Source organism: Kribbella sp. NPDC058245 (assembly GCF_042882005.1).
In the GTDB taxonomy this organism is placed as follows: domain Bacteria; phylum Actinomycetota; class Actinomycetes; order Propionibacteriales; family Kribbellaceae; genus Kribbella.
Genome location: NZ_JBHVWY010000020.1, coordinates 1 through 55,869 on the forward strand (window position 1 = coordinate 1; position 55,869 = coordinate 55,869).

A 55,869-nucleotide genomic window follows, 5' to 3' on the forward strand; every position below is an offset into this window, starting at 1 on the left:
CCGGAGGCGGTCGAGTCCCCTGCAAGCCAGGTAGGCGACTCGGCCGGCTATGTCTCGCTGTGGCTGAGCATGTCTGCGGCCGATCAAAAGACGGGGTGGCTGGGCCAGGCGGTGGCTGAGGGGGATGGCGAGGCCGCGACCGGGGCTCACCCTTGCCTGTGGCTGACGGGCTACGGTTGCGGTCCGGGAAGGCGCCGCGACCGGGTTCACCCTTGCGTGTGGCTGACGGGCTGTGGTTGCGGTTCGGGAGAGGCGCCGCGATCGGGGTGACGTTGGCTGTGGTTGGCGGAGTGTGGTTGCGGTTCGGGAAAGGGGGCTCTGGGCAACTGTCTGCGCCGGAGCAACCGGCCGCGTTCTCACGCTAGGAAGGTCGGCGGGTGTCGCGCGGGGGTGCTGGAGAGAGGCTAGCGAGATGATGCGGCGACCCAAGGAGGCGTTGGCTGGGGGTGCTTGGGTCAGGGCTGGGTGGTGGGTGCTTTGCGGCGGCCGTAGGTGCGGAGGGCTCGGAGGAGGTCGACTTCGCGGAAGGCCGGCCAGTAGAGGTCGCAGAACTCGATGTCGGAGCGGGTGGCCTGCCAGAGCAGGAAGTCCGACATTCGGAGCTCGCCGCTGGTGCGGATGACCAGGTCGGGGTCGGGGAGGCCGGGCACGTGCAGGTGCCGGCTGATGTCGTCTTCGGTGAGGTCGGCGGCAACGTCGGTCAGGTCGCGGCCGGCTTCGGCTGCCTCGTCGAGTACGCCGCGGATCGCGTCGAGCACCTCGAGGCGGCCGCTGTAGCCGATGGCAATCGTCAGATCACCGGCGCCGACCCGGTCGCGGGTGGCCTCGACCGCCTCCTTCAGGGCCCGGGCGGTCGAGTCGGGGAGCAGGTCCAGTTGCCCGGCGACATGCAGTCGCCAGCGGTGATCCCGCCGTACATGGTCAGCGAGGACGGTCTCTGTGAGCTGCATGAGGTAGTCGACCTCGGCCGAGTCGCGGCGCCGGATGTTGTCGGCGGAGGCGACCCACGCGGTCACGCAGTTCACGCCCGCGGCGGCGCACCAGGTCAGGAACTGCTCAAGGTGCTGCGCGCCAAAACGATGACCGAGCCGTACGTCGTCCAGTCCGGCCCGGCGTGCCCAGCGGCGGTTGCCGTCCATCACGATGGCGATGTGCCGCGGCTGCGGGAGACCGGTCAGCTGACGGCGGAGTCGGCGGGTGTAGAGACCGTAGAGAGGGTTCATCAGCTGGTCGCACTCGTCAGTACGTCGGCCAGGTCGAACTTCACCGGCTCTTCCAGCTGTTCGTAGGTACAAGACTCCGGCGTACGGTCCGGGCGCCAGCGAACGAACTGAGCGGTGTGACGAAAGCGCACACCCTCCATGTGGTCGTACCGCACCTCGACGACGCGCTCCGGGCGCAGGGGAGTGAATGAGAGATCCTTCCCGGCCTGCCAGCGACTACCTTCGGCGTTGCGCGGCGTCCGGGTGCCTTCCTCCTGCTTCGCCCACGCCCAGGGGTGGTCGTCGAACGTGGTGACCAGCTCCTGCATCTCCTCGAACAGTTCCTTACGCCGCTCGAGAGGGAAGGCGCCGATCACGCCGACGCTGGCGAGCGTGCCGTCGGCGTTGTGGAGACCGAGCAGCAGCGAGCCGATCCGGTCGGGACCGCTCTTGTGCAGGCGGTACCCGGCTACCACGCAGTCCGCCGTACGCTCCGGCTTCACCTTGAACATGGTCCGCTTGTCCGGGATGTAGAGCCCGTCGAGAGGCTTCGCGATCAGCCCGTCCAGCCCGGCGCCCTCGAACTGCTCGAACCACTGCCCGGCCGTGTCGTGGTCGCTGGTGGCCGGCGTGATGTGGATCGGTGCCTTCGCGTCCGCGAGCGCCCCCAGCAACGCCGTACGGCGCTCTGCGAACGGGCGCTCGGTGAAGTCCTCGTCACCAAGCGCCAGCAGGTCGAAGGCGACGAACCGCGCCGGCGTCTTCTCCGACAGCATGTTCACCCGGCTCGCCGCGGGATGAATACGTTGCTGCAACGCCTCGAAGTCGAGCCGGTCACCGGACTCGCCGATCACGATGATCTCCCCGTCGATCGCGCAGCGCTCCGGCAGATTCGCCTTGATCGCCTCGACCAGCTCCGGGAAGTACCGCGTCATCGGCTTCTCGTTCCGGCTCCCGATCTCCACCTCGTCCCCGTCCCGGAACACGATCGACCGGAACCCGTCCCACTTCGGCTCGTAACTGAGATCCCCGCGCGGAATCCCCTTCACAGGCTTCGCGAGCATCGGCTTCACCGGCGGCATCACAGGCAGGTCCATGTGGCCATTCTCACCCACCCTCAACTCCCGGGCGATTCACCGCGTCCTACCGGGTGAACAGATGTTGACCAACTCGGGAGGTTGATCATGCACATCAACGGTCAGAAGAAACTCCTTGGTACGGCGGCCGCACTCGTGGTGACCATGCCGTTCGTGCTCGGTAGTGCTGCGCCGGCGACGGCTGCGGTTTCGTGTGGGAAGTCCGTGGCGAACGTCGATGCGGTGACGTACGCGGACCGGCTCGTTCGGGCGTGGGGCAGCGGTGAGCAGGCTGCTACGTCCTGTTACGCCAGTACGGCGGCCGCTCACGCGCTGACCGCGCAGGCGACACCGGGCGGGATCCACTGGCGTCGTACCGGCACTGAAGGCGCGGCCGGGACGATCTACGTGACCTACCACGACGACGCTCGCGGCGGGAACCTCACGGTCGGCGTTCAGAACGTCGGGCTGCGGGGTGTCGGCGGCTGGCATGCCGCGACGAGCGCCAAGTTTGTCGGCGAGCCGAAGGCGTACGGCGCCTTGGACTGGTCGGACAACCTGATCCGCGCCTGGGGCCGCGGTGACACGAAGTGGATGGCGTACTACGCCACCCCGGACGTCACGAAGGCACTCACGAAGATCTCGAAGACCGGTGGCTCGCACTGGCGCCGGATCGCGGCCGACGCGGGCGCAGGCTCGACGTACGTGACCTACAAGAACGACGTCACTGGTCACCAGTTGGTGGTCGGCGTGTCGAACGTGGGGCTGGTCCAAGGTGACGCCCACGCGGCCGACCGCGTGCAGTACAAGTAGGGCACGACCCGCGAGGTCTGTGGACAGTGAGCCGGTCCGCACGGACAATTTCGTTCATGAGTCCGCTCCCGCTCACGAACGCGCGTCCGTCCGACGCCGAGCGTGATCACGCGCTCGCCGTGCTGCGCGACGGCGCCGGTTCGGGCCGGCTGTCGCACGACACGTTCATCCGCCGGATGAACTTCGTGCTGCACGCGCAGAGCCGGGGCGAGCTCGACTCGGTCCTGACCGACCTGCCCAAGCCCGAACCGCGATTCGCCGGCTGGATGCGCTCCGTGCGCACCCGGCTGGCGCGGGCCGACGTCTGGCGTCGCCTCGAGGATCTGGTCGGGATCCCGCTGGCCCGGCGGGAGCTCCTCGTCGTACCGGTCGCTCAGCTCGCACTACCTCCGGCCGGTTCGCCGACCGTCCGGATCGGCCGCGGCGACGGCGCCACCCTCCGCCTCGCGGACGTCTCGGTCTCCCGGCACCACGCCGAGCTCCGCCACGTCGGAGACGGCTGGATGGTCCGCGACCTCGGTTCCATGAACGGCACCGAACACAACGGCCGTCGCATCACCACACCGGTCCGCGTCCGCCCAGGCGATCAGTTGAGCTTCGGCGCCGTCACCTTCGTCCTCACGTGGAGCGACGACTCCCACTAACGTGGGGCGGCGGTTTGCCTCGTCGGGGTGATCGTGATCATGTCCGCGCGCCGACCCGACCGATACCCGATCTTTCTACTTGATGGGCATTGTCCCGCAGACGTTGCCGCCCTTCTGGGTGAAGCTGCCGTCCTTGTTCTTCGCCCAGAACTGCAAGCAGATCAGGTCGCCGACGGCGAAGTCCTTGTTGACCTCGAAGCGGTGCTCGACTTCGCCCTTCACCGTGTCACCGGTCCGCTTGTATCCGTGCGGACCGAAGATCTGAAAGAACCCTATGCCGGTGTCGGACAAACCGTCGTAACGCACTCCGAGCACGTCGTCGACGTGCAGGTTCTTGCCGTACATGGTGTTGCACAGCGACTGATTGTGGTTGCAGGCCCCGGCGCGGTTGGCAGACGCCGGCGCGGCCATCGCCACGGCAATCGCTGCGGTGACGCCGACCATTGCCACACCGCGATAGACCACCTGTCGGACAAGGTTCATGTATTCCTCCGCTCGGCGGCTCCCGGTCGGTCCGGGGCCCTGTCGGAGCCTACGTCGATTGTTGCCGGATGCATCGTTCAGAGCCTTGCAACAAAGTGCAAATTGCGGGACTCAACCTTCTCTGCGTCGCACCACATCTAAGGGATGCTGCCCGGTTTCGGGCGGCGTCTGGGGACGCGTGGAGGAAGAGATGAAGCAGCGCTGGTTGGCGGTCGCCGTGGCGGTGGCTGTTGCGGGGCAACGGTCGGGGTGGTGGCGGCCGGGAGTGGTGCGGATGCCGCTCAGGACGCCGGTACGGCGAAGTTGCCGGTGGGGGCGAAGGACAGGGTGGTGACGTTGATCACCGGGGACAAGGTGATTCTGCGCGACGGCGATCCGGCGAAGGTCCGGATCGAGCGCGGCCCGGGCCGGGACCACGTGGTGTTCTCGACTCAGCGCTCAGGTGGGAAGCTCGTCGTGATGCCGTCCGATGTGACCTCGGACGTTGCCGCGGGCAAGCTTGACCGACGGCTGTTCGAGGTCTCGACACTGCTGAAGTTCGGGTACGACGACGCGAAGACGCAGTCCACCCCGTTGATCATCTCGTACGGCGGTGCCCGGGCGACGTCGTTGCGCTCGGCAACCGTTCGTCAGGAGCTGCCCGCGATCGACGGAGCGGCGGTGTCGGCACCGAAGACCGGCGACTTCCTGCACCAGTTCGGAGCGCGGTCGGCGAATCCGGTCGCGACGATCTGGCTCGACGGCAAGCGCCACATCACCCTCGACCAGAGTGTTCCGCAGATCGGTGCACCGGCGGCCTGGAAGGCGGGCTTCACCGGCGAAGGCATGACGGTTGCGGTCCTGGACACGGGGATCGATGCGACCCACCCGGACCTCAAGGGCAAGATCGTTGCCGAGAAGAACTTCACCACCGAAAATGCGAACGACAACATCGGCCACGGCACGCACGTCGCCTCGACGATCGCCGGTACCGGCTCCGCGTCGAAGGGGAAGTACAAGGGCGTCGCGCCGGACGCGAAGCTGCTCGACGGCAAGGTCTGCTCGGGCGACGACTGCCCGGAGTCCGAGATGCTGGCCGGGATGCAGTGGGCCGCGGTCGATCAGAAGGCCAAGATCATCAACATGAGCATCGGTGGCCCGGACACCCCGGACATCGACCCGCTCGAAGAGGCCGTCAACCGGCTCTCCGCCCAGACCGGCGCCCTGTTCGTCATCTGCGCGGGCAACGAGGGCGAGGATGGCGGCAAGGTCGACTCACCTGGTAGCGCCGACGCGGCGCTCACGGTCGGTGCCGTCGACAAGAAGGATCAGTACGCGCCGTTCTCCAACCCTGGCCCGCGTGTCGGCGACGGCGGGCTCAAGCCGGACATCACGGCACCGGGCGTCGACATCGTGGCCGCGAAGTCCAAGGACTCGACCATCGGGGATCCGGTCGGCAAGTACTACCTCAAGATGAGCGGTACGTCGATGGCGACGCCGCACGTGGCCGCTTCAGCCGCGCTCCTGCTGCAGCAGCACCCGACCTGGACCGGGCCTGAGCTCAAGTCGGCACTGATGGGTTCGGCGAAGGCGCTGCCGAAGCAGACCGTGTTCCAGCAGGGTGCTGGGCGCGTCGACGTTGCAAAGGTGATCACGCAAACCGTGGTCGCGACAACGGGCAGCCTGTCGTTCGGGACCCAGTTTTGGCCGCACACCAACGACGAGCCCCTGGTGAAGGACCTCGAGTACCGCAACTTCGGAACCAAGCCAGTCACGCTGACGCTGACCAGCAGCGCCACCAAGACCTTCACGTTCAGCCCGACGACGCTGACGATCCCGGCCGGTGGCACCGGCACGGTCAAGGTCACCGCGGATACGCGCAAGGCCGCGATCGGCATGTACACCGGTCGTCTCGTGGCGACCGGCGGCGGTCAGACGGTCGGGACGCCGTACGCGATCGAGAAGGAGCAGGAGAAATACGATGTCACGATCAAGCACCTGCTCCCGAATGGTCAGCCGTCGGACAACTACGTGACCGGGATCGTCAACGTTGCCAACGGCAAGATCACCGAGGTCTTCCACGGCGCGGACGGTGTCGCGAAGGTGCGGCTGCCGAAGGGCCGGTACGTCGTCGACGCCACCATCAACGGGGACGCGGACCAGCAGTACCGCCTGGTCTGGCCGATGCTGAACCTCGACCACACGGCCGATCTGGTCGCGGACGCGCGGCTTGCGAAGCCGTTTGGGATCAAGCTGCCGAAGCCGGACGCCAAACTGACCGAGCTGCAGGTCGGCTACTCGCTGACCTATCCGGGCGGCGTGTTCGAGGGTGCGAACAGCACCTCCGACCTGAGCAAGCTGTACGCCGCCTCGCTCGGCACCCCCGCTTCGACGAAGGACTTCGTCGCCTACTCGTACTCCCGCTGGGGCAAGCAGGACAAGGACGGCCAGTTCATCGACTCGCCGTACAGCTACAACTTGATGCAAGGCGTCCGCGGTCGCTACCTCACCGGGTACAACCGGGTCGTCGACCAGAAGGCGCTGGCCACAGTGACCTCGCAGCACACCGCGGGGCAGCCGGGTGGCGTCGCGACGGATCTACGCATGGGCGGTCTGCCCGGCATGCAGCAGCCGACCGATCCTGAGCCCTTCTTCTACCACCTGCCAGCGAAGACTGTGCAGTACTTCGACGCCGGCGCCCGCTGGTCGGCCAACATCGACCAGGACCGGATCGAGAAGGGCGAGCTGGATCCCCTCGTGACCTGGCTGTCGGAGACCACCTACCGGCGCGGCAAGGCTTATCAGGAGCGGTGGGGTGCGTCTGTCGCGGCTCCGTCACTCAACGGCCGCACCAGCCGGACCGGGAACGAGATGTTCCTCGATGTGAACCCCAATACCGATCAGGACGGGCACCCCGGTGCGTCGGCCAACGAGAGCGGCACCTACAGCACGCGGTTGTTCCGCAACGGCAAGCTCGTCTCGACGGATGACACGCAGATCGACGTACCGGCGGCCAAGTCGTCGTACCGGCTGGAGAACACGCAGAAGGTTCCGGCGATGCAGCTCTCCACGCAGCTGAGCAACGTCTGGACGTTCACCTCGGCGACCACCGGCAAGAAGATGCTTCCGCTGCCCTTGTGGGGCGCGCAGTTCAAGCCCGCCGTCGACCTGAACAACTCGGTCAAGCGGACGGCGACCACCAACCTGCCGTTCGTGGTCAAGTACCAGCCGAAGGCACCGGTCGGCGCGCTGAAGAGCGTGCAGGTCTGGATCTCCGGTGACGGCGGGAGGACCTGGACGAAGGCGTCCGTTGTGTCCAGGCGCAAGGGCAACTATGTGGCGTCCTTCAAGACGCCCGCGAAGACGATCGCGCTCAAGTCGGTCGTCACCGACAAGGCCGGCAACACCGCCACGCAGACGGTCACCAACGCCTACCGGCTGCGCTGATCAGCCCGGATCGATGACGGTGGGGTGGGCCTCGGGACGCCCGCTCCACCAGGAACGGGCGGTCGCGTGTTCGGCGATGGTCTCGCGGTAGGTGTCGACGAAGGTCTGGTGGATGGCGTTGACCGTTTCCTGACTCACGTTGTCGACGCGCCAGCGCAAGGTACGGCGCCAGGACAGGGGCTGGCCGGCCAGCGGTTTCACGACGGTGCGGGGGAGCTCCCGCACCGTCGGGGCGCACAGGCAGATGCCGCGGCCGGCGCCGATCAGCTGCTCGATCTCGTTCGTGTCGAGGTTTCCGTAGCGGAACTGGGGCGTGAAGCCGGCGTCCTCGCAGACCTCGCGCAGGTACGCGAGCTCGCCGTCCTCCTTGCCGGCCGGCGGGCAGATCCAGACATCGTCGGCCAGCTCGACGAGCTTCACCTCGTCGGCACCGGCGAGATGGTGATCGGCGGGGAGCGCGATCCCGAACGGTTCGGGGAAGACCATCGTCTGCTCCCGGATCCCTTGCGGGCACGGTGGCGCGTAGGCGTCCTCGGCGCGGCCGATCATCGCGATGTCGAGGACGTCGGCGGCCAGGAGCTCGGTCAGTACGGCGCTCGACGAGTCCACCTGAGTCGCGATCTCACGGCCGGAGAGCGCTCTCTCGAGGCGCGACAGCCAGGCGCCGAACATGACTGTGCGCGACGAGCCGAGCCGGAGCGTGCCGGTGCCGGAGGTATAACGCCGGCTCGAACCGACCAGCTCGTCCATGTCCGCGAGCATCGCCCGCGATCTGCTCAGCACGTGCTTACCCAGCGGAGTCGGTACGACGCCGGTCGTGGCGCGCTCGAACAGGGACCCGCCGACCGCCTCCTCGATGCGGTGCAGCTGGGCGGTCAGTGACGGCTGGGAGACGCCGAGCGCCGCCGCGGCCTTGGAAACGCTGCCCGTGTCCGCGAGCCGGCACACCACGCGGAGATGGCGAAGTTCGAGCTCCATAGCGGGGAGGTTATGCCCTGCTGGGATATCACAGCCATCACGTAGAGGTGTCAATGTCGACGGACAGAGGATGCCGGACGTTCACCTGCCTGCCCTGCAAGGAGCCGGCGTCCTCTTTCTTCCGCCACCGGCCGGACCGGACTGCAGCCCCAGCGGCCGGTGGCGGAATCACCGCCCCCATCCAGTGAGGACGTGTCCCAGTGAAACGCACTGCCCTGCGTGCAGCGACAGTCGGAGGCGTGCTGAGTCTCGCGCTTCTGACCACCGCTGTGGTCACCACCAAGCTCCCGGCGGCCACCGCCGGTGAGAGCGCAGCACCGAAGCCCGATCCGCGGGCTGCCGCGATCCGTACCGCCGACCGCCTGGTCGAGGGACGGGCCGCCGAGTTGAAGGCCGGATCTGGGGACCGGTTCATCCGTCAGCAGGACATCAGTACGCCGTGGGGTCTGAACTACGTCGCTTACCAGCGCACGTACAACGACCTCGCCGTGATCGGCGGCGACTTCGTCGTCACCACTGACAACGCTGGTCACGCGAAGAGCATCACCGTCGCGCAGCAGCGACCGATCTCCGTCGACCGCACACCCGCGGTCACGAAGGCGGCCGCCCAGAAGGCGGCGCAGAAGACGATCGAGCAGGCCGACTCCGTCCCGGGTCAGCCGACGCTGGTCGTGTACGCCGGTGGCGCCAAGCCCGTGCTCGCGTGGGAGGCCCGTGTCCAGGGTCGCGACCACGGTGAGCTCCGCCGGCAGAAGGTGTACGTCGACGCCCACACCGGCAAGGTCGTGCACAAGATCGAGGAGAGCGCAGCCGGTACCGGAACCGGTATCTGGAACGGCTCCAACCTCACCATCGGTACGACGCAGTCCGGGTCGACGTACACGATGACCGACCCGGCGCGTCCGTCGCTGCGCTGTGGCGACTCGGCGAACGGCCAGACGTACTCCGGCTCCGACGACACGTGGGGGAGCACGTCGAAGACCGACAAGGAAGCCGGCTGCACCGACGTCATGTACGTCGCCGCCGGTGAGTGGGATCTGCTGAAGAACTGGTACGGGCGCAACGGCCTGGACAACCAGGGCAAGTGGGCCGATGCCCTGGTCGGGCTCGGCGATGTGAACGCCTACTGGGGTTCGCAGTACAACTCCGACGGCGTGATCTTCGGCTACAACAACGCCCGCCAGTGGATCACCGCGACCGACGTGGTCGCGCACGAGTACGGCCACGGGCTGGACGCGTACACGCCGGGCGGTATCTCCGGCTACCCGTCGCAGGAGGCGGTCGCGGACATCTGGGGAGCGCTCACCGAGGCGTACCTGAACAACCCGAACGACGCGCCGGACTACGAGGTCGGCGAGAAGATCGACCTGACCGGCAACGGCCCGATCCGGGTGATGTACAAGCCGTCGAACGTCTCCGGGCACCCGGACTGCAACTCGAGCAGCCTGCCGAACGAGATCCACGCCTCGGCCGGCCCGATGAACCACTGGTTCTACTTGCTTGCCGAGGGCACCAACCCCGGCAACGGCAAGCCGACCAGCCCGACGTGTAACAACACGACGCTGACCGGGATCGGCATCAAGGACGCCGGCAAGCTGTTCTACAACGCGATGCTGGGCAAGACGTCGAACATGTCCTACGGCAAGTGGCGTTCGACCACTCTGACCGCCGCCAAGAACCTGGACAGCAGCTGCGCGCTGTTCGGCAAGGTCAAGGCTGCCTGGGACGCCGTGACGGTCCCGGCCCAGTCCGGCGAGGCGACCTGCGCTCCGACCGGCAACGACTTCACGATGTCGGTCTCGCCCGCGAGCGGCTCTGTGAAACCCGGAGAGAGCGCTTCCGCGACCGTGAACACGGTCATCGGGAGTGGTTCCGCGCAGGCCGTCCAGCTGACCGCGAGCGGTCTGCCGTCCGGCGCGACCGCGTCGTTCGACCCGGCCTCGATCCAGTCCGGCAACTCGTCGACGCTGAAGATCAGCACCACCTCGACGACGCCGGAAGGCGCGTACGACATCCGGATCACCGGCGACGGCGCCGACGTGGACCGGACTGCGACGTACCGGCTGACCGTCGGCGGATCCACCCCGCCCGCCGACGTACCGAACATCGATGTGGAGAAGGTGAAGGCGCACCTCGCGGCGCTGCAGACGGCGGCCGACAACAACGGCGGTAACCGGCGGGCCGGCAGTGCGGGCCACACCGCGTCGATCAGCTACATCGAGCAGAAGCTGCGCGATGCCGGGTACACGGTGGCCAAGCAGCGCTGCACCAACTGCCAGTACCCGTCGGACAACCTGATCGCCGACTTCCCCGGTGGTGACGCGAACCAGGTGATCATGCTCGGCGCGCACCTGGACAGCGTGAGCGCCGGTCCGGGCAGCAACGACAACGGTTCCGGATCGGCCAACATCCTCGAGGTCGCGCTCGCCCTGGCCCAGGCCAAGCCGACGCTGGCCAAGCACGTGCGGTTCGCCTGGTGGACCGACGAGGAGCAGGGCCTGAACGGCTCGAAGTTCTACGTCAGCCAGCTGCCGACGGCCGACCGCTCGAAGATCAAGGCCTACCTGAACTTCGACATGGTCGCGTCCACCAACGCGGGCTACTTCGTCAACAACATCACCACGGACACCGGCAAGGTGCTGAAGGCGTTCTACGACGGGCTGAACCTGGCTCCGGAGGAGAACACCGAAGGTGCGGGACGTTCGGACGACGCGTCCTTCAAGAATGCCGGGATCCCGACCAGCGGTGTCGCCGCCGGGGCGAGTGCCCGCAAGACCAGCGCGCAGGCACAGAAATGGGGCGGCACCGCTGGCTCGGCGTACGACGCCTGCTACCACTCGGCGTGTGACAAGTACCCGTCGAACATCGCGACGACGGTGCTCGACCGCAGTGCCGACGCGACGGCGTACGCGCTCTGGAAGCTGGCTGTCGGCGACCAGCCGCCGGCGGGCAACGACTTCAGCCTGAGCCTCGACCCGGCCAGTGGATCAGTTGCCCCCGGCAACTCGGTGCAGACGACGGTCAAGACGGCGACCACAAGTGGTGACCCGCAGTCGGTGCAACTGGCCGCCACCGGCCTGCCGACCGGCGCGACCGCGACGTTCTCGCCGACCAGCGTGACGTCGGGTTCGTCAGCCACGCTGACGATCGCCGCCTCGGCGTCCACGGCGGCCGGTACGTACGACATCGTGGTGAAGGGGACCGGTGCGGTCAGCCACGAGTCGACGTACCGGCTGACGGTGACCGGATCACAATCCGGCACCGTGACCGTGCAGAACCCGGGCAGCCAGTTCGGGTTCGTCGGGTGGCAGAGCTTCCCGCTCCAGGTCCGGGCGACCTCGAGCGCGGGCCTGCCGGTCACCTTCAGCGCGACCGGTCTGCCGCCCGGGCTCGTGATCAGCTCTTCGGGGTCGATCACCGGGATGCCGACCACGCGTGGCACCTTCTCGACGACCGTCACCGGTACCGATTCCGGTGGTGCCTCCGGCAAGGCGACCTTCAGCTACACCATCTATTAACAGCGGGGCCGCGGAGGAACCCACCAGGTCCTCCGCCGCCCGTCCCCGCACCGCGGCCTTCTCCTGTTGAGGTGGGAGAAGGCCGCAGTGTGCCCGGCTACAACGTCCGAAGGACCGGAGACGGGCTCTCCGGGTTTTCGGACGCTAGGCGTCCGCCCCCCGTAACGTCCGCAGGATCGGAGACGGGCTCTCCGGTTTTTCGGACGTTAGGGGAGGAGGACGACCTTGCCCACGGTTCGGCGTTCTTCGAGGGCCCGGTGAGCGGAGGGTGCCTCGGAGAGCGGGAACGTGGTCGAGAGCGCTCTCCAGCGGCCCTCGACAGTGTCGTCGAGGGCCGCGCTCTCGAATTCGCGGAGCCGGCTGCGGATGTCACCGAGGGCGGCGGTGACCGTGACGCCGCGGGAGGACAGCTCAGGGGAGTCCTCCGGCAGTGGATCGCCGCCCGACCATCCGAACGTCAGCACCCGTCCGCCGTCACCCACGAGGTCGAGTGCGAGAAGCCCGCTCGGCCCGGCGACGCCGTCCAGCATCACGGTGACCGGCCGCTCGGCCACCACCTCGTCCGTCGCGAGATCGGCTCGGAGAGCGCTCACCCAGTTCGGATCGCGGTAGTCCGCGACGTACTGGGCACCGAGGTCGCGGACCAACTGCACCTTCGCCGGTCCACCCGCGAGCCCGATGACGGTCGCGCCCACATTGCGAGCGGCTTGGATCAGGTAGGCGCCGATGCCGCCCGCGGCCGACGTCACCAGTACGACGTCCTCGGCGGAGAGCGCTGCCTGCGCCAGGATCCCCGCGGCCGTCCGTCCCGTGCCGATCGCCGCAACAGCCTGTACGCCGTCCACATGGTCAGGTAGTTCGTACAGCGACTCCACCTTCGCGACCGCCAGTTCGGCGTACCCACCCGGGACCATCCCGAGATGCACAACCACCCGCTTGCCGATCCACGCGCCGTCCACCTCCGGCCCCACCTCACGTACGACGCCGGCCACCTCACGACCGGGAATGGTCGGCAGTTCGGGAGCGGAGAAAGCGCTCTCTCCGAGATCTCCCGCGCGGAGGAATGTGTCGAGCAGATGGACTCCCGCGGCTTCGACCTGGATCAGCACCATTCCAGGACCCGGCACCGGATCCGGGGCGTCCTCGTAGCGCAGGTTCTCCGGCGGCCCGAACGCATGCAACTGAATCGTCTTCATAACGCTGAAAGCTATGACCTCAACATCACTTGAGGTCAAGCGTCGCTTAGGGTTGCGGCATGGTGATTCGGCTGAGCGAGCGGTGGCCGGAGGTCAGCTCGGATCGGCTGCTCTCCGAGTGTGTGCCGCCACCCCGCTTCGCGGAGGCCCGGTTCGCGACGTACCGGCCGAACCCGGACGAGCCGTCCCAGGCCGAGGCGCTCGCCGTACTGACAGAGCGCGCCAGGCACTTGGCCCAGCCCCGGCAGGCGCCGTCGCTGTGGTCACGCCTGCGTGGCGCCAAGGCGGAAGTCGGCAAGCCTGGCGTTTACCTGGACGGTGGGTTCGGGGTCGGCAAGACCCACCTGCTCGCCTCGCTCTGGCACGAGTCCGCCGGTCCGAAGATGTACTGCACGTTCGTGGAGCTCACCAACCTGGTCGGCGCCCTCGGACTCCGCGCGGCCGTCGAGGCGCTCTCGTCGTACCGGCTGATCTGTATCGACGAGTTCGAGCTCGACGACCCCGGCGACACGATGCTGATCAGCCGGCTGCTCGGTCAATTGGTTGCCGCAGGCGTCCAACTTGCCGCGACCTCGAACACGCTGCCCGACAAACTGGGGGAGGGCCGCTTCCAGGCCATCGACTTCCTCCGCGAGATCCAGGCGCTGGCCGCCAACTTCGACGTACGGCGGATCGACGGCCCGGACTACCGGCATCGCGGTCTGCCGGTCGCGCCCGAGCCGCTGACCGACGAGCAGGTCGAGCAGACAGCGGCCGAGCGGCCCGCGACCTCGTGTGACCACTTCGTCGACCTCCATCACCATCTGGCACAACTGCATCCGAGTAAGTACGGCGCTCTGCTCGACGGCGTACAGACGGTCGCGATCACCGACCTCCGCCCGCTCGACGACGAGAACGTGGCGCTACGGATGGTGGTTCTCGCCGACCGCATGTACGACCGCGACCTGCCGTTGCTGGCCAGCGGCGTACCGCTGGACCACTTGTTCTCCGCCGCGATGCTCAAGGGCGGCTACCGCAAGAAGTACCTCCGGGCCCTGTCACGACTGATTGCGCTCTCCCGATGAAGATCCTGCTGCGGTTCATCGGCTACGTCGGCGGCACAGCGGTTCTGGCGTACGTCGCGTTCCTCGTCGGTACGGCGTACTACGACCGGAACATGTGTGCAGGCGATGACACCACCGACTGCCTTGCCGCCCTCGGCGGATTCTTCTGGAGCATCGGCACGATCGCCGTCTGCCTGATCGCGGTCGTCGTGACCGAGGTCATCCGGTGGCGTCGACGGCGATCAGGTCCGTGATGGCGCTCCCGCTACCGGGTGAGCTGACCTACTAGAACAGGCTCTTCGGTCTGCGGGATGGGTTCAGCGAAGGCATCCGTCCCGTGCAGGTCGATCGTGGGCAGCAGCCGGTCCAGCCAGCCGGGCAGCCACCAGTTGGCGTCGCCGAGCAGCTTCATGGTGGCTGGGACCAGCACCAGCCGCACGATCGTCGCGTCCACGAGGACCGCGACGGCCAGGCCGAGGCCGAACATCTTCGCGGTCGGGTTGTCGCCCAGGACGAAGCCGGAGAAGACGGCGATCATGATCAGCGCGGCGGAGCTGATCACCCGGCCGGTGACGGCGATGCCACGCACCACCGAGGCCTGGTTGTCGCCGGATGCGAGGTACTCCTCCCGCACCCGGGAGAGCAGGAACACCTCGTAGTCCATCGACAGCCCGAACAGGATCGCGAACATGAACAGTGGGATGAACGGCAGGATCGGCAGCGGAGCCTCGACACCGATCAGCTCGGCTGCCCAGCCCCACTGGAACACCATCACCATCACGCCGAAGGACGCGCCGATCCCGAGCAGGTTCATCAGCGCCGCCTTGAGCGGCACCAGGATCGACCGGAACACGACTGTCAGCAGCAGGAACGACAGCAGCACGACCGCACCGATGAACAGCGGCAGCCGGTCGGCGACCCGCTCGCCGACGTCGGCAGCCCCGGCCGTCGCGCCACCGATGTGAGCCTTACTCTGCCCCAGCACGGCGGGGAACACGTCCGCCCGAAGTCGCCGGATGGTCTTGACGGTCGCATCGTCCTGAGGCCCGGTGGTCGGATAGGCGATCAGCGTGGCCACACCGGCGGTCCGGGTGGGCTCGGCGACGGCCGCGATCCCCGGGTCCGCGGCGATGGCGTCGCGGAGCGGCTGGACGACGTTCGGGTCAGCTGAGGTGTCGACGGCGATGACCAGCGGTCCGTTGGCACCGGGACCGAAGCCTTGGGACACCAGGTCGTAGGCCTGCCGCTCGGTACGTTGCTGGGGCAGGGTGCCCTCGTCCGGCGTACCGACGCGGAGATCGAGGGCCGGTGCGGCCAGGGCGATCAGTACTACGGCCGTGCCGGCGGCGTAGGCCTTGGCGTGCCGGGAGACGTGCTCGCCCCAGCGCTGCCAGCCCGAGGTCGCTGCTGAGCGGCGGTGCCCGAAGCCGATCCGGTTGATCCAGTGCCCGGCCAGGCCGAGGAAGGCGGGGAGCAAGGTCAGCGAGGCGATCACCATGATCAGCACGATGATCGAGACCGAGATCCCACCGGCGGTCAGGAACGGCACGTTGGCCACGGCGAGACCGAGGATGGCGACGACGACCGTGCCGCCGGCGATCACGACCGATTGACCGGCGGTGGCGACGGCGCGGCCCACCGACTCCTCGACCGGCAGCCCTTGCGCGAGGTACTCGCGGTGCCGGGTGACGAGCAGCAGCGCGTAGTCGATACCGACACCGAGACCGACCATGCTGCCCACCACCGGCGCCCAGGTGGGCACGTCGATCAGGTAGGTGACGAGTGCCAGCGAGCTGGTGCCGAGGCCGATGCCGAACAGCGCCAGCCCGATCGGGAGCCCCATCGCGATCACCGATCCGAACGCGATCAGCAGGACCAGGGCGGCCACGACCAGGCCGATCATTTCGCCGATGCCGGTCTGGGCTTCCTCGAAGGCGACGGCGAGGTCGCCGCCCATCTCGATCCGCAGTGGTGAGCCCGCGGCCGCCTGGTCGACGAAGGTCTGGAGGTTGTCCCGATCCGCGCCGGACAGCTCCTCGATCACCGGGTACTGCAGCCGGACGATCGCCACCTTGCCGTCCGGCGAGATGGTCGCCGGCCCGGCGCCGAGGACGTTGGGCAACTGTGCTGCCTTGGCCCGGACGCCGGCCAGCGCCGTTCGCGCCTGGTCGGAGTCGGTGAAGGTCGCGCTCTGGTCCAGCGGGGTCAGCACGACCTGGGCGGTCAGTCCGCCCTGGTTCGCGCCGGCCGATGTCAGCAGGTCGGTCGCCTGCTGCGAGTCCAGCCCCGGTACGGCGGCGCTGTTGTCCAGCTTCTGGCCGAAGAGCCCGGCGGCGGCGAGCACGATCCCGGCCAGCACGAGCCAGGTCCCGATCACCGTCAGCGGTCGGCGGGCGGCGTACCGGCCCAGTCGGTAAAGAGCGTGCGGCATCATTCGTGTTCCCCTTCGGTGGTCCCGGTGAATCCCGGTCCCAGCGTGGCGATCCGCGGCGGCCGGTACCTCGGGCGAAAGGCCGCACCTTCCTCGGCTGACCGGTCGACCGGCGCGCCGTACTTTCGGCTGGTACGCCGGGCGCTCCCGCTGTCTACGCTGAGGCCATGGCGACGAATGCGGTGCGAGCTCTCTGGCGTGAGCCGCGTGCGCCGCAGCCACCGAGACGGGTTTGGCGGGACTGGCTGCTCGTCGGGCTGCTGCTGCCGACGGCGATCCTCGAAGGCGTACTGCGGGCCGATGTCGTATGGCGTCCCGTCGCCATCGTGCTCGCGGTGATCGTCATCGTGGCGCTGCTGTGGCGGCGTACCCATCCGTTGACCGTGGTGGTGATCGCGTTCGGGGTCGCGATCCTCGGATCTGTGGTCGCCCTGGTCTCCGACCTGCCGCCGGTGGGTCTGAACACGATGGTCGCCATTGTGTTGTTGCCGTACTCGCTCACACGGTGGGGCTCCGGGCGGGAGGTCGGGGTGGGGTTCGTGATCCTCCTGACCGCCCTGGTGACGGGGACGGCCGCGGACTACACGGGGATCAGCAACGCCATCTTTGCCGGGGTGTTCCTGCTCTCCCCGGCGGCGATCGGTGCCGCGGTCCGGTACTGGTCGGCCACTCGGTCTCGCGAGCTCGACCGGATGAGACTGCAGGAGCGCGCCCAACTCGCTCGCGAACTGCACGACACCGTCGCGCATCACGTCTCGGCCATCGCGGTCCGTGCGCAGGCCGGCCGGGTGGTCGCGGCGTCGCATCCTGAGGCGGCGCTGGAAGCCCTGGCCGTGATCGAGGCGGAGGCATCGCGGACGCTCGCCGAGATGCGGTTGATGGTCGGTGCACTGCGGGCCGAGGAGGTGGCGGCGCTCGCCCCGCAACAGGGAGTGGCCGACCTCGAGTCGCTGGCCGGCAGCGTTGGGGACGGGCCTCGAGTCCAGGTGGAGTTGGCGGGAGACCTGACCGACCTGGGGTCACCGGTCGGGGCCGCGATCTATCGCATCGCCCAGGAGTCGATCACCAACGCGGCCCGGCACGCGCGGCACGCGACCCGCATCGACGTCCGGGTCGTCGGCGACGAGGAATGGATCCGGGTGACTGTGGACGACGACGGAGATGCCGGCTCGGCAGAGCGGAACCCAACGGGGTACGGGCTGATCGGAATGACTGAGCGGGCGACCTTGCTGGGCGGCACCTTCGTCGCCGGGCCCGGGGTCGAGCGAGGCTGGACCGTCGAAGCGGTGCTGCCGCGGACCGGGGTGGCGAGATGACCATTCGGGTGCTGGTCGCCGATGACCAAGAGATCATCCGCACCGGCCTGTCGATGATTCTCGGCGTACAGCCCGGGATCGAGGTGGTCGGCGAAGCCGCAGACGGCCACCAAGCGGTGGAAATGGCTCGCCGACTGCGGCCGGACGTCTGCCTGTTCGACATCCGGATGCCTGGGCTGGACGGGATCGGCGCGACCCGTGCGCTCGCCGGGCCTGGGGTTACCGATCCGCTGGCGGTGGTGGTGATCACCACCTTCGATCTGGATGAGTACGTGCACGGTGCGCTGAAGGCTGGTGCGCGGGGATTCTTGCTCAAGGATGCCGGGCCGGAGTTGCTGGTCCAGGCGATTCAGGCCGCGGCCGAGGGCGACGCGCTGATCGCGCCGAAGATCACCGCGCGGCTGCTTGCTGCGTTCTCCGACACCCGTCTCGGTCGGCCGACTGCGCAGCCGACCGAGCCGCTCACGGGGCGGGAGGAGGAGGTGCTGATCACGGTGGCCCGCGGCCGGACCAACTCCGAGATCGCCGCCGACCTCCACATCAGCCTCAGCACGGTCAAGACCCATCTTGCCGCCGTGATGACCAAGCTCGGCGCCCGCAACCGGGTCGAGATCGTCATGTGGGCTTACGAAACCGGCCGGATCAGCCGCTGACCTCCGCGGTCCCGGTCGCGTCATAGGGCAGGATGGGCGGATGGCGAAGCAGAAGAAGCAGAAGGCGGAGGAGGCCGGGGGGCTGCTCGAGCAGTTGCGTGTCCCCGCTGGCCCGGTGGACCTGACGACGTACGACACGCGGGCGACGACCGGGTTCGAGGGCGCCAAGGACGACGGCAAGCTCGCGCTGGAGACCCTCGGTGCCGAGGTGTCGGACTGGCAGGAGCGGCTGTTCGCCGAGGGCCGCAAGGGCGGAGAGCGCAGCGTTCTGCTGGTGCTGCAGGGGATGGACACGTCCGGCAAGGGCGGCGTGATCCGCCACGGCGCCGGACTGATGGACCCGCAGGGCCTGAAGATCACCTCGTTCAAGGCGCCGACGCCGGCCGAGAAGCGCCGCGGGTTCCTGTGGCGGATCCGGCAGGCCGTCCCGGGTCACGGGATGATCGGGATCTTCGACCGCTCGCACTACGAGGACGTGCTGATCGCGCGCGTCCGGAACCTGGTCGCGCCGAACGTGTGGGACCGGCGCTACGACCAGATCAACGAGTTCGAGGCCGAGCTGGCCGAGAGCGGCGTGACGATCCTGAAGTGCTACCTGCACATCTCGCACGACGAGCAGAAGGCGCGGCTCGAGGAGCGCCTCGACAACCCGACGAAGTACTGGAAGTACAACCCGGGTGACGTCGACGAACGCCAGCTCTGGCCGGACTACATGGACGCGTACCACGCGGCGATCGAGCGCTGTAACACCGATCAGGCGCCGTGGTTCGTGATCCCCAGCGACCGCAAGTGGTACCGCAACTGGGCTGTCACCACCCTGCTCCTGGAGACGCTGAAGGGCCTCGACCCGCAGTGGCCGGCGGCCGACTTCGACGTCGACCAGGAGAAGAAGCGCCTCGCCGCGACCTGACGCTCAGCCCTCCGGATCGATGTCGTGCTTGCGAAGCAGGTCGCGCAACCGTGCGACCTGCTCGTGCAGCCGCTCGTTCTCGTCCAGTACGGCGTTGAGCTCGGCGATCAGGTGATGCCGCCGCCCGTACGACGTCCAGCCCGCATCGCCGGCGACCATCGCGGCGACTGCCTCCTGCGACCGCTGGCGGCGATCGATCCGCCGCTCGGCCTGACTCCGTACGTCGGCGATCTCGACGCCGAGCCTGGAGAGCACCTGCGCGGCGACACCGTCGGTGTCCTTGAGCAAACCGAGCAGGAGATGCTCGGTGTCGATGTTCTCCGAGTCGAGCCGCCGTGCTTCCGTGAACGACTCCTCGAGGATCGACTTGGCCCTCGGGGTGAACGGGATCGTCCCCTCTGGGGCGTGCTGGCCGCGGCCGACGATCTCGACCACGAGCTCTCGCACTGCCGGTGCGCTGACCGTGGACAGAAGCTTCCCGGCGCCGCCCTCAGGGACGTTGATCAGACCGAGCAGCAGGTGCTCAGTGCCGATGTAACTGTGGTCGAGCTCCCGGGCTTCGTCCTGCGCGAGGATGACCACCTTGCGCGCCTGCTCTGTAAACCGTTCGTACATAGTGACTCGCCACCCCATCCACTCGTCGATCGCTGATTCCAATGCCTCGTCGAAGCCGAGCTGCTGTTCGAGCGTGGCCTCGAACTCGCCGCGCTGCATTCGTTCGCGAACGAAGTCGGCCACGCCGGTCGAGTCGCCGGCGGCGACTCGGTCGAGGAGTTCGTCGACCTCCTCGACAGGTTCGAGCCGGAGGTCGGTACGATTCAGCGCGGTGAACTGAAGCACCACCGCGACAGCGACCACTCGATTCGCGCCGCGGAACGGGCGGCCCCGGACCAGGCCGGCGAGCAGGACCGCGGTCGCCTCGGCCAGTCCGGCTGTACTGCGAACGTCGGCCAGCACGCGCTCGACCGCCTCGAGGTCGGTCCGGCGGACCGCCTCGGCGGAGTCGCAACGCAACACGCGCGCGGCGACGGCCAGGACGTCGTACAGGTCGAGGTAGCGCATCAGCCGTCCCCGCGGAGGCGGCGCAGGGACTCCTCGTGCCGGGTCAGGTTCTCCTCGAGCAGACGGCTGAAGTCGCTGTCCGCACGGCGCCGGTCAACCAGCTCGGCGATCGCTTCGCGCGCGACCTCCGACACCGATCGCCCTTCGACCGCCGCAATGGTCTGCAGCCGTTCAGCCAGCTCCGGGTCGAGCCGGAGCAGGATGTTCTTCGTCGCCTCTTTCGCCATGCCCACCAAGATAGCGTGATATCACGCTATCTCGGTAGGGCTGGGGTCAGGCGGACTGTACGAGGACCGGGCGCGGGGCCGGGGCCAGGGTGAGCAGGTCGAGCCCGGCGACGCCGTACCGGAGCAGGACCAGGCGGGCGACCTCGGCGCTGACGCCGAGGGGGCGCGAGACCGCGACCGCGCCGGCCTTGCGGGACATCGACTCCGCGCGGTCCGGCAGGACGCCGGGCGCGAGGAACAGCGAACCGACGGCGACGTGCCGACGGCCCTCGAGCCGGTACTGCAGGACGGCCTCGGCCGGCGACGGCGTGGCGGCGCAGACGAACGCGGCGGTGACGGGCAGCTTGTGCCGCTGGCCCCACAGGCGGGCCAGGCGGGTCACGCTGGCGTTGGCCTGGGAGTCGCTGGAACCGGCTGCCGCGAGCACGAGCGCGTCGAGTTCACGCACCCGGCCGTCCTTGAGCTCGGCGCGCATCCGGCGGTCGAGGACGTCCAGCAGCGAGTCGTCGTACCCGAGCACGTCGGAGGCGATGATCTGCAGGTTCGGGAACCGGTTGCGCGACTCGTCGATCACGGCCGGTACGTCGATCCGGGCGTGGAACGCGGACGACATCAGCAGTGGCAGGACGACGATCTCTTCCACACCCTCGGCGGCGAGCTTGCCGATCACCTGGTACGGCGTGGGCGGGCAGTGGTCGAGGAAGGAGGCTTCGATCCGCAGGTCGTCACGCATCTCGCGCAGGCACTTCACGAGTGAGTGGACGGTGGCAGCCGACCGTGGGTCGCGGCTGCCGTGGGCGAGGATCACGAGAGCTGGAGCAGTCACAGCAGTTCCCCTTCTTCGTCGTCGATCATGCCTGCCGCCAGCGTCCATCCGTCGTGGGCGTCGATCAGCAGGAAGGATCCAGTGATGGTGTTACTGGAGTACGGGTCGGCAGCAAGGGGAGCAGCGATTTTGAGCTGCACCTTGCCGATGTCGTTCAGATCCAGCCCGGCGGCGTCGATGACGCCGAGTGAATCCAAGTCGAGCACCCCGGTGATCTTGGTGACGATCGCCTGGGCCGTTGTGGTGGTGTGTTTGATGAGCAGCCGGGCGCCCACGGTCAGTGGGCGTTCCGACAGCCATGCCACGGTTGCGGAGAGTTCCCGGCGGGTGCCGGGGGAGGAGTCGGCCGCGACGATGACCGAGCCGCGAGCGACGTCGATGTTGTCGGCCAGCCGCACGGTGACCGCTTCACCGGCGACCGCGGACGGTCGTTCGGCGACCGCGGTGGCCGTCGCGGACACAACCGCGCGATCGATGCCGGCGACCGTCGTACGGCGGCCTGCCGGGAGCACGATGACCTGGTCGCCGACCGTGACGGTGCCGGAGGCAACGGTTCCGGAGTAGCCGCGGTAGTCGCGGTACTCGTCGTCGGTCTGGGGGCGGATCACGTACTGGACCGGGAACCGCAGCGGGCTGGCGGAGATGTCGGACCGGCCGGTCGCGGTCTCGAGGACCTCGAGCAGCGCGGGACCGTCGTACCAGGGTGTGTTCTGGGAGTGCTCGACGATGTTGTCGCCGACGAGCGCGGAGACCGGGATGGTCTTGAGGTCGGCGATGCCGAGCTTGTCGGCGAGCTGCCCGACCTCTTTGGCGATGCCGGTGTAGACGGCCTCGTCGTAGTTGACCAGGTCGATCTTGTTGACCGCGAGGACGACGTGCGGGACCCGCAGCAGGCCCATCACGGCGAGGTGCCGGCGGGTCTGTTCCAGTACGCCGTGCCGCGCGTCGACCAGGATGATCACGACATCCGCGGTGGAGGCGCCGGTGACGGTGTTGCGGGTGTACTGCACGTGCCCGGGGCAGTCGGCCAGGATGAACGAGCGCTTGTCGGTGGCGAAGTACCGGTAGGCGACGTCGATCGTGATGCCCTGCTCGCGTTCGGCGCGCAGGCCGTCGGTGAGCAGAGCGAAGTCGAAGTCACCACCGCGGGCCTCGGAGACCGTCTTCACGTGCGCGATCTGGTCGGCGAGGATCGCCTTGCAGTCGTGCAGGAGCCGTCCGACCAGAGTGGACTTGCCGTCATCCACGGATCCCGCAGTCGCAAGCCTGAGAAGAGTGCTCATCAGAAGTACCCCTCTCGTTTGCGGTCTTCCATGGCGGCCTCGCTGGCCCGGTCGTCGGCGCGGGTCGCGCCGCGCTCGGTGATGGTGCTCGCGGCAACCTCCACGACGACCTCGGCGGCGGTCGCCGCGGTCGAGGCGACGGCGCCGGTGCAGGACATGTCACCGACGGTGCGGTAGCGAACGGTGCGCTGGGCAACGGTCTCGCCGTCGCGCGGCTGCGAGTAGGGGCCGACGGCAAGCAACATGCCGTCGCGCTCGAACACGTCCCGCTGGTGGGCGTAGTAGATGCTTGGTAGCGGGATGTTCTCGCGGGCGATGTAGTTCCAGACGTCCAGCTCCGTCCAGTTGGACAGCGGGAACACCCGCACGTGCTCGCCCGGCTTGTGCTTGCCGTTGTACAGCGACCACAGCTCGGGGCGCTGGTTGCGCGGGTCCCACTGGCCGAACTCGTCACGCAGGCTGAAGATGCGCTCCTTGGCCCGGGCGCGCTCCTCGTCGCGGCGGCCGCCGCCGAAGACCGCGTCGAAGCGGTGCTCGTTGATTGCGTCCAGCAACGGCACGGTCTGCAGCTGGTTCCGGGTACCGTCCGAGCGCTCCCGCAGCCGGCCGTCGGCGAGGTAGTCCTCGACCTTGGCGACCTCGAGCCGCAGCCCCAGCTGGGCCACGGTCGTGTCGCGGTAGTCGAGCACCTCGGTGAAGTTGTGCCCAGTATCGACGTGCAGCAACGTGAACGGCACACCGGCCGGCGCGAACGCCTTGCGGGCCAGGTGCAGCATCACGATCGAGTCCTTGCCGCCGGAGAACAAGATCACCGGGCGCTCGAACTCCGCCGCCACCTCACGGAAGACAAAGATGGACTCGCTCTCGAGTGCGTCCAGCTCGGTCACCGTGTTGGTACTCAGGGGAGCCTCCAGTGCTCGGGGCGGTGGGGCGGGGAAGGTATCCAGGACTGCGGTCATGTGTGGAGCCCGCATTCGACCTTGCCCGTGCCCGACCAGCGGCCGCTGCGCGGGTCCTCACCGGGGGCGACGCGCTGGGTGCACGGTTCGCAACCGATCGACGGGTAACCGTCGTACTGGAGCAGGTTGACCAGTACGCCGTTGTCGCTGATGTAGGTATCCAGGTCTTCCTGGGTCCACGGGGCGATCGGGTTCAGTTTCACCATGTCGCGCTTCTCGTCGTACTCGACGACGGGAGTGTTCGCGCGGGTCGGCGCCTCCTCGCGGCGGATGCCGGTAACCCACGCCTTGTAGTGCGACAGGTGCCGGTTCAGCGGCTCGACCTTGCGGAGTGCGCAGCACTGGTCCGGACGACGCTCGTACAGCTTCTCGCCGTACTCGGCGTTCTGCTCTTCGACAGTCTGCAGGGGAGTGGCGTTGATGAGGTTGATCGGCAGCATCTGCGCGACCGCATCGCGGGTGCCGATGGTCTCGACGAAGTGGTAGCCGGTGTCGAGGAAGAGCACGTCGACGCCGGGAGCCGCCTCGGCCGCCAGGTGGGGGAGTGCCCCGTCTGCCATCGAAGCGGTCACCACGAGGTCGTCCCCGAAGGTCTCCCGCGCCCACGCCAGCACTTCCTGTGCCGAGGCGTCGGCTAGTCGAACGTTCGCCTCCTCGGCGAGCGACTTCAAGTCAGTACTCATTCGACATTCACCCGCAACCCGATCATCTTGAGCGAAAACACCCGTGCACACGGCCGGCACTCCCACGCGCCATGGCCCTCTTCGGAAGGACGAAGGTCCTCGTCCCCGCAATAGGGGCAGTAGAGAGGGGCAGCACGTTCACTCATGTCAACGCCTCCTGATCCGCACGGGTGGCCCACTGGGCGAAGCGCTCTCCCTCGGTGCGCTCCTTCAGGTAGTTCTGGGTGACGCGCTCGACGTAGTCGGTCAGGTCGTCGGACGTGACCTTGTGGCCGCGCAGCTTGCGGCCGAAGCCGGCGTCCAGGCCGAGGCCGCCGCCGAGGTGCACCTGGTAACCGGGTACTTGGTTGCCGCTGGCATCCATCACGAGCTGACCCTTGAGGCCGATGTCGGCGACCTGGATCCGGGCGCAGGAGTTCGGGCAGCCGTTGACGTTCACCGTGATCGGTACGTCGAGGTCGGGGATCCGCTCCTCGAGCTCGTCGATCAGCTGGGCCGCGCGGGCCTTGGTCTCGACGATCGCCAGCTTGCAGAACTCGATGCCGGTGCAGGCCATCGTGTTCCGCCGCCAGGCCGACGGCCGGGCCTGGAAGCCCAGCGCGGCCAGCGCCGCCACCAGCGACTCGACCTTCGACTCCTCGACGTCCAGCACGATCAGCTTCTGCTGGGCGGTGGTCCGGATCCGGTCCGAGCCGTGCGCCGCGACGACGTCCGCGACCTTGGCCAGCTTCTCGCCGGAGACGCGACCGACGACCGGCGCGACACCGACGAAGTACTTGCCGTCCTTCTGCTTGTGCACGCCGACGTGATCGCCCTGGACGGCGGGAATCTCGGGCGCGGGTCCGTCGATCAGCTTCCGCTTGAGGTACTTCTCCTCGAGAACCTCACGGAACTTCTCGATACCCCAGTCCGCGACCAGGAACTTGATCCGCGCCCGGGTCCGCAGCCGGCGGTAGCCGTAGTCGCGGTAGATGCTGCAGATACCCCACCAGGCCTCGTGCACCTCGTCGAGCGGCACCCACGCGCCGAGCCGCTGCGCGAGCATCGGGTTGGTCGACAGCCCGCCGCCGACCCAGACGTCGAAGCCCGGGCCGTGCTCGGGGTGCACCACGCCGACGAACGCGATGTCGTTCACTTCCGGTACGACGTCGTGCGACGGGTGACCGGTCATCGCGGTCTTGAACTTCCGCGGCAGGTTCGAGAACTCCTGGGTACCGATGTACTTCTCGACGATGTCGTCGATGGCCGGGGTCGGGTCGATGATCTCGTCCGCGGCGATGCCGGCCACCGGGCTGGAGATGATCACCCGCGGCACGTCACCGCAGGCCTCGGTCGTGTACAGGCCGACGGCCTCGAGCTGCTGCCAGATCGCGGGCACGTCCTCGACCCGGATCCAGTGCAGCTGGATGTTCTGCCGGTCGGTGATGTCGGCGGTGTCGCGGGCGTACGTGGTGGAGATCTCGGCGATCACCCGGAGCTGCTCGGTGCTCAGCTGGCCGCCCTCGATGCGGACCCGGAGCATGAAGAACTTGTCGTCGAGCTCTTCGGGCTCGAGCGTCGCGGTCTTGCCGCCGTCGATCCCGGGCTTGCGCTGGGTGTACAGCCCCCACCAGCGGAAGCGGCCGCGCAGGTCGGCCGGGTCGATCGAGTCGAAACCGCGGTGCGCGTAGACGTTCTCGATCCGGGCCCGGACGTTCAGGCCGTCGTCGTTCTTCTTGTTCTCCTCGTTCTTGTTCAGCGGCTCGCGGTAGCCGAGGGCCCACTGACCCTCGCCCTTGCCCTTACGGGGGCGGGGCGCCTTGGCGGGGGGAGCAGAGGTGACGCCAGTCATCCGGCAGGTGTCCTTGTCGTTATGACAGGTGCGTCCGCCGCAGGGGGGATCGAAACGTCGTCGGTTCGATGCGTCTGCGCGGTGCGCACCCAGCGGTGATCGGGGAGATCAGGGGGCCTCGAGCAGGCCCGGCGGGGTGGCTGTCAGAACATCGAAGGACAACAGATGGCGCTGCGCATCCGCCCGAGGTCGACATGAATCCGACCTACGAGGTGAGTGGAGCGGGCAGCGAGCATGTTCACAAGAGTCAGCGGGAACGGCCGACAAATCAACCCATCATCCTGCATCGCGAGATGCGATCTCACGATGTGGCTATCTCCACCAGTCTGGTGGGAATTGTTCCACGCCTGAAATCGTGCAGGCAATGGGACTTGTACAAGCAATCTTGTCTAACTACCCTGGACGGCATGTCACCCAAGAGGGCCCGCACGCCCGGAGCATCCCGGGTCCAGGCCGTGGATCATCCGCTACGGCGCCGCCTGCTCGACCTCCTGGCCGTCGACGGGCCGTCCACCGTCTCGATTCTGGCGGCCACCACGGGGGAGATGGTCGGCAACATCAGTCATCACCTCAAGGTGCTCGCGACCGCCGGGGTGATCGAGGAGGTCCCCGAGCTGGCGAAGGACAAGCGCGAGCGGTGGTGGAAGAGCGTCTGGTCGTCGTACTCGTGGCGTCTCGGCGATGACGAGCCGGGCGCGGAGCTGATCGGCGGGGTGGCCGAGGAGAGCAATGTCACGTACCGCGCCGCCAAGGTCCGGGACTGGGTTGCGCGCCGCCCGGAGTACGGCACGGCGTGGGCCGAAGCGGAGCTGACGCTCGATGTCTGGCTGCGCCTGACGCCGGAGCGGCTGGCCGAGCTCCGAGGCCGGTTGCAGGACGTGCTCGAGGAGTACGTCGACCAGCCGTCGACCGAAGCGGAGGCGGAGCCGGTGTATCTGTTCGCCCAAGGAGTGCCGGCGCAGCCGTAAGCCCTGTACTTTTCCTCGGATCAACAGGAAACTTTCCTAACTGTTGATGGAGGAGGTCGTGGTGAAGGCGTTGTGGCGGGTGGGGTCGGTTCTGATGGCGGCGGGGCTGGTGCTGGGCCTGGTCGGTCCGGTCGAGGCCGCGACCGGGGGTGCGGTGCGGGTCAATCAGCTGGGGTACGGCGCCTTCGACGGTAAGGCGGCGTATGTGCTGAGCCAGGGTGCTGTGACCGGTCGTGCCTTCCGGGTGGTGGACGACCGCGGCCGGCAGGTGCTGACCGGGCGCGTCGGCACTGAACTGGGGGAGTGGAACGCGAAGTACCAGCACGTGTCCGCGCTGGACCTCTCACGGTTGTGGGTGCCGGGGACGTATCGGGTCGAGGTGCCAGGGGTTGCGTCGTCGCCTGCTTTTGTCATCCGGGCTGATGGGGATGCGCTGGCGACGTCGGCGAAGGACAAGGCGGTGACGTTCTTCACCGAGCAGCGGGACGGCGCGAACGTCGTACCGGGTTCGCTCGGGCGCAAGCCTGCGCACCTGACGGATCGGTCCGCGTCGGTTTATGAGACACCGACGTTCGTCGATCCGGAGACCGATCAGACGGTGGGGGAGTTGCGCCGGATCGGTGCTCCGGTGGATGTCGAGGGCGGCTGGTACGACGCCGGCGACTACCTGAAGTTCACGCACATCGCGGCGTACTCGGAATCGTTGCTGTGGGCATCGACCCGGGATGCGCGGCAGCCGGATAGCAAGGTACTGAACGAGGCTCGGCACGGGCTCAACTGGCTCGACAAGATGTGGGACGAGCGGTCGAAGACCCTCTACATCCAGGTCGGCGTCGGGACCGGGAACGCCGAAGAGACGTTCATCGGCGACCACGACATCTGGCGGCTGCCGGAGGCGGACGACCACCTGACCGCGCCCGCGGAACGTCACCTGCGCAACCGGCCGGTGTTCCGCGCCGCGGCGCCGGGGAAGCCGATCAGCCCGAACCTGGCCGGCCGGACGGCGGCCGCTTTCGCGCTCGCGGCGCAGGTCGAGGCGCGGACCGATCGCAAGCTGGCTCGCAAGCATTTGGAGACCGCGGCGCAGATCTATGCGATGGCCAAGACCACTGGGGTCGGCCAGTTGGTGACGTCGCTGCCGTTTGCCTTCTACCCAGAGTCCGCGTGGCGCGATGACCTCGAGTTGGGCGCGACTGAGCTGGCGCTGGCGGCTCAGCGGTTGGGCGATCGGCGAGCATCCGGTTGGGTGCGGCAGGCGTCGTACTGGGCTGATCAGTATCTGCAGCACGAGGCTGGAGGCGACACGCTCAACCTGTACGACGTGAGCGCGCTGGCGCATGCGGACCTGATCCGCGCGGCGCGGCCGGACCGTCCGTTGGTTCGCAAGCTGACGAGTGATCTGCGGGCGCAGCTCGAGATCGGGGCCAAGCGGGCGGCCGGTGATCCGTTCCGGGCGGGAGCGCAGTACGCCAACTTTGACGCCGTACCGCACACCTTTGGCCTGTCCGCGACCGCGCGCCTCTACCACAAGGCGACGGGCGACCGCCAGTACGACGCCTTCGGTGCGCAGCAGCTCGACTGGGCGTTCGGGGCCAACGCGTGGGGTGTGTCGTTCATGGTCGGCGTCGGCGCGAACCCCGGGCGCTGCCCGCACCACCAGATCGGCAACATCACCGGCCGCCAGGTCGTGGGTGCCGTCGTCAACGGGCCGAACTCGGCGGAGCTCTTCGAGGAAGGACTCGGGGACAACCTCGACGGCATGAACCCGTGCCCGGCCAACGGCGTCGACGCCTACGCCGAGTTCACCGGCCACGGCTCGCGCTACGTCGACGACGTCCGCTCCTGGCAAGCCTCCGAACCCGCCGACGACTTCGCCGCCATCGCCGTCTACGCCCTCACCCGCTAGGAGCTGTACCGACGGACGGGTAGTGGTCGGCCTGTGGAGGTACCCGCACGATGCTGGTAGGCGGGGCAGCGCGGCCCAGCGGTGACCTCTACCCGTTCTTCGGTACACGTCTACAGTTGCGGGGTGCTGAGTGCGGGGGAGATCGCGGCCGGGGTTCAGGCGGGTTCGCTGGATGCCGTTAAGGTGATCGAGGAGGCGCTGGAGGCTGCTCGGCGGTTGGATCCGGTGCTGCATTTTCTGGAGGAGCTGGATGGTGAGCGGGCGCTTCGGCTGGCGAAGGAGGTTGATCCCTCCGGGGCGCTGGCTGGGGTGCCGTTCTTGGTGAAGGCTCGGACGCCGCCGGAGTCGCCGATCCTGGAGCGGTTGCTGGCGGCGGGAGCGATTCCGATCGGTACGGCGACGCGGGCGCGACCGGGTCCCGGCTCGCAGACGTATGGGTGGAACGGGTCTGAGTACACACGGAACCCGTGGGATCTCACGCGGTCGTCAGGTGGGTCGACGGCTGGGGGAGCGGCGGCGGTCGCGGCGGGCGTCGTACCGCTGGCGACTGGTGGGGATAGCGGTGGGTCGCTCAGGATTCCGGCGTCGTTCTGTGGGCTGGTGGGATTCAAGGGGACGCTCGGCCGAGTGCCGCGCGCTGTCGGGCGGGCCCTGGGTGGGTTGACGACCGCTGGGGTGATCGGCGCGAACCTGGACGACGTGATGCTGGCGACGAGCCTCGCGAGTGGACCGCATCGGCTGGATCCGACCGCGTTGCCGCATTGGCCGGTGCCGATCCTTGCCGACGGCCCCTTTCGGGTCGCCTACCTGTCTAGCCTCAGTGCGTACGCCGTGGATCCGGGCGTCGACCGGGTTGTGCGCGACTGCTTGTCAGTCGTCGAGGTGGTCGACGTACCGCTCGAGCTGCTCCCGACGGACGACGCATGGCAGGCGTTGTCCGCACTGGATGCCGGACGCGGGGTCAACGCGGCAGAAGCCTCTTGTGCCCGCCAAGTGCGGGACCGGAACAACACAGCGCTTGCCGATCTGTTCGATGTCGTCGACGCACTCGTCACACCCACGACGCTGACCGTTGCCCACGGCTACGACCAGTACAACGAGAACATCATCGTCGGCGATCCGTGCTGGGCCTTCAACGTGACCGGGCATCCGGCGGTGAGCGTGCCGGCCGGACTCCTCGACGGGCTTCCCGTTGGAGTGCAGGTCGTCTCTCGGTACGGCGACGATGCGACCGCGCTGGCCGTGGCCAAGCAGTTGATGGTCAAGCTTTAGCGCGGGTGTTCGGCGCGCCAGTCCTTCATGGTCTGCTCGAGATCCGCGTGCACGAAGCTGAAGAAGTCGGCGGCCTCGGAGAGCCGGCGGCCGACGGTCGTGTCGGTGCCGAAGAGGCTCGCACCGTAGCTGCTGCTGGCGGCCCACTCGGTCAGCGCCTGGTTGCGGCGTTCGAGAATCGCGGCGAAGACGTCCTCGCGAATCCGGTAGTGGTCCTTGCGCGAACCGGGCATCCGCTCCCGCGAGATGAACGACATCTGGATCAGTTGCCGGACCGCGCCGGAGACCGCGGGCTGGCTGATCTTGAGGGTGTCGGCCAGTTCTGCCGCGGTCATGGTGCCATCGGGACTGACCAGCATCCGGCCCATCACCCGGGCCGACATCGTCGGTACGCCGCTGTTCGCCATCACACCGGCGAAGCGTTCGACGTACTGACTGATCTCTTCCGGAGTGGGCGCCATGATTGAACCTTACACAAACCAGCGCCCGCTCCACGGCTTGTGGAACGGGCGCTCGTGAGGGCTGTCAGCTGAGCTCGAGACCCGGGTAGAGCGGGTGCTTGTCGAGGATCTCGGCGGAGGCTGCGCGGGTCTTGTCGGCGACGCCGTCGGCCAACACGTACTTGGCCTTGGACGGCGCACCGGCGGCCGTATTGGTCGGTGTGGTGGCGGACAGCACGTCCACGATCAGCTCGGCGACCTTGTCGAACTCGTCGGCACCGAACCCGCGGGTGGTGAGTGCCGGCGTACCGATCCGGACACCCGAGGTGTACCAGGCGCCGTTCGGGTCGCGGGGGACCGCGTTGCGGTTGGTGACGATGCCCGCGTCGAGCAGCGCCGACTCGGCCTGGCGGCCGGTGATCCCGTACGACGAGACGTCGAGCAGGACCAGGTGGTTCTCCGTACCGTCCGTGACGAGCTTGACGCCACGCTTCATCAGACCCTCGGCGAGGGTGACCGCGTTGTCGGCGACGGCCTGCGCGTAGGTCTGGAACGACGGCTGGCGGGCCTCGGCCAGCGCGACCGCCTTGGCGGCCATCGTCTGGCTGAGCGGGCCACCGAGGACCATCGGGCAACCGCGGTCGACGGACTCGGCGAACTCCGGCTGGCACAGCACCATGCCGCCGCGCGGTCCGCGCAGGGACTTGTGCGTGGTGGTCGTGGTGACGTGCGCGTGCGGTACCGGGTCGAAGTCGCCGGTGAAGACCTTGCCCGCGACCAGACCGGCGAAGTGCGCCATGTCGACCATCAGGGTCGCGCCGACCTCGTCGGCGATCTCGCGCATCTTGGCGAAATTCACCTTGCGCGGGTAGGCCGAGTAGCCGGCGATCAGGATCAGCGGCTTGAACTCACGGGCCTTGCGCGCGACCTCGTCGTAGTCGAGCAGGCCGGTCTCGGCGTTGGTGCCGTAGGAGTGCTGGTTGAACATCTTGCCGGAGATGTTCGGGCGGAAGCCGTGCGTCAGGTGACCGCCGGCGTCCAGCGACATGCCGAGCATCTTCTGGTCGCCGAGCGCCTTGCGGAGCTTGGCCCAGTCCTCGTCGGACAGGTCGTTGACGTGCTTGGCGCCGACCTCGGCCAGCGCCGGGGACTCGATCCGCTGGGCGAGGATCGCCCAGAAGGCGACCAGGTTGGCGTCGATCCCGGAGTGCGGCTGGACGTAGGCGTGCGGGGCGTTGAAGAGCGCCTTGGCGTGCTCGGCCGCGGCGGTCTCGACGGTGTCGACGTTCTGGCAGCCGGCGTAGAAGCGGTGCCCGACGGTGCCCTCGGCGTACTTGTCGGACAGCCAGTTGCCCATCGTCAGCAAGGTGGCGGGGGAGGCGTAGTTCTCACTCGCGATCAGCTTCAGCGAGGAGCGCTGGTCGGCCAGCTCGGCCTTGATCGCGCCCGCGATGGTCGGCTCGACCGAGGCGATCACCTGCAGGGCGTTGTTGTACGCGGCCGACGCCGCGGCGGCGTCGAAGGGTTGGTGAGTCATCGAAGTCTCTCCTGCGGTTGCAGTGGGTCGAAGGCACCCAGGCGCACGGTGCCGACGGGTTTCGCTCCCCGGTGGTTCTCCACCTTCAGCGCGCCAGTCGCGACAGCGGTCAGCCTATCGTGCGCTCGACGATCTCCCGGAACGGTGTCGTTCGCGGAAGTGTCCCGAACACGCCGCCCCAGTCCCCGGCCAGTCGCGACGCCACGAACGCGTCCGCCACCGCGGGCGTCGAGTACCGCACCAGCAGCGACGCCTGCAGGCACAACGCCATCCGCGCGGCCAACCGCCGCGCCCCGGCCTCAGCCCCCTCGATGTCGGACAGCGCCTGCAGTACGTCGCTCACTGCCGCGTCGAGCCGGTGATCAGCACCCTGCGCCGCCCCAACTTCCAGCAGCCACGCCTCCAACGACTCCGGCCGCCGGAGCGCCCGCAGGACGTCGAGCGCGTTGACGTTGCCCGACCCTTCCCAGATCGAGTTCAACGGCGACTCCCGGAAGAGCAGCGGCAGCCCCGACTCCTCCACGAACCCGTTCCCGCCGAGACACTCCAACGCCTCAGCCACCATGAACGAGGTCCGCTTACAAACCCAGAACTTCGCCAAGGGAAGCGCGATCCGCCGGAACGCCCCGGCGCGCTCATCACCTGACGCCGAGGCGTCGACCGCCGCGGCCAGACGCATCGCGAGAGCGGTTGCTGCTTCGCTCTCGATCGCCAGGTCCGCCAGGACGTTTTGCATGGCGGGTTTGTCGACCAGGAGGCTGCCGAAGGCGGAGCGGTGCTGGGCGTGCCAGGTGGCTTCGACGAGGGCTCTTCTTTGCAGGGCGGCGGAGCCCAGGACGCAGTCGAGGCGGGTGGCGGCGACCATTTCGATGATCGTCCGGACGCCGGCGCCTTCGTCACCCAGGCGGTAGCCGATGGTGTTGTGGAACTCGACCTCGCTGGACGCGTTGGAGCGATTGCCGAGTTTGTCCTTCAGCCGTTGCAGGGCGAACGTGTTCCGGTTGCCATCAGCAAGGACTCGCGGTACGACGAAACAGCTCAGCCCGTCCGGCGCCTGCGCGAGCACCAGGAACACGTCGACCTGCGGCGCCGAGCAGAACCACTTGTGCCCGTTCAGCAGGTACTCCTCGCCCGTAGGCGTCGCCGTCGTCAGGTTGGCCCGGACATCGGATCCACCCTGCTTCTCGGTCATCCCCATCCCGGCCAGCACGCCACGCTTGGCTGCGCCGGGCAACCGTCGTACGTCGTACTGGGTCGCGGCCAACTGCGGAACCCACTCGGCCGCGAGGCGCTCGTCAGCCCGCAACGCCGGTACGGCGGCGTACGTCATCGAGATCGGGCAGCCGTGGCCCGGCTCGACCTGCGACCAGACGTAGAACCCGGCCGCCCGCGTCAGATGCGGCGACGGCCGGTCACTCGTCCACGGCGCGGCCTGCAGCCCGAACCCGACGGCCTGCTCCATCAACCAGTGCCACGACGGGTGGAACTCGACCTCGTCGATCCGGTTCCCGTACCGGTCGTGGGTCCGCAGAACCGGCGGATACTGGTTCGCCGGGAGAGCGTGAGAGAGCGCTTCCTGCGATCCCGCGAGCTCTCCGATCCGGACCAGACCAGGGTCGTCCGCGAGGTCGGCGTACGGGCGCAAAGCGGCACCGAGCGCCGCGTCCCGGGTGAAGAAGTTCACCCCTTGCAGTGGGGGAGCCTGATTCGTTACAGCGTTTGGGTCCGCCATATCAGTACGGTAAGCGGTATGGCACGTTCAGGGGCAGGGCCCGCGAGTGGGAGCTCGGTCTCCTTGGCATGGGTCCGCAAGATCCCCTCGACGATCTGGAAGCTGCTCACCCAGACGGTCGGGGAGTGTCTGCGCTACCGGGTCACCGGGCTGGCCGCCGAGGGAGCGTTCTTCGCGATCCTCTCGCTGCCGCCGCTGATCTTCGGTCTGGCCGGAAGCCTCGGGTACATCAGCCGGTGGCTCGACGTCGTCCAGATCGCGAAGATCAAACTCGAGATCGCGGAGCTCGCCGCGAGAGCGCTCACCGACGACTCCGTGAACAGCGTCATCGTGCCGACCTTGGACAAGGTGCTGAACGGCGGCCGGCCCGACGTCATCTCGATCGGGTTCGTGCTGGCTCTGTGGTCGGGCAGCCGGGCGCTGAACGTCTTCGTCGACACCATCACGATCATGTACGGGATGGGCGGCAAGCGCGGCATCGTCCGGACCCGCGCGCTGTCCTTCACCCTGTACAGCGTCGCCCTGATCATCGGCGTGATCGTGCTTCCACTGGTGCTGGCCGGGCCGGAGGCGGTCGACCAGATCCTGCCCGCCCGCCTGGACTTCCTGAACCAGCTGTACTGGCCGGTCGTCACGATCCTGTCGGCGGGCTTCCTGAACACGCTCTACCACGTGTCCGTACCGGTCCGGACGCCGTGGGTCTCCGACCTGCCGGGCGCGTTCCTGGCGCTGTCGATCTGGATCCTCGGCAGCTTCGTGCTCCGCTGGGTCCTGCAGAGCACCGTCGGCGGTACGTCGATCTACGGTCCGCTCGCGGCACCGATCGCCGTACTGATGTGGCTGTACATGACGACGATCGCCGTACTGATCGGTGCTGCTCTGAACGCGGTCGTGAACCGGCTGTGGCCGGCCAGGACGCAGGAGCCGCCGCTGCCGAAGTTCGCGGACGACGACGAGATCGAGCCGGTGATGAAGGCCGAGCCGGAGCCACACCACCACGATGAGCCGGACCACGCAGGGGTACCGGACGGGCACGAGCGGCCCGAGCTGCAGATCGCGCGCAAGATCGAGAAGCTGGCCGAGCCCTTGCCGGAATCCTTGCCCTCGTCGGAGCCCGCGCCCGCGCCCGCGGCGGCCAAGGCTGAGGCCGAGCCGCCGAAGGCAGAGGTGACCCCGGCGACGGCCCCCGACGAAGAGCCGGCGACGGCGGGAACCGAAAACCCGGTGCGCACGACGAATCGGACGACATAGGCTGGTCGCGTCGCGATCACCGGTCCTCGATCAGGACCCGCAGGAACAGGAAGGGAGGCCCCCGCCATGAGCCACTACCAGGTCCAGCACCGGGCCGATGTCTCCCGTTTCGTCCGTCCGCTGAGCTGAACTCGCGGCCGGACCTTCCGAAAGGTTCGTCATGTCCGTGACACTCGAGGCTCTGGGACTGGACAGCTCCACAGCCGCCTTCTTTCACAAAGCACTGCCTCTGAAGACTGTGCCGGCCGAGCTCGTGCCGGGACGCGTCGCCCGCGTCGACAAGGGCCTGGCGACAGTTCTGACCGAGGACGGTCCGGTCCGCGCCTCGTGGTCGGGCGCGCTCCTCGGTGCGATCGCCGGTGATCCGCACGCAGCGCCCTGCACAGGGGACTGGGCGGTGCTGCGGCATTGGCCTGACGACCGCATCACGCTGGAGTCGCTGGCTCCGCGCCGTACGGCGATCGTCCGCGCCGAGGTCAGCGGTACGTCGAAAGGCCAGATGCTGGCCGCGAACGTCGACGTGATCGCGATCGTGGTCGGTCTGCATCCGGAACCGAACATCGGCCGGATAGAGCGCTTTCTCGCGCTGGCGTGGGAGAGCGGTGCGCGGCCGGTCGTCGTACTGACGAAGGCAGACCTGGTTGGTGATGCGGACGCCATCGCCGAGGACGTGGCAGCGGCCGCTCCGGGAGCCGACGTACTGGTCTGTAGTACAGCCACCGGCGAGGGCCTGGACGCGGTGCGGGATCTCCTGGCGGATGACGCGACGCTGGCGTTGCTCGGGTCGAGTGGCGCGGGCAAGTCGTCGCTGGTGAATGCCCTCGCCGGCGTGGAACTGCTGGACGTGCAGGAGATCCGTGAGGACGGCAAGGGCCGGCATACGTCGGTACGGCGTGAGCTCGTCGTCCTGCCAGGTGGTGGAGTGGTGATCGACACTCCGGGGCTGCGGGGGATTGGCCTGCAGGAGCACGGTGAGGGGCTGGCCGCGGCGTTCCCGGATGTCACTGCGCTAGCGGAGAGCTGCCGCTTCAAGGACTGCTCGCACGACGGTGAGCCGGGCTGTGCGGTGAAGGCGGCGTTGGCCGACGGGACGCTTCCGTATCGGCGGTACGACAGTTGGGTGCAGCTGCGCAAGGAGGCGGCGTACATGGCACGGCGCTCGGATGCACGGGCGCGCGCGTTGGCGAAGAAGGAGTGGGTGCGGGCGAGTAAGTCGTACCGCCGCGACGTCAAGCCGCGGTAGGTGATCGGGGCAGTGGAATTAAGTACTGACATGATCTTGGTATGGATCGCGCCGTACTGATCACTGGAGCTTCGCGCGGCATCGGTGCCGCAACCGCCCACGCGTTTGCCGCCGACGGTGACCGGGTCGCCGTCCACTACAGCTCGTCCCGCGAGTCCGCCGAGAAGGTCTTGGCGGCTCTCCCGGGTGACGGACACGTGCTGGTTCACGCCGACCTCGCCGACGCGGACGCCGTACAAGCGATGGTGGACGAGGCTGCGGCCGGCCTGGGCCGGATCGACGTCCTCGTCAACAACGCCGGCGTCTACCACCCGCACCGTATCCGTGAGACGACGTACGCCGAGTGGCAGCAAGCCTGGACCGACACCCTCGCCGTCAACCTCCTGGGCCCCGCCAACGCCACCTGGTGCGCCGTCCGCCACATGTCCCGCGGCGGCCGCATCATCAACGTCTCCTCCCGAGGCGCCTTCCGAGGCGAACCCAACCAACCCGCCTACGGCGCCTCCAAAGCGGCCATCGTCTCCTTCACCCAATCCCTGGCCCGCGCCCTAGGTCCCGAAGGCATCGCCGTCACCGCCATCGCCCCCGGCTGGACCACCACCGACATGGCAGCCGAAAACCTAGCCGGCGAAGGCTACGACCGCCGCCGTCTGGAAAGCCCGCTGGAACGCGTAGCCGCCGCACCCGAAGTAGCCGCCGCCATCCTCTACCTGGCCAGCCCCGCCGCCGAGTTCGCCACCGGCACCATCCTCGACTTCAACGGCGCCTCCCACCTCCGCATGTAACCCAGGGACTCGCCAGCGTCGTCTCCAAATCGCCAGACGTCGTCGCGACCCCAGCGCCGTTGCCCACGCCACCAGTTGCGCCCGGACACAGCAAGTCGACGCCGGAGACCCCACGCAACAGGTCTCCGCCAACCACAACCTGTCTCACGCCACCACTGATGGCGCGAGCACGAGCACGGGCACCACCCGAGCAGACGCCCCACCAAATCCGGCTCTTCTGATCCATTCGTGGGGTGGTGCGGCGTACCGGTCTCTTCCCCGTGTGGTGGGTCAGTTGACCGGCGTGCTGGTGGGCTGGCTGGGCGCTGTTTCACCGGCCTGCTTGCAGTTGCTGGCGGTGTGGACAGGAAATGGGGGCTGTGGACAAGGCATAGCTTGTTCAAGCCCCCCGCGGGGAGTGCGCACCCCCGGGCTGTATCCGCCGCCCCTCGGGGTGCCGGACCTGTGCCACTGTCCAACCTCTCGCGCGGCTAGTTGTGCAGGTGGTGCTGAGCGTGAAGTGTCCGAGCCGTGCGGAGTTAGTCAGTGCTGGCGGTCCGCCGCCGCCCCCCACGCCCTCTCTCCCCGCATCCTCTGCCCCGGGCGAGCACGGTGGGTTCAGTCGCCGCGCAGAAAGAGCGATCCGACGTCGAGTGGAAGGAGATTGCCGCCAGGAATCGATGTCCGGCAGCACAGTGCGTTCAGTCGTCGACATCCTCCCCACGCTCGCCGATCACATCGCCCGAGACCCTGCGATCGGACGGCGACCCGCCGGTCCGACAATGCGCAAACAGCCCACACGTACGTCACAAAAGCCCCAAATCCACCCCAGCCACCCGACGAACCAGCGCGAGCGCCAGACGGAACCGTATGAGCAAACGCCAGCCACCTACGGGAACCGGGGAGCGTGCCCAGCCACAGGAGGCCGATGCGAAGCGAGGCCGTAGGGGGTGCGGGTGGCGAAGCCCCCGCCTCGCGCCGAGCGAAGCGAAGGCGCACAAATGACGAGGGCGAGGCGGCGAGCGCTGTAAAGCGCCGCACACCTCGCCTATCGCCTTCGTGGACGATACTGGGATCGAACCAGTGACCTCTTCCGTGTCAGGGAAGCGCGCTACCGCTGCGCCAATCGTCCAAGCAACTGCAAACCATCAGAGGTGGAGACGGGATTCGAACCCGTGTGGACGGCTTTGCAGGCCGCTGCCTAGCCTCTCGGCCACTCCACCAGGCGTGAAGCCTGGCTCGTACAACCAACTCCGAGCGGACGACCGGGCTCGAACCGGCGACCTTAACCTTGGCAAGGTTACGCTCTACCAACTGAGCTACGTCCGCACTACGACCGGTTTGGTGTTCTCCGGCGCGAGCAGAACAGTAGCGCACTTTCGGCGTCTTCCAAAACTGAGTTTTCACGCCTGAAAACAGCCTCATCAGCCACACAAGTACCACGTGTTCTGTCCACTCAACACGCCGGGAACGGCCCGGATTTCGGCACCTCATCCGGCCGCCGTCACCTCGACCGGAAGCCCGCCCGCGTGCACCAGCACGCGCCCTCCCAACGGCCTAGGCAACCGCACCACCACCATCCGCCCAGCCAGAGCGAGCGGCACCGGCGAGCCCGGCCGGTACGGAACCTCCTCGATCTCGACCAGCACCGCCGTCGACGATTCATGCACCGCCCGCACCCGCACCGCCGCGTACGACGGCAGCGACCCCCCGAACAAAAGCCGGATCGTTCGCCCGCCATCCATCAGCATCGACGCCGACATCCCAGGCGATCCGCCCCGCCAGCGAGTGCTCAACCCCTCCGGCCACCACATCCGCGACTCGGTCCAGGCATCCAGCATCAGCAACGTGACGGCCCCGCCACCCGCTCGTGTGCGCGGCACTCGTTCAGCAAGCTCAAGCCGGTACGCCGGTAGTGGTCGGTGCCCGCGGTCCGTCCGGAACTCAGGTGACACGAGCCGCACCTTCGTCACCCGCACCGGATCGGAGTCGTCGGGGTGCATCGGCTGCAATCGATCGAGCAATCCCGGCGGCAGTTCGACATCCGAAACCACCGGCCGCACACCCAGTACGCGTTCCCGATCCTCGATCCGCGGCAACTGGCCCGGCCCGATCGCCGCGTCCATCAACACGATCGGCCGCGGCTCCCGCCGTACCGGAAACTCGTCCCACAACGCCAGCGCCTCTTCGACCTGCATCGCGCCGCCCCTTAGTCCAAGCAGAACTCGTTTCCTTCGACATCCAGCATCGTGATGCAGGACTCGTTGAACCCGTCAGCTTCTTGGATCTGAAAGACCGTCGCCCCGAGCTTCTCCAGCCGCGCCTGCTCAGCCTTCAATGCGGCCAACCGCTCGGCACCGACCATCCCAGTCCCCACCCGCACATCAAGGTGTACCCGGTTCTTCACCACCTTGCCCTCCGGCACCCGCTGAAAGAACAACCGAGGCCCCACGCCATTCGGATCCACGCAAGCAAACGCAGACCCCTGCACCTCAGCCGGCAACGACACGTTGAACGCATCCCACGGCTCAAACCCCGGCGGCGGCGGAGGTACGACGTACCCCAGCACCTCACACCAGAACCGAGCCACCCGCTCGGGCTCAGCACAATCAAAAGTCACCTGAACCTGCCTGACCGATGCCATACCCTCACCCTAAGTCGGTCCCCGGACAGAACGAGAGCGATTAATGCGCTACCTGTACCTAGTCACTCATCCCGAAGCTCAGCATCACGTGGACGGGCTGGTAGGCGGTTGGTACGACTCAGCCCTCACGCGCCGCGGCCACCAACAAGCGGAGCGCATAGCCGACGTACTGCAGGCCAAGATCGGCGCGAACCCGGTCGAGGTCCACTCCTCCGACCTACGCCGTACGACGCAGACCGCCGAAACCATCGCCGCTCGCTTCGACACCAAGGTGCACCTCGACCCACGCCTTCGCGAACGCACCAACGGTGACGCCGACGGTCGCCCCCAGTCCTGGCTAACAGAACGCCGCATCCCGCTGCCCGAGTACGGCGACCGCTTAGCCCACCACGACGGCCCGGAAGGCGCAGAGACCCGCCTACACCTAGTCGAACGCCTCTACCCGGCCCTAGAGGAAATCCTCAGCCGTGAATCCGAGACGCAAATCATCGTCTCCCACGGCAACGCCACCAGCTACCTCATCTCAGCCTGGCTGGGCATCCCCATGCTCAACACCGACCGAGGCTTCTTCCCCCTCACCTCGGGCGGTATCACGACCCTCCGCCGCAACGACACCCACTACAGCAACCAGGTCCTAGCGCTCAACGAAACTGACCACCTGGACGTCTAGCGTGTCCGAATGACTGCGACCGACCCGCGGCCCCCCGCGATCCGGAAACAAGACACCCTCCACCGCCTCGAGCACGATGTGGATGCCTGGGTGGCGACGGCGAGCCCCGACGGCACGCCGTACCTGATGCCCCTCTCCTTCCTCTGGACCGGCCAGCACCTCTTCCTGTCCACCACCGAAACAAACCCCACCGCCCGCAACCTCCGCACGAACCCAGTAGCCCAACTAACCCTCGGCGAGTTCCGCGACGTCATCCACATCACCGCCACCGCCGACTCCACCCAACCAACCCCCGCCGAAGCTCAAGCCTTCGTCACCAAAGCGGGCTTCGACCCCCGCCCCCTCCCCAACTACCCCTTCATCCGCCTGACCCCCACAAAGATCCAAGCCTGGCAAGAAGTGAACGAAATAAAGGACCGCCTCCTCATGCAAGGCGGCCTCTGGCTCATCTGAACAACCTGACGGGCATGTCAAGCTGCCCGTGCCGGCTCCGACTGGGGAGTGTCATCAACTCGGGCAATGAGGGAGTACGTCATGTCAGGCAACAGGATCGTGGTGTCGGTGCAGGTATCGCTGGACGGCCGGACCGCAGGCCCCAATGGTGAACTCGACTGGTTCGTGGTCAAGGACGAACTGCACGCGCACTTCGTGACGGAGCACAGCAAAGCCGGCATGTTCCTCTACGGCCGCCGCACCTACGAGGGCATGGCCGGCTACTGGCCGACCGCGGATCAAGACCCCGCCAACGCCCCATGGCTGATCAGGTACGCAAAGCTGTGGAAGTCGACGCCCAAGGCCGTGTTCTCCAGATCGATCCAGTCCGCCAACTGGAACACCACCGTCCTACCCGACCTGGACGCCCTCACCCATCTGCAGGAGCAAGCCCCCGGCGACCTCTACCTAATAGGCAGCCCCGAAACGATCACCACCCTCGCCCGCCACAACCTGATTGACGAATACCAGCTCTACATCCACCCCGTAGCCCTAGGAACCGGCCCCGCCCTCCTCCACGAGGTAGGCAACCGCCAGCCCCTAACCCTGGCCGAAACCGAAACCTTCGACCAGACAGTCACCAAACTCACCTACCACCGCCGCGCCTAGCAACCACAACCACCAGGTCCCCGACCACCCACCTTGGACGCCGGAACGCAGACCCACGATGCGTTTCCGTGGAGGCGGGCTCAGGCATTAACGAGAACGGGACGCTGTTCTGCCGGTAGCCGTGGGGCCGAGTACGGCGAGCAGCCGCGCCCGGGATGTCGTTACGTCCGAAGGCCCGTGATACGTGGTCGGCGTGTATTCGGACGTTGTGATCTGGACTGGCACAACGCGACTCGCCCCGGACGCGCTGCCCCGACAGCGCGGTCTACACGACCCGTCGACCGCGACGTCCTGATCATCCGTAGGTCAACCTGCGGGGATGTGTCTTGAACTGCTACCAGCGACTGCTCGACCCACGCACCAACCCGAATGATCGAGGCAAGGAGCGCGCCCCCACCACAGCAGGCCGATGCGAAGCGAGCGCCGTAGGGGGTGCGGGTGGCGAAGCCCCCGCAACGCGCCGAGCGAAGCAAAGGCGCACAAATGACGAAGGCGACGCGGCGAGCGCTCGTAAGAGCGCCGCACACGTCGCCTATCGACTTCGTGGGCGATACTGGGTTCGAACCAGTGACCTCTTCGGTGTGAAGGCGGATCCGCCGTACCGCCAGGGTTTTCTACGTGTCGACAGAGACTCCGTGGGGTTGCGTCCCGACGCTCCTAACCAGGTGTAGGCAGCTAGCTTGCTGCCTTCTCGCTGCCCGTGTGTTGTGGCTGCGGTACCGCTGAAGCCGACTAGGCGGACCTACTCGGCATCTGGATCATGGTCAAGCACGAAGGTCTGTTGCCACTCCTTGGCGGGGACGCACTTCTCAACTGTGCTCTTGCCGCCAGGGCAATAGTGTCCAAATATCGGGCATGCTCCAGTCGTGTCCGGGTTGTCGGAGAAATCGTCCGGATCGATCGGTTCATTGAGGATCGTTTCAAAGAAGTCTTTTCGATCGGGAAAGTCGTCGAAGTATCCTTGCGCTAAACGCTCTTCGATGTTTTCCTTCCATGCCATATGTTCGGCCATGCTTGTCTTTGGGAGGGACATATTTTCAATGCAATGCTCATATTTACAGATCAGGCCGAATTCTTCCCAGTTTTCATTCGGGTTGAAATTGAGTGAGTAGCCCAATACGAACGAGTCGTTCAGGACGTCCGTCAGTGCGAGGATTCGTTCGGCGTCGACTGGGGTTACGTCGCCTCTCAGTGGTGTCTCCCGTGTCAGATCCCAGATGACCTTCATTAGCGCCACTTGCTCCGGCCAGAGGTGGCTGCGCTTGGCGATGAAGCCGATCAGCTTCTCGGGCTCGTCGTGTGGCGGCATCCGATCATCGGAGTAGTGATTGGCGGTCTGGCGCAGGCTTTGGACCAGCGCCCACCGAATCTGTGCGATGACATCGCCGGGATGCTCCACGGCGTCAGCTCGGACTTCAGCCGCTATCTCGATGAATGGCGGCCATTCGTGCTCGGGATGTGCAAGGACGCCTTCGAGGTACATCCTTGCCTGAACTTCTGAACCGACCTTTTCTCCGGCGTCCAGCTTTGTGCGAAAGAGGAACTTGGTGCCGCCAGGCAGCTCTGCTGACTCCAGTAATGGTGCAAGCGCCAAGACGGCGGCGACGAGAATCATGGTGATCGAGATGGCGTCGAGTTTCACCCGATCAGGGAATACTCCCCTACCGATAAGTAGGAGCAGCAAAATCGTGATCGTTACCCCGCGCAGGATGTCCCATCTTGCTTTCTTTGCCATTTCCCTCCCGCAGACTCGTCAGATCCTTGAGTCGCCCAACCTGTCGAGGACCCACCCCCACGTGAAGTCCATTGCTACACGATCACCTGTACCTGAATCCAGGGGTCGAAGCGAGGAAGCAGACCCGTCGTGCGGATCAACGACCTGAATGCCCGCGTAACGGAGTACAGCTAGCGAGGCGAGCCATGCGGGGTGCCCGGCCAGGTCCTTCTTGGCGAACGGGACTGCGACAGTTGGCGTACGGGCACCGAGTGCCGTGCACAGCGTGGTTAGGGCGTACGAATGTGCGTTCCCATTGGCCCAGGCGTTGAGGGTGTTGAAGGTGGCGGGGACGACGGCGACGGCGTCGGCTGGTGGGGTGCGGCGGGGTTGGTCGGGGGTTCGGTTGCCGGTGATGACGGAGGCATCGTCTAGGTCCTGGTCGGCTAGCCAGGGGAGCGCGGCGTCCGTGGGGATGAGGTAGGGGTCCCAGCCAGCGGCGCGGGCGGCTCGGACGCCGTCACCGGCCCGGGAGGCTAGGGGAGCGCCGCAGACGACGATGTAGAGGGTCTTGCTGGTCAATCTAGGACTCCTGCACGGGTCGCGATGGCGGTTAAGGCTGGGGTGGGTTTGCGGGAGCGGCGGAGGAGTTCGCGGACGATGGTGTGATAGCGGATCGCCTCGGGGGCGACGCGTTCGGCTTGCTGGAGGTGGAGGATCGCTTCCATGTCGTTTTTCGCCTGGGTTTGCGCCCATGCGAGGTCGATGTGAAGGCGGGAGCGGCGCCCCTGGAGGCCCGCCGGCAAGGTGCTGGAGTCGATTTCGGTAGCGGCCCGGAGTACGTCGTACGGGTCGCCGAACTCTGACGCCACTGAGGCGCGGTGGATCTGGACATTGGTCGGTCCGAAGGCGGTCCACCAGTGGTTGCCGTCGTGGCCTAGGAGGTCGGCAAGCTGACCGGCTCTGTTCAGGCGCTCGGAGGCTGTGGCGCGGTCGGTACGGCGGGCAGCGATGACGGACGAGATGAGCCACAGGGAACCGGCGAGCGAGACGGTGTCCGGCTTGTCAGAGCCGATCAGCGGCATCAGTCCCTCAGCGGATCGGATGGCCACACGCTCGGCATCTTCGATCCGCTCGCTTCGCAGCAGCGCAATCACGATCTGATAGGCGGCCATGCCTTGGGCGGCCTTGGAGTCAGCCGCGATAGCGGCATGGGTTGCGCGGTCGGCGGCCAGCCAGCCGAGCTGATGTTCGCCCACCTTCGTCAGTATCTTTGCTGCGGCGACGTAGACCGAACACCGGGCGAGATGCGTCTCTCGGTCGTCGGGGCCCTGGTAGCCGTCGAGCGCGTCGGCCGCCTCGATCAGGGCGGGCAGCATCTCGCATGCGCGGTGGTACTCCGCAGCTTGGTACGCCTGGTGGACCTGGACGGCTCCGACTCGGAGCTGGGGGAGCGGCCACGGGGTTGCCTGCTCGCCCAACAGGTGGTGGTAGCTCGCGAGTTGGCTTCGGATGGCGTCGACGGCGGCTACTTGCTCGGGTGCGTCCGGCGCGAGGACCCAGTCCCGGCCGATGAGGTCGGCGACGTCGATGCGTAGGACGGTTGCTAGGTCGTTGAGAGTGGACAGGCGATCTACGCCGCGTACCCCGCGCTCTACCTGAGAGAGCCAGGACCGCGACATTCCGACGAGGCCAGCTAGGGCGTCCTGCGACATTCCGCGTCGCTTGCGGTACGCCCCGATGCGAATCTCCACTACCCCTAGTGTTCTTCAAGACGAAGGCTTAGGCCGCAAAAGCCGTATCCCTCTCCAGCATCAGCCACAGCGCAGAACCGAGCAAGCGCGCCCGAGCCACAAGCGGCCGATGCGAAGCGAGGCCGTAGGGGGGTGCGGGTGGCGAAGCCCCCGCTCGCGGCAAGCGAAGCGCAGCCGCACAAAATGACGAAGGCGACCTGGTCTGCGCATTCCGCAGACACAGATCGCCTATCGACTTCGTGGGCGATACTGGGTTCGAACCAGTGACCTCTTCGGTGTGAACGAAGCGCGCTACCACTGCGCCAATCGCCCAGGCTGGTGGTGCTGATGTTGCCTGGTGGGGTCTTGCGGGTGAAACCTTAGCGCATGATCCGGCGACGTTCTAATCGGGGCGGGCTACTCTTGGGCAAGGACGGAGACCCCGTCACGTTGGAGACGTGATTGTGACTTTCTCGCACGACACCGAGCAGGCGCTCGGCACGCTGGTCCGGCTGGTCAACACGCTGCCCGGGCCGAACAGCCAGGTCGACACGATGGGGACCTTGGAGGAGCTGGAGAAGTTCGTCCAGGAGCGGGAGTTCAGTGCGGTAGGGACGCTGACGGACAAGGATCTGGCCGATGTGCGGGATCTGCGGCCGTTGTTCTCGCCGGTGTTCACGACGGAGTCGGACGCGACGGCGGCGGCGATGATCAACGCGATCGTCGCGCGCGGTACGACGACGCCGCGGCTGACGAACCATGACGGGCACCCGTGGCACATCCACTACTCGCGGGACGGTTCGTCGCTGGCGTGCCGGATCACCGTGGAGTGTGGGATCGCGCTGGCCCAGGTGATCTCGGCGGGGGAGCGGGAGCGGCTGCGGCGGTGTGAGGCGCCGGACTGCGATGACGCTTTGATCGATCTGTCGCGCAACCGCTCGAAGCGCTACTGCGACGCCCGCACCTGCGGGAACCGTTTACACGTTGCCGCCTACCGCGAACGACGTAAGGCATCGGAGGAGTAACTCGACGAAGGCGCCCTGGACCAGAGATATGGTCCGTGGCGCTTTCGTGCAACTACGGGTTGAGGTCTTCGAGTGAACGGTCGGCGAAGATCTTCATCACTTGCGCGGTGATCGAGCCCGGTGCGGACAGTTCGCGGTCGTCGACGCGGTGGATGCCTTGGACATCGCGCGTGGTCGACGTGAGGAAGATCTCGTCGGCCTCGAAGAGCTGCGCCAGCGGTACGTCGCGCTCGGTCGCGCCGAACCATTCGACGACGAGCGCGCGCGTCACGCCGGCGAGTGCGCCCGACTCGAGAGTGGGGGTCACGAGCTCACCGTCGTACACGCAGAAGATGTTCGAGCCGGTGCCTTCGCAGAGGGCGCCGACGGTGTTCGCGAAGATCGCTTCGCTGCCGCCGCGCTCCTTGGCATAGGCGAGGGCGCGGACGTTTTCGGCGTACGACGTGGTCTTCAGGCCGGCGACTGCGCTGCGCTCGTTGCGTGTCCACGGGACAGTCACGATGGCCGAGGTCGGCGCGGGCGGCTCGATGGCCTGGGAGGCGATCACGATCGTCGGGCCGGTCGTCCCGCGGTCCGACGAGAGCGGGGAGACGCCGCCGGTGAACGTGATCCGCAGCCGGCCGAAGGCGATGCCAGGATCGGCCGCGAGGACATCGGTGATGCCGCCCTCGATGCGGGTCACGTCCGGCTCCGGCAGACCGAGACCTACTGCGGAGCGGACCAGCCGCTCCAGATGCCGCCGTACGGCGAACGGCTGTCCGTCGACGATCTTGATCGTCTCGAACACCCCGTCACCCGTGGTCAGCCCGTGGTCGAGCGCGGGAACCGTCGCCAGTTCACCGGCCAGCTCGCCGTTCACCCAGATCCGCATGTGCCGCTCCTTCCACCGAACACCTTAGTGCTAAGGCGAATCGCGTCCTGCTGGTGACCAGCAGGTGACGGTACGTCGTCCTGTGGGGGACCCCGATTTTTGCAGTCGGGCCAGGATGGGCTAATGTTCTTCTCGCACCGGGGAACACCAAACCGGGCGTAGTGCGGACGTAGCTCAGTTGGTAGAGCGTAACCTTGCCAAGGTTAAGGTCGCCGGTTCGAGCCCGGTCGTCCGCTCGGAGATGGTTTTGACGGACCAAGCATTTGTGCTTGGTGGAGTGGCCGAGAGGCGAGGCAACGGCCTGCAAAGCCGTGTACACGGGTTCGAATCCCGTCTCCACCTCGAGAACCTTTGTTCTTGAACGGACGATTGGCGCAGCGGTAGCGCGCTTCCCTGACACGGAAGAGGTCACTGGTTCGATCCCAGTATCGTCCACGAAGGCGATAGGCGAGGTGTGCGGCGCTTTACAGCGCTCGCCGCCTCGCCTTCGTCGTTTGTGCGCCTTCGCTTCGCTCGGCGCGTTGCGGGGGCTTCGCCACCCGCACCCCCTGCGCCTCGCTTCGCATCGGCGGCGACCGTGGGGGCACGCTGCTCGGTTCCCGGTCTGTGGCTGGGGTTTGCTCGTACGGCGCCGTCTGGGCTTGCGTTCGTTTGTCGGGTGTGGCTGAGGCGCGCTTGTTCGGTGCCGTATGGGGCTCGCGTTGGTTCGTTGGGTGTGGCTGGGCGGGCTTGTTCGGTTCCGCGCCCGGGTTGGGGTGGATTCGGTGGGGCGTCCGCTCCGGTATGTGATCGCGCTCGCGCTCGCGCCACCAGTGGTGGCGTGAGATAGGTCGTGGTTGCTGGAGACCTGTTGCACGGAGTCTCCGGCACCGATTGTCTGTCTCCGGGCGCAAGTGGTGGCGTGGGACGACGGTGCCGGGGGCAAGTCGGCGTGGCGACAACGTCCGGAGGCCTGGTCCGCGGAATTTGAGGGGGTATCCCTTCAAGTTGACCCATCTCCGGTCGTATTTCGGGGGGAGAAGGGTCAACTTCAGGGGTTGTCCGTTCAAATTGCCGCGCCGGCGGAGGTGGGGATGAGTGGTCTGCAATGGGGATTGTGCAAGAGGTCTTGAGTAATCCCCGGGGTGCTGTGGCCTAAGTGGGGAACGCGAAGGGCCGTTGGGGGCGGGGTGGGGGTTAGTAGTAGCGGCGGAGGCGGGGCCAGAGGGTGGACCAGGGGGCGGTGGGGGCGGCGCAGAGGACTAGGGCGGCGCCGTTTTCGTCGTTGGGGACCTGGTTGGTGATGGTGGCGAGTTGGCGGCAGTCGGTGAAGAACTGCTCGAAGTTGAGGCTGCGGGAGAGTTCTACGAGCAGGACGGGGCCGGTCTGGGCATCGGTGGGTTGTTCCCAGTCGGCGAAGCTCATGTGACTGGAGTAGGCCGTGGGGAGGCCGTGCTGGGGACCGAAGCGGCGGAGGGCGCCGGCTTCGCCGTAGTTGCCGGCGAAGAGGGTGGCGGTGGCGCGTTGGTCCGCTGGGATCTGGTTCCAGGCTTCGGCGACGGAGGCGGCGAGTTCGGGCCAGCCGATCTGTTCGCCTTGCTCCTTGTTGACTGGGATGACGAAGTTGACTGCGGACGCCGGGAGCACGGGGAGGGTGAAGACGAGGGAGGTGGCTGTGGTGAAGACCAACGCCGCTGCGGCCAAGGAGCGATGCCTGGTGATCCAGGCGAGAGCGGGTTCGGCGCCGGCTGCGATGAAGACGTACAGCAAGGGGAGGGCGTAGTAGGACTTGCCGCCTGCGGCCAGTACGGCGACGCAGAGGAGTGGGTACGCGAGCGCGATTGCGCGGGACCACTGGAGTTTCCAGAGCCGCCTGAAGCCTGCTACCCAGACGGGGAGGAGGAGCGGGGAGAGCTGGAGGATCTGCAGGGGGATGAACATGATGCGGTTCTCGGTGCCGTCGTCCTCGCTGATGCCGCCGGCGACGGTGAGTTGGGGCCAGTCGTGCTGGAACTGCCAGATGAGGTTCGGGAGTGCGATCAGGCCGGCGATCGCAACACCTGCAGGTAGCCACCACGAACGCAGTACGTGGCGTGGCCCGACGAGTAGCAGGGCCAGCAGGAGTGCCGCGATCGGCAGGACGATCAGGTACTTGTTCTGGAGAGCGATGCCTGCTGTCAGGCCCAGGGCTAGCCACCAGCGGGTGTCGTTGGTGCGTAGGAGCTTGACGGCGAAGAGCGCGATCAGCATCCAGGCCAGCAGGTCGTAGGTCGCGGTCGAGACCAGGTGGCCGACGCCGGGGAGGAAGCCCGAGACTGCGGCGCAGACCGCGGCTACCGTTTGGCCGGCTCGGCCGCTGCCGAACTCTCGGGCCAGGAGCGCGATCACGATGACGGTGGCGGCGCTGGCGAGGGTGGAGACGACGCGGAGGCCCATCGGGGTGTTGCCGAAGACTTCGGTGGACAGACGAGCGAGCAGCGGAGTGAGGGGCGGCTGGTCGACGTAGCCCCACGCGAGTTTCTGGCCGGCGACCATGAAGTAGAGCTCGTCGCGGTGGTAGCCGTAGCGGCCGGACAGGGCAGTCAGTACGGCGGCCAGGACCGCGGCGACCGTGAAGACCGGCCGAGCCGCGAAGGCATCGACGGGGCGTGGGGCGTTCATGGGGGGAATGCTGGCAGCCGGACGGGGCCATCACCAGGGTTGAGCTTGGCCGTGGAGATGCTTTGATATGCCAACCGGACGGCGTGAGGGAGGACTGTCGGCATGCTGCTCTACGAGGAGATTTGCGCGCGGTTGCTCGACCAGATCCGGCGTGGGGTGCTGGGGCCGGGGGATCGGGTGGCTTCGGAGATGGAGCTGGCGGCGGAGTTCAACGTCAGCCGGATTACTTCGAAGCGGGCGCTCGAGGTGCTGCGCGAGGCCGGGCTGGTGGAGCGGGTCCGGGGTAAGGGCACGTTCGTGGTGCGGGCGCTGCCCGACTTGTCCGAGGTGACGATGCCGTTGCGAGGGCGGGTGGCGACGCCGCGACGGGCGGCGCGGACGGTGGCGCTCGTCGTACCGGATTTGTCGGATTCGTACGGGCTCGAGTTGATGTGTGCGATCGAGGAGCGGTGTGCTGAGCACGAGACGCACTTGATCGTACGGCGGACGCACGGGCGGCAGGCCGATGAGGAGAAGGCCGTGGACTCGCTGGTGGCGACTGGCGAGGTCGACGGGCTGATCGTGTTCCCGGTGCATGGGGACTTCTACAACGCGAGTCTGTTGCGGCAGGTCCTCGACGGGTATCCGATCGTGCTGGTCGACCGGCATCTGTCGGGGATTCCGGTGGCTGCGGTGCATACCGACAACGTGGCGGCGGCGCGGGCGCTGACGTCGCGGTTGCTGGATCAAGGGCATCGGCACATCGCGTTTCTCTCGCCGCCGCCGGTGAACACGTCGTCGATCGAGGATCGGCTCGACGGGTTCCGGGCCGCGTTCGAGGGCGGGCGTGGTTATGCCTACGAGCTGACCGAGCTGCGGAGCACGTTGCCGGGGTCGACGACGCCGGAGGCGATCCGGGGTGATGTCGAGGTGATCCGGGCGTTCCGGGATCGGTTCCCCGAGGTGACGGCGTACTTCGCGTGTGAGTACAACCTCGCGCGGATGACGGATCGCGCGCTCGGCGGGGACCAGGTGGTGGTGTGCTTCGACTCACCGGGTGACTCGATCGACGGGCCGCTGTTCCTGCATGTGCGGCAGAACCAGGCCGAGATGGGCCGGATGGCGGTCGACCTGCTGGTCGCTCGGCTTCGTGGTGAGACGGTGCCGAATCTGTCGTACGTGCCGTTCGAGCTTGTTGATGCCGAGGGCAACGGATCGGTCACCTGACTTTCGGCAGTACTGCGAGAACCGGCGGCTGTGTAGCGTCGGCGCCATGAATTGGCGGCGCTGGGGTGATGCCGGCCTGTGGGTCGCGTTGAGTTTTCCTGTGCTCGCGGAGAGCGGTACCCGGCATGATCCGTGGTGGATGCAGGCGGCGTGTGTCCTGACGCTGGGCGCGGCCGTGGTGTCGCGGCGGGGCCGCCCCCTGCTTGCGTTGGCGCTCGTTTCCTGGGCAGAGAGCGCTATCTTGGCGTTCTCGATCGGGACCCGGAGCGGCGTTCCGGTCGCCTTGGTGCCCGCGATCGTGATGCTGAGCTATCTGGCCGGGCGTCGCGAGACACAGCTCCGGCACTTCGTGACGTTGTGCAGCTGGACGTTGCTCGGGATGTTGGTGCTGTCGCTGATCGTACGGCCGGAGGTGCAGATCACCGAGGCGGTGCTGACCTGGCTGATCGTGCTGTTGCTCGCGCTGCTGCTAGTGGTGTTGCCGTGGTTGGTCGGCCGGTACCGCGCTCAGCAGACCTTGCTCGCGTCGGCCGGTTGGGAACGGGCGGAGCGGATCGAGCGCGAGCAACGAATGGCGGTCGCGCAAGAACGCCTCAGAGAGCGCTCTCGGATCGCTCAGGACATGCACGACTCGGTCGGGCATGAGCTCAGCCTGATCGCGTTGCGGGCCGCGGCTCTGGAGCTTGATCCGGCGCTGGGTGATGAGCAGCGGTTGGCCGCCAGTTCGTTGCGTGAGGCGGCGGCGGCGGCGACGGAACGGCTGGGCGAGATCATCGGCGTACTGCGGGATGCCGAGGCGACGACGGTTCCGCAGGATGAGTCGGTCGCGGCGTTGGTCGAACGTGCGGCCGAGTCCGGGCTGTCGGTGGAGCTGCTCGAGGAAGGCGATGCCGCGTTGTCGCCGATGGTCGACCGCGCCGTGCATCGAGTGGTGCAGGAATCGTTGACCAACGCGAGCAAGCACGCACCTGGGGGAGCGGTATCTGTGCACGTGCTGCGCGAGGGCGACCAGGTGGTGGTGACTGTCGTCGACACCGGTGCGCAGCGCCCGGTGCCGAAGGTGATGTCGTCGACCGGCCGCGGGCTGGACGGCCTGCGCGAGCGCGTTCGCCTGGTCGGCGGAAGTCTGCACGCGGCGCCGCGGCCTACGGGTGGGTTCGAGGTACGAGCGGTGATGCCACGCGAAGGTGGTCGCCCCGAACCGGAGCGCGACGCGGCGCCTGCCGGTAGCTCGATGGTCGAGCGAGATCGGGTACGGCGGAGCGCGCGGCGCGGCCTGGTCACGGCAGTGGCGGTTCCGTTGGTGCTGGGCGCGGTGATCGGAGTGGTTGCTCTGGGCTACTACCTGGTGGCCGGATACAGCTCGATCCTGCGACCGCCCCAGTACGACGGACTGGCGATCGGGCAGGCGGAGAACGACGTACGGAGAGCGCTCCCTGCGATGGAGATGATCGATCCGCCGTCGGAGGCGTTCACACCACCGAGTGGATGGACGTGTGCTTACTACCGTCCTGATGAGCCGTTCTCGATCACCTTCGCGTACCGGTTGTGCTTTGCCGGTGGGGTGCTCGTGGAGAAGGCAGTTGTACAGAGTGGTTCGGTTTCACCGACTCCGGAGAGCACGGGATGACGATCAGGGTTCTGCTGGCCGACGACGAGATGATGGTCCGGGCCGGAGTGAAGGCGATCCTCGGGACCGATGAGGCGATCGAAGTGGTTGCCGAGGCCTCCGATGGGCTGGAGGCCGTTGAGCTGGTACGACGGCATCGGCCGGACGTCGCCGTACTGGACATCCGGATGCCGCGGATGGACGGGCTCGCGGCCGGTGCGGAGATTCGGCGGACGGTGCCGGAGACGGCGGTGGTGATGCTGACGACGTTCTCCGAGGATGCGTATATCGCCCGCGCGTTGGGTGATGGGGCCAGTGGGTTTCTGCTGAAGTCAGGGGATCCGCGGGAGTTGATCGCCGGGCTGAAGGCTGTTGCGGAAGGTGCTGCCTATCTGTCGCCGCGGATTGCGCAGCGGGTGATTGCCGAGCTGAGCGGCGGGTCGATGGCTCGGGCCGTTGCGGCGAAGGAGCAGGTGGACGGGTTGAGCCCGCGCGAGCGGGAGGTGCTCGGCCTGGTCGGTGCCGGGATGTCGAATGCCGAGATCGCCCAGCGGCTGTTCCTGGTCGAGGGAACGGTGAAGGCGTATGTGAGTGCGATCCTGCTACGACTGGCGGTGAAGAACCGGGTGCAGGCGGCGATCGTTGCCTATGAAGCCGGATTGGTGACGACTTGATCGCCGCCGATGGCAGGAACCTGCGACGCTCCGGGTGGTGACATGGCGTGGACTCCGGGTCATGGGATAGTGGGACACCCGAGGACCTCACCCTCGGATCGACACACCAGCCTGTGGGGCGTCCACCGCCCCTTCTCACAGAAATCGGGGACCCAGGTCGTGACCGACTCGCACAACTCCGGACAGCACAAAGACCGGGAAGCGGCGGCGGCCGAGGTCCGGAGAATGTGGCAGCCGACGCCCTCCTGGACCCAGCCGGACCCGAACTCCGAGCCCGCCACCGACGAGGTCGAGGAGACCCCGGACGCGCTGTCCGAGGACTTCCCGGGCGACTCGTGGTCCCGCCCCGCGGGTCAGCCGGCTCCGTGGGAGAAGCAGAACCCGAGCCAGCCCCAGCCGGAGCCCCCGGCCCCGCCGGCCCCGTCCTGGACGCAGCCGGCCTCGACCGAGCCCGCAGCATCCTGGACGCAGCCTGCCGCCGAGAAGCCCGACTTCGAAGACGAGACAGTCGACGAGGTAGAGGCGCCCGACGAGGCCGCGCACGGTAGCCATGCCGCCCCGGTCGAGGCATCAGCCGCATCCGAGGTGCCGAGCGCACCCGCCCACGACTCAGGTCCGGCTGGTGCTCCGGTGCCGCCGCAGACTCCGGTGTTCGGCGGTCAGTCGTTCAACGTTTCAGGCCCGGCCTTCGGGCAGAGCACTCCGCCGGCGCAGAACCCTCAGCCGCAAGGCCCCCAGCAAGGACAGCAGCAGGGCCAGCAAGGCCAGCAGGGTGGCCAGCCGTTGTCACCGGCCGCGCAGCACTTCTTCCCGCAAGGGATCCCCGGCCAGAACGTTCCGCAGCAGCGCGACGTCTCCTACCGCACGGACGAGCTGATGCAGGCGCTGCCGTTGCCGCGCGAGGCTCCGGCGGAGCGTGGTGTGCGTAGCGTGCTGCGGCTTCGCCCGGGTACGACGGAGCGCACCGAGCGGATCGCGCGAGCGACTGCCGCGACCGCGTTCCGTCGTCCGGTCACGATCGTGGTGGCGAACCCGAAGGGCGGCTCGGGCAAGACCCCGACCACGCTGCTGCTGGCGGGCGCGCTCGGTCAGGCACGTGGTGGCGGTGTCGTGGCGTGGGACAACAACGAACTGCGCGGCAACATGCACCTGCGCACGCACGACACGAACGCGCGCTCCACGGTCACCGACATGCTCCAGGCGATGGCGATGCTGACCCAGCCGGATGCACGGCTGGGTGACGTCGCGGCGTACCTGCGGCACCAGGTCTCTGGTCAGTACGACGTGCTCACGTCGGCGACCACGACGTACGCGCAGATCGAGGCGAAGGACTTCGACCAGATCCACCGCCTGCTGAGCCGGTTCTACAAGGTGCTCGTGATCGACACCGGGAACAACGAGGGCTCCAGCAACTGGCGCGAGGCGATGAAGGCGGCCGACGCCCTCGTCATCCCGATCAAGTGGAAGAGCCTGTCCTGCGCGGCCGCCGTGCAGATGCTCGAGGAGCTGGACAGCCAGGGTCCCGAGGCTCAGCGGCTGATCCGCCGTGCGGTCATCGCGGTCTCGAACGGTCCGGGTGACGTCAACCGCGAGGTGGAGAAGCAGCTCCGGCCGTACTTCGAGTCTCGCGCGGCCGCGGTCGTCGACATCCCCACCGACCAGCACATCGCCGCCGAAGGCCCGCTCGACCACTCGGCCCTCCAGCCGGCCACCCGCCGTGCCGGCCTCGAGCTGGCGGCCAAGGTGTCCGAGCAGATCACCATCGCGCTGAACGTCCCGCGCTAGCTACATCGCGAATGCACCTCCAGCTCAAGGCGAGCTGGAGGTGCATTGTTGTTTCAGCCGGCCTCGGCTAGCTCGGGCTCAGGCTCGACCTGAGGTTGAGGGCGACGCTTGCGGAGATAGTGGCGCACGACCTCGACGATCACGGTGACGGCGAGGGCTAGGCCGATGCCGAGGGCGACGCCCTTGAGGGGGTTGTCCTCGAAGGCTTTGCCGCCGATGTAGCCGACGAGGGTGCAGTAGAGGCCCCAGCTGATGGCGGCGAGAGCGGCGTACGGCGTGAAGCGGCGGAGGGGGTAGCGGACGCTGCCCATGGTGAGGGTGACGGCGGTGCGGCCGCCGGGGATGTAGCGGGCGACGATGAGAACCAGGCCGCCGCGGTCGGCGAGCGATCGGCGGGCCCACAAGATGGCGGTATGGCGTTTCGTGCCGGGCTTGACGCGGTCGAGCATCCGGCCGCCGGCGCCGCGGCCTAGCCAGTAGGAGAGATGGTCGCCGAGGAAGGCGCCGACAGCGGCGGCCACGAT

At 67.5% G+C, this 55,869-nt stretch carries 47 protein-coding genes, 7 tRNA genes and 1 riboswitch (1 of these 55 only partly in view); of the genes, 26 read left to right on the forward strand and 28 right to left on the reverse strand.

The features are described from left to right. Positions 1–455 precede the first annotated feature (455 nt). Positions 456–1,223 carry a polyprenyl diphosphate synthase gene (gene uppS, locus ACFVWG_RS35620; RefSeq protein ID WP_391547887.1) on the reverse strand — a complete coding sequence of 256 codons (768 nt, stop codon included), beginning with the start codon at positions 1,221–1,223 and terminating at the stop codon, positions 456–458. Then, the gene (locus ACFVWG_RS35625; RefSeq protein WP_391547888.1) at positions 1,223–2,299 is read right to left on the reverse strand and encodes an ATP-dependent DNA ligase; all 1,077 of its coding nucleotides are present in this window, start codon (positions 2,297–2,299) and stop codon (positions 1,223–1,225) included. Before ACFVWG_RS35625 ends, uppS begins: the two co-directional genes overlap by 1 nt. 87 nt (positions 2,300–2,386) lie before the next feature. On the opposite strand from ACFVWG_RS35625, the gene ACFVWG_RS35630 reads away from it, so the two are divergent. Both ACFVWG_RS35630 and ACFVWG_RS35635 read left to right on the forward strand, forming a co-directional pair. After that, positions 2,387–3,091: a hypothetical protein gene (locus ACFVWG_RS35630; RefSeq protein ID WP_391547889.1), complete on the forward strand. Its 705-nt coding sequence runs from the start codon at positions 2,387–2,389 to the stop codon at positions 3,089–3,091. Between the two features lie 56 nt (positions 3,092–3,147). Then, positions 3,148–3,735, forward strand: a complete 588-nt coding sequence (locus tag ACFVWG_RS35635) for an FHA domain-containing protein (RefSeq protein WP_391547890.1) — start codon at positions 3,148–3,150, stop codon at positions 3,733–3,735. A 75-nt stretch (positions 3,736–3,810) separates the two neighbouring features. Here ACFVWG_RS35635 and ACFVWG_RS35640 read toward each other — a convergent pair whose 3' ends face one another. Next, positions 3,811–4,218 (reverse strand): hypothetical protein, encoded by a 408-nt coding sequence (locus ACFVWG_RS35640; protein WP_391547891.1) that lies wholly within the window; start codon positions 4,216–4,218, stop codon positions 3,811–3,813. Between the two features lie 252 nt (positions 4,219–4,470). On the opposite strand from ACFVWG_RS35640, the gene ACFVWG_RS35645 reads away from it, so the two are divergent. Next, positions 4,471–7,644 carry a S8 family serine peptidase gene (locus ACFVWG_RS35645; protein WP_391547892.1) on the forward strand — a complete coding sequence of 1,058 codons (3,174 nt, stop codon included), beginning with the start codon at positions 4,471–4,473 and terminating at the stop codon, positions 7,642–7,644. Here the strand turns inward: ACFVWG_RS35645 and ACFVWG_RS35650 are convergent, their stop codons facing one another. Then, positions 7,645–8,622 carry a LysR family transcriptional regulator gene (locus ACFVWG_RS35650; RefSeq protein ID WP_391547893.1) on the reverse strand — a complete coding sequence of 326 codons (978 nt, stop codon included), beginning with the start codon at positions 8,620–8,622 and terminating at the stop codon, positions 7,645–7,647. Positions 8,623–8,861: 239 nt separating this feature from the next. Between ACFVWG_RS35650 and ACFVWG_RS35655 the strand changes: the two genes are divergently transcribed. Beyond that, the gene (locus ACFVWG_RS35655) at positions 8,862–12,140 is read left to right on the forward strand and encodes a M28 family peptidase (protein WP_391547894.1); all 3,279 of its coding nucleotides are present in this window, start codon (positions 8,862–8,864) and stop codon (positions 12,138–12,140) included. 206 nt (positions 12,141–12,346) lie between these two features. On the opposite strand, the gene ACFVWG_RS35660 is transcribed toward ACFVWG_RS35655, so the two are convergent. Continuing rightward, the gene (locus ACFVWG_RS35660; protein WP_391547895.1) at positions 12,347–13,336 is read right to left on the reverse strand and encodes a zinc-binding dehydrogenase; all 990 of its coding nucleotides are present in this window, start codon (positions 13,334–13,336) and stop codon (positions 12,347–12,349) included. Positions 13,337–13,395: 59 nt separating this feature from the next. On the opposite strand from ACFVWG_RS35660, the gene zapE reads away from it, so the two are divergent. Together zapE and ACFVWG_RS35670 are read left to right on the forward strand one after the other, a co-directional pair. After that, positions 13,396–14,400 (forward strand): cell division protein ZapE, encoded by a 1,005-nt coding sequence (zapE, locus tag ACFVWG_RS35665; RefSeq protein WP_391547896.1) that lies wholly within the window; start codon positions 13,396–13,398, stop codon positions 14,398–14,400. Further along, entirely contained in the window at positions 14,397–14,633 is a 237-nt protein-coding gene (locus ACFVWG_RS35670) for a hypothetical protein (RefSeq protein ID WP_391547897.1), read from the forward strand. The genes zapE and ACFVWG_RS35670 overlap by 4 nt, the downstream gene beginning before the upstream one ends. Positions 14,634–14,644: 11 nt before the next feature. On the opposite strand, the gene ACFVWG_RS35675 is transcribed toward ACFVWG_RS35670, so the two are convergent. After that, the gene (locus tag ACFVWG_RS35675) at positions 14,645–16,810 is read right to left on the reverse strand and encodes an MMPL family transporter (protein ID WP_391547898.1); all 2,166 of its coding nucleotides are present in this window, start codon (positions 16,808–16,810) and stop codon (positions 14,645–14,647) included. A gap of 167 nt (positions 16,811–16,977) precedes the next feature. Between ACFVWG_RS35675 and ACFVWG_RS35680 the strand changes: the two genes are divergently transcribed. From ACFVWG_RS35680 to ACFVWG_RS35690, 3 genes are read left to right on the forward strand one after another with little or no spacing between them, the layout of a single operon-like run. Continuing rightward, positions 16,978–18,126: a sensor histidine kinase gene (locus ACFVWG_RS35680; RefSeq protein WP_391547899.1), complete on the forward strand. Its 1,149-nt coding sequence runs from the start codon at positions 16,978–16,980 to the stop codon at positions 18,124–18,126. Further along, positions 18,123–18,779 carry a response regulator gene (locus ACFVWG_RS35685; RefSeq protein ID WP_391547900.1) on the forward strand — a complete coding sequence of 219 codons (657 nt, stop codon included), beginning with the start codon at positions 18,123–18,125 and terminating at the stop codon, positions 18,777–18,779. The genes ACFVWG_RS35680 and ACFVWG_RS35685 overlap by 4 nt, the downstream gene beginning before the upstream one ends. Positions 18,780–18,819: 40 nt before the next feature. Continuing rightward, positions 18,820–19,689: a PPK2 family polyphosphate kinase gene (locus ACFVWG_RS35690; protein ID WP_391547901.1), complete on the forward strand. Its 870-nt coding sequence runs from the start codon at positions 18,820–18,822 to the stop codon at positions 19,687–19,689. A 3-nt stretch (positions 19,690–19,692) separates the two neighbouring features. On the opposite strand, the gene ACFVWG_RS35695 is transcribed toward ACFVWG_RS35690, so the two are convergent. The 7 genes from ACFVWG_RS35695 to ACFVWG_RS35725 form a co-directional block, all read right to left on the reverse strand. Next, complete coding sequence (locus tag ACFVWG_RS35695) at positions 19,693–20,751, reverse strand: Clp protease N-terminal domain-containing protein (protein ID WP_391547902.1); 1,059 nt, start codon at positions 20,749–20,751, stop codon at positions 19,693–19,695. Then, positions 20,751–20,978, reverse strand: a complete 228-nt coding sequence (locus tag ACFVWG_RS35700; protein WP_391547903.1) for a CopG family ribbon-helix-helix protein — start codon at positions 20,976–20,978, stop codon at positions 20,751–20,753. The genes ACFVWG_RS35695 and ACFVWG_RS35700 overlap by 1 nt, the downstream gene beginning before the upstream one ends. Before the next feature lie 46 nt (positions 20,979–21,024). Further along, positions 21,025–21,804, reverse strand: coding sequence for a sirohydrochlorin chelatase (locus tag ACFVWG_RS35705; protein ID WP_391547904.1), 780 nt, complete (start codon positions 21,802–21,804; stop codon positions 21,025–21,027). After that, positions 21,801–23,087, reverse strand: a complete 1,287-nt coding sequence (locus ACFVWG_RS35710; protein ID WP_391547905.1) for a sulfate adenylyltransferase subunit 1 — start codon at positions 23,085–23,087, stop codon at positions 21,801–21,803. The genes ACFVWG_RS35705 and ACFVWG_RS35710 overlap by 4 nt, the downstream gene beginning before the upstream one ends. After that, on the reverse strand, positions 23,087–24,046 hold the full coding sequence (gene cysD, locus ACFVWG_RS35715; RefSeq protein WP_391547906.1) for a sulfate adenylyltransferase subunit CysD: 960 nt from the start codon (positions 24,044–24,046) through the stop codon (positions 23,087–23,089). The genes ACFVWG_RS35710 and cysD overlap by 1 nt, the downstream gene beginning before the upstream one ends. Continuing rightward, positions 24,043–24,729 carry a phosphoadenylyl-sulfate reductase gene (locus ACFVWG_RS35720; RefSeq protein WP_391547907.1) on the reverse strand — a complete coding sequence of 229 codons (687 nt, stop codon included), beginning with the start codon at positions 24,727–24,729 and terminating at the stop codon, positions 24,043–24,045. The genes cysD and ACFVWG_RS35720 overlap by 4 nt, the downstream gene beginning before the upstream one ends. A gap of 142 nt (positions 24,730–24,871) precedes the next feature. Next, on the reverse strand, positions 24,872–26,560 hold the full coding sequence (locus ACFVWG_RS35725; protein WP_391547908.1) for a nitrite/sulfite reductase: 1,689 nt from the start codon (positions 26,558–26,560) through the stop codon (positions 24,872–24,874). Positions 26,561–26,967: 407 nt separating this feature from the next. Between ACFVWG_RS35725 and ACFVWG_RS35730 the strand changes: the two genes are divergently transcribed. The 3 genes from ACFVWG_RS35730 to ACFVWG_RS35740 all read left to right on the forward strand — a co-directional run bounded on the left by ACFVWG_RS35730 (position 26,968) and on the right by ACFVWG_RS35740 (position 30,706). After that, positions 26,968–27,528: a winged helix-turn-helix domain-containing protein gene (locus tag ACFVWG_RS35730; RefSeq protein ID WP_391547909.1), complete on the forward strand. Its 561-nt coding sequence runs from the start codon at positions 26,968–26,970 to the stop codon at positions 27,526–27,528. A gap of 46 nt (positions 27,529–27,574) precedes the next feature. Continuing rightward, on the forward strand, positions 27,575–29,434 hold the full coding sequence (locus ACFVWG_RS35735; RefSeq protein WP_391547910.1) for a glycoside hydrolase family 9 protein: 1,860 nt from the start codon (positions 27,575–27,577) through the stop codon (positions 29,432–29,434). Between the two features lie 123 nt (positions 29,435–29,557). Next, positions 29,558–30,706 carry an amidase gene (locus tag ACFVWG_RS35740; RefSeq protein WP_391547911.1) on the forward strand — a complete coding sequence of 383 codons (1,149 nt, stop codon included), beginning with the start codon at positions 29,558–29,560 and terminating at the stop codon, positions 30,704–30,706. Here ACFVWG_RS35740 and ACFVWG_RS35745 read toward each other — a convergent pair. The 3 genes from ACFVWG_RS35745 to ACFVWG_RS35755 form a co-directional block, all read right to left on the reverse strand. Beyond that, complete coding sequence (locus ACFVWG_RS35745) at positions 30,703–31,167, reverse strand: GbsR/MarR family transcriptional regulator (RefSeq protein ID WP_391547912.1); 465 nt, start codon at positions 31,165–31,167, stop codon at positions 30,703–30,705. The two genes, ACFVWG_RS35740 and ACFVWG_RS35745, sit on opposite strands and share 4 nt — an antisense overlap. Before the next feature lie 64 nt (positions 31,168–31,231). After that, positions 31,232–32,683 (reverse strand): glycine hydroxymethyltransferase, encoded by a 1,452-nt coding sequence (locus tag ACFVWG_RS35750; protein WP_391547913.1) that lies wholly within the window; start codon positions 32,681–32,683, stop codon positions 31,232–31,234. A 28-nt stretch (positions 32,684–32,711) separates the two neighbouring features. Beyond that, a riboswitch (ZMP/ZTP riboswitch) is annotated at positions 32,712–32,794 on the reverse strand. Further along, a complete protein-coding gene (locus ACFVWG_RS35755; RefSeq protein WP_391547914.1) occupies positions 32,793–34,415 on the reverse strand; it encodes an acyl-CoA dehydrogenase family protein in 1,623 nt (540 codons plus the stop codon). (Overlaps the previous riboswitch by 2 nt.) Positions 34,416–34,433: 18 nt before the next feature. Here ACFVWG_RS35755 and ACFVWG_RS35760 point away from each other — a divergent pair, with 18 nt between their 5' ends. The 3 genes from ACFVWG_RS35760 to ACFVWG_RS35770 all read left to right on the forward strand — a co-directional run bounded on the left by ACFVWG_RS35760 (position 34,434) and on the right by ACFVWG_RS35770 (position 37,694). Next, a complete protein-coding gene (locus ACFVWG_RS35760) occupies positions 34,434–35,666 on the forward strand; it encodes a YihY/virulence factor BrkB family protein (protein ID WP_391547915.1) in 1,233 nt (410 codons plus the stop codon). A gap of 160 nt (positions 35,667–35,826) precedes the next feature. Then, positions 35,827–36,909 (forward strand): ribosome small subunit-dependent GTPase A, encoded by a 1,083-nt coding sequence (gene rsgA, locus ACFVWG_RS35765; RefSeq protein WP_391547916.1) that lies wholly within the window; start codon positions 35,827–35,829, stop codon positions 36,907–36,909. Positions 36,910–36,950: 41 nt separating this feature from the next. After that, a complete protein-coding gene (locus ACFVWG_RS35770; RefSeq protein ID WP_391547917.1) occupies positions 36,951–37,694 on the forward strand; it encodes an SDR family NAD(P)-dependent oxidoreductase in 744 nt (247 codons plus the stop codon). A 1,039-nt stretch (positions 37,695–38,733) separates the two neighbouring features. Here ACFVWG_RS35770 and ACFVWG_RS35775 read toward each other — a convergent pair. The 5 genes from ACFVWG_RS35775 to ACFVWG_RS35795 form a co-directional block, all read right to left on the reverse strand. Beyond that, a tRNA-Val gene (locus ACFVWG_RS35775) sits at positions 38,734–38,805 on the reverse strand. A 20-nt stretch (positions 38,806–38,825) separates the two neighbouring features. Further along, positions 38,826–38,896, reverse strand: a tRNA-Cys gene (locus tag ACFVWG_RS35780). Between the two features lie 33 nt (positions 38,897–38,929). Beyond that, positions 38,930–39,002: transfer RNA gene (locus tag ACFVWG_RS35785), tRNA-Gly, on the reverse strand. Positions 39,003–39,163: 161 nt separating this feature from the next. Next, the gene (locus ACFVWG_RS35790; protein ID WP_391547918.1) at positions 39,164–39,871 is read right to left on the reverse strand and encodes a hypothetical protein; all 708 of its coding nucleotides are present in this window, start codon (positions 39,869–39,871) and stop codon (positions 39,164–39,166) included. Positions 39,872–39,882: 11 nt separating this feature from the next. Further along, positions 39,883–40,317 (reverse strand): VOC family protein, encoded by a 435-nt coding sequence (locus ACFVWG_RS35795; protein WP_391547919.1) that lies wholly within the window; start codon positions 40,315–40,317, stop codon positions 39,883–39,885. Between the two features lie 43 nt (positions 40,318–40,360). Between ACFVWG_RS35795 and ACFVWG_RS35800 the strand changes: the two genes are divergently transcribed. From ACFVWG_RS35800 to ACFVWG_RS35810, 3 genes are all read left to right on the forward strand, one after another. Then, entirely contained in the window at positions 40,361–40,987 is a 627-nt protein-coding gene (locus ACFVWG_RS35800) for a histidine phosphatase family protein (protein WP_391547920.1), read from the forward strand. A 9-nt stretch (positions 40,988–40,996) separates the two neighbouring features. Continuing rightward, positions 40,997–41,440, forward strand: coding sequence for a pyridoxamine 5'-phosphate oxidase family protein (locus ACFVWG_RS35805; RefSeq protein ID WP_391547921.1), 444 nt, complete (start codon positions 40,997–40,999; stop codon positions 41,438–41,440). A gap of 81 nt (positions 41,441–41,521) precedes the next feature. Further along, a complete protein-coding gene (locus ACFVWG_RS35810; protein WP_391547922.1) occupies positions 41,522–42,088 on the forward strand; it encodes a dihydrofolate reductase family protein in 567 nt (188 codons plus the stop codon). Between the two features lie 742 nt (positions 42,089–42,830). Here the strand turns inward: ACFVWG_RS35810 and ACFVWG_RS35815 are convergent. From ACFVWG_RS35815 to ACFVWG_RS35830, 4 genes are all read right to left on the reverse strand, one after another. Continuing rightward, entirely contained in the window at positions 42,831–43,823 is a 993-nt protein-coding gene (locus tag ACFVWG_RS35815; RefSeq protein WP_391547923.1) for a hypothetical protein, read from the reverse strand. A gap of 18 nt (positions 43,824–43,841) precedes the next feature. After that, positions 43,842–44,384, reverse strand: coding sequence for a flavoprotein (locus ACFVWG_RS35820; protein WP_391547924.1), 543 nt, complete (start codon positions 44,382–44,384; stop codon positions 43,842–43,844). Continuing rightward, entirely contained in the window at positions 44,381–45,556 is a 1,176-nt protein-coding gene (locus tag ACFVWG_RS35825; RefSeq protein ID WP_391547925.1) for a helix-turn-helix domain-containing protein, read from the reverse strand. Before ACFVWG_RS35825 ends, ACFVWG_RS35820 begins: the two co-directional genes overlap by 4 nt. Positions 45,557–45,796: 240 nt before the next feature. Then, positions 45,797–45,868, reverse strand: a tRNA-Val gene (locus ACFVWG_RS35830). Between the two features lie 125 nt (positions 45,869–45,993). Between ACFVWG_RS35830 and ACFVWG_RS35835 the strand changes: the two genes are divergently transcribed. Continuing rightward, positions 45,994–46,560 (forward strand): CGNR zinc finger domain-containing protein, encoded by a 567-nt coding sequence (locus tag ACFVWG_RS35835; RefSeq protein ID WP_391547926.1) that lies wholly within the window; start codon positions 45,994–45,996, stop codon positions 46,558–46,560. Positions 46,561–46,612: 52 nt separating this feature from the next. On the opposite strand, the gene ACFVWG_RS35840 is transcribed toward ACFVWG_RS35835, so the two are convergent. Continuing rightward, the gene (locus ACFVWG_RS35840; RefSeq protein WP_391547927.1) at positions 46,613–47,431 is read right to left on the reverse strand and encodes an aminotransferase class IV; all 819 of its coding nucleotides are present in this window, start codon (positions 47,429–47,431) and stop codon (positions 46,613–46,615) included. Positions 47,432–47,594: 163 nt separating this feature from the next. On the opposite strand from ACFVWG_RS35840, the gene ACFVWG_RS35845 reads away from it, so the two are divergent. The 3 genes from ACFVWG_RS35845 (at position 47,595) to ACFVWG_RS35855 (ending at position 47,866) form a co-directional block, all read left to right on the forward strand. Next, positions 47,595–47,667, forward strand: a tRNA-Gly gene (locus tag ACFVWG_RS35845). Between the two features lie 35 nt (positions 47,668–47,702). Then, positions 47,703–47,773, forward strand: a tRNA-Cys gene (locus tag ACFVWG_RS35850). A gap of 21 nt (positions 47,774–47,794) precedes the next feature. Beyond that, a tRNA-Val gene (locus ACFVWG_RS35855) sits at positions 47,795–47,866 on the forward strand. Positions 47,867–48,607: 741 nt separating this feature from the next. Here the strand turns inward: ACFVWG_RS35855 and ACFVWG_RS35860 are convergent. Continuing rightward, positions 48,608–50,071 carry an ArnT family glycosyltransferase gene (locus tag ACFVWG_RS35860; protein WP_391547928.1) on the reverse strand — a complete coding sequence of 488 codons (1,464 nt, stop codon included), beginning with the start codon at positions 50,069–50,071 and terminating at the stop codon, positions 48,608–48,610. A gap of 102 nt (positions 50,072–50,173) precedes the next feature. On the opposite strand from ACFVWG_RS35860, the gene ACFVWG_RS35865 reads away from it, so the two are divergent. From ACFVWG_RS35865 to ACFVWG_RS35880, 4 genes are all read left to right on the forward strand, one after another. Then, positions 50,174–51,277 carry a GntR family transcriptional regulator gene (locus ACFVWG_RS35865; RefSeq protein WP_391547929.1) on the forward strand — a complete coding sequence of 368 codons (1,104 nt, stop codon included), beginning with the start codon at positions 50,174–50,176 and terminating at the stop codon, positions 51,275–51,277. Positions 51,278–51,323: 46 nt separating this feature from the next. Next, positions 51,324–52,907 carry a sensor histidine kinase gene (locus tag ACFVWG_RS35870; protein WP_391547930.1) on the forward strand — a complete coding sequence of 528 codons (1,584 nt, stop codon included), beginning with the start codon at positions 51,324–51,326 and terminating at the stop codon, positions 52,905–52,907. Then, positions 52,904–53,560 carry a response regulator gene (locus ACFVWG_RS35875; protein WP_391547931.1) on the forward strand — a complete coding sequence of 219 codons (657 nt, stop codon included), beginning with the start codon at positions 52,904–52,906 and terminating at the stop codon, positions 53,558–53,560. Before ACFVWG_RS35870 ends, ACFVWG_RS35875 begins: the two co-directional genes overlap by 4 nt. 159 nt (positions 53,561–53,719) lie before the next feature. After that, positions 53,720–55,345 (forward strand): AAA family ATPase, encoded by a 1,626-nt coding sequence (locus ACFVWG_RS35880; protein WP_391547932.1) that lies wholly within the window; start codon positions 53,720–53,722, stop codon positions 55,343–55,345. A gap of 53 nt (positions 55,346–55,398) precedes the next feature. Here the strand turns inward: ACFVWG_RS35880 and ACFVWG_RS35885 are convergent, their stop codons facing one another. Next, a protein-coding gene (locus tag ACFVWG_RS35885) for a DedA family protein (RefSeq protein WP_391547933.1) crosses the window boundary here: on the reverse strand, positions 55,399–55,869 show its 3' portion. 177 nt of this gene lie beyond the right edge of the window; only the last 471 of its 648 coding nucleotides appear in the window; its start codon lies beyond the right edge, outside the window; its stop codon occupies positions 55,399–55,401.

Coding starts and splice junctions, on each gene's coding strand:
- uppS (WP_391547887.1), bottom strand. CDS start 1,223: ATGAACCCTCTCTACGGTCTCTACACCCGCCGACTCCGCCGTCAGCTG.
- ACFVWG_RS35625 (WP_391547888.1), bottom strand. CDS start 2,299: ATGGACCTGCCTGTGATGCCGCCGGTGAAGCCGATGCTCGCGAAGCCT.
- ACFVWG_RS35630 (WP_391547889.1), top strand. CDS start 2,387: ATGCACATCAACGGTCAGAAGAAACTCCTTGGTACGGCGGCCGCACTC.
- ACFVWG_RS35635 (WP_391547890.1), top strand. CDS start 3,148: ATGAGTCCGCTCCCGCTCACGAACGCGCGTCCGTCCGACGCCGAGCGT.
- ACFVWG_RS35640 (WP_391547891.1), bottom strand. CDS start 4,218: ATGAACCTTGTCCGACAGGTGGTCTATCGCGGTGTGGCAATGGTCGGC.
- ACFVWG_RS35650 (WP_391547893.1), bottom strand. CDS start 8,622: ATGGAGCTCGAACTTCGCCATCTCCGCGTGGTGTGCCGGCTCGCGGAC.
- ACFVWG_RS35660 (WP_391547895.1), bottom strand. CDS start 13,336: ATGAAGACGATTCAGTTGCATGCGTTCGGGCCGCCGGAGAACCTGCGC.
- zapE (WP_391547896.1), top strand. CDS start 13,396: ATGGTGATTCGGCTGAGCGAGCGGTGGCCGGAGGTCAGCTCGGATCGG.
- ACFVWG_RS35670 (WP_391547897.1), top strand. CDS start 14,397: ATGAAGATCCTGCTGCGGTTCATCGGCTACGTCGGCGGCACAGCGGTT.
- ACFVWG_RS35675 (WP_391547898.1), bottom strand. CDS start 16,810: ATGCCGCACGCTCTTTACCGACTGGGCCGGTACGCCGCCCGCCGACCG.
- ACFVWG_RS35680 (WP_391547899.1), top strand. CDS start 16,978: ATGGCGACGAATGCGGTGCGAGCTCTCTGGCGTGAGCCGCGTGCGCCG.
- ACFVWG_RS35685 (WP_391547900.1), top strand. CDS start 18,123: ATGACCATTCGGGTGCTGGTCGCCGATGACCAAGAGATCATCCGCACC.
- ACFVWG_RS35690 (WP_391547901.1), top strand. CDS start 18,820: ATGGCGAAGCAGAAGAAGCAGAAGGCGGAGGAGGCCGGGGGGCTGCTC.
- ACFVWG_RS35695 (WP_391547902.1), bottom strand. CDS start 20,751: ATGCGCTACCTCGACCTGTACGACGTCCTGGCCGTCGCCGCGCGCGTG.
- ACFVWG_RS35700 (WP_391547903.1), bottom strand. CDS start 20,978: ATGGCGAAAGAGGCGACGAAGAACATCCTGCTCCGGCTCGACCCGGAG.
- ACFVWG_RS35710 (WP_391547905.1), bottom strand. CDS start 23,087: ATGAGCACTCTTCTCAGGCTTGCGACTGCGGGATCCGTGGATGACGGC.
- cysD (WP_391547906.1), bottom strand. CDS start 24,046: ATGACCGCAGTCCTGGATACCTTCCCCGCCCCACCGCCCCGAGCACTG.
- ACFVWG_RS35720 (WP_391547907.1), bottom strand. CDS start 24,729: ATGAGTACTGACTTGAAGTCGCTCGCCGAGGAGGCGAACGTTCGACTA.
- ACFVWG_RS35725 (WP_391547908.1), bottom strand. CDS start 26,560: ATGACTGGCGTCACCTCTGCTCCCCCCGCCAAGGCGCCCCGCCCCCGT.
- ACFVWG_RS35730 (WP_391547909.1), top strand. CDS start 26,968: ATGTCACCCAAGAGGGCCCGCACGCCCGGAGCATCCCGGGTCCAGGCC.
- ACFVWG_RS35735 (WP_391547910.1), top strand. CDS start 27,575: ATGGAGGAGGTCGTGGTGAAGGCGTTGTGGCGGGTGGGGTCGGTTCTG.
- ACFVWG_RS35745 (WP_391547912.1), bottom strand. CDS start 31,167: ATGGCGCCCACTCCGGAAGAGATCAGTCAGTACGTCGAACGCTTCGCC.
- ACFVWG_RS35750 (WP_391547913.1), bottom strand. CDS start 32,683: ATGACTCACCAACCCTTCGACGCCGCCGCGGCGTCGGCCGCGTACAAC.
- ACFVWG_RS35755 (WP_391547914.1), bottom strand. CDS start 34,415: ATGGCGGACCCAAACGCTGTAACGAATCAGGCTCCCCCACTGCAAGGG.
- ACFVWG_RS35760 (WP_391547915.1), top strand. CDS start 34,434: ATGGCACGTTCAGGGGCAGGGCCCGCGAGTGGGAGCTCGGTCTCCTTG.
- rsgA (WP_391547916.1), top strand. CDS start 35,827: ATGTCCGTGACACTCGAGGCTCTGGGACTGGACAGCTCCACAGCCGCC.
- ACFVWG_RS35770 (WP_391547917.1), top strand. CDS start 36,951: ATGGATCGCGCCGTACTGATCACTGGAGCTTCGCGCGGCATCGGTGCC.
- ACFVWG_RS35790 (WP_391547918.1), bottom strand. CDS start 39,871: ATGCAGGTCGAAGAGGCGCTGGCGTTGTGGGACGAGTTTCCGGTACGG.
- ACFVWG_RS35795 (WP_391547919.1), bottom strand. CDS start 40,317: ATGGCATCGGTCAGGCAGGTTCAGGTGACTTTTGATTGTGCTGAGCCC.
- ACFVWG_RS35800 (WP_391547920.1), top strand. CDS start 40,361: ATGCGCTACCTGTACCTAGTCACTCATCCCGAAGCTCAGCATCACGTG.
- ACFVWG_RS35805 (WP_391547921.1), top strand. CDS start 40,997: ATGACTGCGACCGACCCGCGGCCCCCCGCGATCCGGAAACAAGACACC.
- ACFVWG_RS35810 (WP_391547922.1), top strand. CDS start 41,522: ATGTCAGGCAACAGGATCGTGGTGTCGGTGCAGGTATCGCTGGACGGC.
- ACFVWG_RS35815 (WP_391547923.1), bottom strand. CDS start 43,823: ATGGCAAAGAAAGCAAGATGGGACATCCTGCGCGGGGTAACGATCACG.
- ACFVWG_RS35840 (WP_391547927.1), bottom strand. CDS start 47,431: ATGCGGATCTGGGTGAACGGCGAGCTGGCCGGTGAACTGGCGACGGTT.
- ACFVWG_RS35860 (WP_391547928.1), bottom strand. CDS start 50,071: ATGAACGCCCCACGCCCCGTCGATGCCTTCGCGGCTCGGCCGGTCTTC.
- ACFVWG_RS35865 (WP_391547929.1), top strand. CDS start 50,174: ATGCTGCTCTACGAGGAGATTTGCGCGCGGTTGCTCGACCAGATCCGG.
- ACFVWG_RS35870 (WP_391547930.1), top strand. CDS start 51,324: ATGAATTGGCGGCGCTGGGGTGATGCCGGCCTGTGGGTCGCGTTGAGT.
- ACFVWG_RS35875 (WP_391547931.1), top strand. CDS start 52,904: ATGACGATCAGGGTTCTGCTGGCCGACGACGAGATGATGGTCCGGGCC.